This window comes from Mesorhizobium shangrilense, from assembly GCF_028826155.1.
Taxonomy (GTDB): domain Bacteria; phylum Pseudomonadota; class Alphaproteobacteria; order Rhizobiales; family Rhizobiaceae; genus Arvimicrobium; species Arvimicrobium flavum.
On record NZ_JAQGPN010000001.1, the window covers coordinates 2,290,571 to 2,348,241 of the forward strand.

A 57,671-nucleotide genomic window follows, 5' to 3' on the forward strand; every position below is an offset into this window, starting at 1 on the left:
GCCGGCCTTGGCGCGGGGAAGGTCGATGTGTCCGGACGTCGTGCCGTTGACCATCTCGGCGATCGGATCGCCGCCCGCCTGGACATTGCGCCACAGTCGCAGCAGGACATCGTTGTGGCCGTCAAAGATTGCTTGCATGCGTTGCTCCGAGTTTGGTCCCGATCATCTGTATGGCCGAAGACATGGCAAGGGAAATGTTCTGTCCAGCCGCGCGAAAAAGCCCTGCTGGCCCATTGCGTCGGCAGGCCAGTAGCAATCACGCTGTACGCATCAGATGCGATTTGGTAGGACCAGATTGCATCTTTGAGCCAGTGACGTGGAGGAGCGCGTGCACACCCAGGCCAGCGCCGGCAAGACAGCCGGCATTCCGTTCGACCAGCATCGCGTCGACCGCATCATGGAGGAGCATGGGCTAGACGTGCTCGTGGCGACATCGAAGCACAACGTCCAGTACATGCTGGGCGGCTACAAGTTCATCTTCTTCTCGGCTATGGATGCGATCGGCCACAGCCGCTACCTGCCGGTGGTCATCTACCGGAAGGGCAAGCCGGAGCAGGCGGCTTACGTCGCCAACAAGATGGAGGGCGCCGAGAACGCGGTGCACCCGTTCTGGACACCCACCTTGCACGCCAATTGCTGGGGCAGCGTGGACGCGGCCGAGCAGGCGGCGAAGCACCTGAAGAGCCTCAATCTCGGAAACGCGCGGATCGGCATCGAGCCCGCCTTCCTGCCGTCCGACGCGCATGCGGTGCTGGCGGCGTCGCTGGGCTATACGCATCTTGTCGACGCCACCGGTGCGTTCGAGCGCATCCGCGCGATCAAGACGCCGGAGGAACTGAACGTCATGCGCCAGGCCTCCGAGCGCATCACGGACTCGATGCTGGCCGTCTTCGCGGCATCCGAGGAGGGCTCGACCAAGGAGGACATCGTCGAGGCGCTTCGCCGCGAGGAAACCAACCGTGGCCTGCAGTTCGAGTACTGCCTGATTACGCTGGGCTCCAACTTCAACAGGGCAGTGTCTGCGCAGGCATGGAAGAAGGGCGAGGTGATGTCGCTCGACTCGGGCGGCAACTACAAGGGCTACATCGGCGATCTCTGCCGCATGGGCATCCTGGGCGAGCCGGACGCCGAACTCGAAGACCTGATGGCCGACATCCTCGAGGTGCAGGAGGCGGCGATATCGCGGGCGAAAGCCGGAAACCTGGGCGGCGATGTCGTCGCCGGCGGCGAGGACGCGCTGCGCAAGAAGACGCACATCGCCCCGTTCACCGACTTCTTCACCCACGGCATGGGCCTGATCACCCACGAGGCGCCCTTCCTGATGACCAACCATCCGGTTGCCTATGAAGGCGTGGATGCGGCGCGCCGCCTCGAGGCCGGCATGGTCATTTCGGTCGAGACCACGATGCTCCATCCGTCGCGCGGCTTCATCAAGATCGAGGATACCGTGGCGATCCACGAGGGCAGGGCCGAACTCGTCGGCGACCGCGGCCGCGGCTGGAACCGGGGCGGAACCACGAGGTAGCGGCGCGGCGAGACGCACTCCTGTTTGAAGGTGTGGGGGCAAGCGGCGAAAGCCGCGCGGCCCCGAGCCGCGTAGCGGGCCGGGGGCAAGAGGCCATATGCGATTGCCCCTGCGCCTCCCCGCGTGTTCCCTTGAAGTAAACCCGCGCCTGCGGGATACCTTCCGGACGCGGCAGCGAACGCTTGTTCCACATGCGTGCCGGTCCGCATCGGTCTCTCGCTTCCACAGGGCGTTCCTGCCGGAAGTCAGCCATTCGGATTGGGAGTGCGCATGGGTGCGGGAATGGTCATCGTCGGGGCGGGAGAGTGCGGCGCCCGTGCAGCACTTGCCTTGCGCGAGCACGGCTATGTGGGGCCGGTCACTCTGCTCGGGGCGGAAAGCCATGCGCCCTATGAGCGCCCGCCGCTCTCCAAGGACGCCATCACCGACGAGGACGAGCCGCAGCCGAAGCATGTGGCGCTTGCCGAACGTTTTGCGGAGCAGCGCATCGACCTTCTGACCGCTCGCCATGCCATCGCCATCGACCGCGAGGCGCAGGTGCTGCGCCTTTCCGACGGCTCGGCAATCGCCTACGACAAGCTGCTGCTGGCAACCGGGGCCATGGCGCGCCGCCTGCCCATGGCCGAGGCGGCCGGAGAGCGCTGTCTCACGCTGCGCACCTTTGATGACGCGGTCCGCATCCGCGGCCTGCTCGGTCCTGGCGTACGCGTCGCCATCGTCGGCGGCGGCTTCATCGGTTTGGAACTTGCCGCAAGCGCCCGCGCCCGCGGGGCGGAGGCCGTGATCATCGAGGCGCAGCCGCGCGTCCTGATGCGCGGCGTGCCGGAAGCTCTCGCGGCCGTCATCGTCGACCGGCATGGCGAGGCCGGCGCGGAGCTGATCTGCGGGCAGGGCATCTCCTCCATTGCGGAAGAGACGGCAGGCGTCGTCATCGAGCTGGAAGGCGGCCGTCGCATCGAGGCCGATTTCGCCGTCATCGGCATCGGCGCGCAGCCGGCAACGCAACTGGCCGCCGAGGCCGGGCTCGAGATCGACAACGGCATCGCCGTCGACGGCCTGCTGCGCACCAGCGACGAGAACATTTTTGCGGCCGGGGACTGCTGCTCGTTCCCGCTGGAGATATACGGCGGACGCCGGGTCAGGCTGGAATCCTGGCGCAACGCGCAGGATCAGGGCGAGCACGCCGCGCGCAGCATGCTCGGCGGCACCGAGCCTTTCGGCGTGGTGCCCTGGTTTTGGTCGGATCAATACGATCTCACCCTGCAGATCGCGGGCCTCGCCGAGGGAGCCACCGAGGTTGTCCGGCGCGATCTCGGTGACGGTGCATTCATCCTCTTCCACCTTGCCGACGACGGCCGGCTGATCGCTGCCAGCGGCATCGGACGCGGCAATGCGGTTGCGCGCGACATCCGGCTGGCGGAGATGCTGATCGCCAGGGGCGTGAAGCCTGACCCTGCCGACCTCGCCTCGGCCAACGTGAAGCTCAAGGGCCTGCTGAAGGCGTAGGAACTGGGCCGTGGGCACATGGACCTGGCGGTGTTGCGATGCATACGCAAAATGAACGTCGTCGGGATCAGCTAGATCACCGCCATATGCGATCTGAGAGCGACTTCCCGACCTCAGATTTCTTGAGGGTGTTCTTGTGCTTCGGGCAAACTGGACTGATAAACAAGGCCCGACTAGTATGTCGCGCCAGGCTCGCATCGCTGCTGCACTGCGGAGACCGCGATGGAACGCCGCCTTGCCGCCGTGATGATCGCCGACGTTGCCGGCTACAGCCGGTTGAGCAGGGCCGACGAGGAAGGTACCCGCGCGCGCTTCCTTTCGGATCTGAACGAAGTCTTTGAGCCTCTGATCTCTCAATTCCATGGGCGATTGGTAAAGACGATGGGCGACGGGCTGCTCGTCGAGTTTCCAAGCGTCGTTGATGCGCTTCGCTGCGCGGTAGAGGTGCAACGGGCAAAAGCCGAACGCGATAGACATGCTCCTCCAGAACAGCGGCTAAACTTTCGCATTGGCGTGAACATCGGCGACGTGATTGTCGAGGGTAACGATATTCACGGCGATGGTGTGAACATTGCCGACCGCATCCAGACACTAGCCGAACCCGGCGGGACGGCGATCTCGGGTACGGCCTACGATCACGTCAAGGACAAGGTTCCGTTCGCACTTTCGGCGCTCGGAGAACAGAAGGTAAAGAACATTCCCGAACCCGTCAGAGTGTATCATGTGGCGGATCGGACGACGGCGAACCGGAGCGTCGCTTCGACGAGAAACGGTCGGCGGAGATACACATGGCTTGCCCTGGCCGCGGTTGCCATGGTGGGGATCGTATTGACGGCACTGACCTGGCGCCAGTGGCACTTAATTCCGTCTTCCTATGAACAGGCGGGGGCGACACAACCTTCTCTGGCGGTTCTGCCCTTTGACACGATGGGCGACAGCCAACAACAAGCATACCTCGCCGACGGCTTTTCCGAAGACCTGACAACGGCGCTAGCCCGCATCCCCGGCGTGTTTGTCGTCTCCCGCAACGCAGCATTCGCCTACAAGGACCGAACGGTACAACCCACCGAAATCAGCAAAAAGCTTGGCGTACGCTACCTGCTCGAAGGATCAATTCGGCGCCTTGGAGACGATATTCGGATCAACGCGCAACTTATCGATGGCGAGTCCGCCGGCCATCTGTGGGCCGAGCGTTTCGACGGTCAATGGTCGGATGTGTTCACCCTGCAAGATACGGTGGTCGACAGAATTGCGGGTGCGCTCAAGCTGCGGCTTGTGTCCAGCCAAGGCAAAACCGGCACTGCCGGCGGCACGAACGACCCGATTGCATACGAAGCCTATCTGCGCGGCTCTGAGCTCGAGGGTAGAGGCACACCCGATGCAATCGTCGACGCGGAAGCGTTGTATAAGCAGGCACTGACGCTGGACCCTGCCTTTGGGGCGGCTGCCGCGGCCCTGGCTTCCCTCTATTGGAACGCCGACGACGCACGTTCAAAAGCCCTCGGCTTGAGCTGGAAAGAAATCGTTGAGAAGCGCGGGGAAGCGTTGCGCATGGCGGCAAGATACCCTTCTCCAACCTATTACCAGGTCTCTGCAGACCTGCTTGTCAGGGAACGCAAGTCAGACGAAGCGATCAAGCTCTTGCAGCGGGCGATTCCGTTGAACCCGAGCGACGACTGGACCTATGTGGTGCTCAGCGACGCTCTCAACTTCAACGGTCGCCCGAGAGAAGCTCGAGCCTACCTCGATGCAGCCATGCGGGTCGACCCTGGCTGGACCGACTGGCGTCACTACCAAGCCGGCCTTGCCGAATTCGGGCAGGGGCGTTTCAAGGAGGCGATTGACGCGCTTGAAAGGATCAATCCGGACTCGCCCAGTCCGTGGCCAAGGTTTTTCGGCCAGCATCTGCTCCTGTCCGCCTATGGGCATCTCGGGCATCCCGACAAAGCACGTTCTGTCAAGAGGACGTTGGAGGCCCTGGTCGAGGCCACGGATGGCGGCGAACTCTGTCAGTTGGTCGCACAACAATATTTTGTCTACATGGATGAGGCAGACATGCTTCGCCTACTCGACGGCCTAACCAAAGCTGGCGTCAGCGCGCTCCCCTCCAGCGCCGTTCCGAAGCTCGGTGATCGGCTATCAGGTCCGGAGGTTCGGTCGCTCGTTACCGGCCACACGCTTGCCGGCCGCGAAATTGCACCGACGGTAAGCGACTTCGGGCTGACCATTTGGCCAAACGGCAAGTTCAACGCATTCTTCGGCCCCGACGGTGTCAGCGGAACGGTCTGGGTGCAGGGTGATTTCCTGTGCACGGCAACGGCCGAACGGCTGACGAATTGCGCTGCGGTGTTCCGCAATCCGGTCGGATCGGCGGCTCAACGAAACGAATATCGAGCCGTCTTCCGCTGGAGCCAGTTGGAGTTCTCGGTCATCAATTGATCGAGCCCATCTTGGCGACCGAAGTCGAGCGAGGCACTTGTTCGATGAATGCCTACGACAAAGCCGTTTGAACTCCTGCCGGGATGAATTCTGCACCGCGCCACTGCCTGGATCCTGCTCATGATCCTCTCCTGTGGGGGGTAAATGGGCGAAGGCGGACCGTCTCACTCCACGAACACCTTGACGCTGGCGGCGCGGCCTGCCGCGTCGATCACGGTCAGCGTCGAGAAGCCGGTCGTATCGGGTTGCCAGGTCGCCTGGCGCCGGCGGATCGGATCAGCGAGCGGCTTGCCGTTCGCCAGCCATCGGAAGGGCGCGCGGCCGCCCTGCAGCTTCAGCACGAGCGGCTGGGCGCCTGACACAAGATCATCGAGTGCGACACGCGCCCCGTCCGGGGGGAACACGATGCGCGGCGCGGGTTCGGTCGCCTTCGAAACCACCAGCCCCGCCTCGTCGGTCGCAAAGCGCGCCAGCGTCACCGGCAGTTCTCCCTGCTTCTGCTTCACAAGGCCGGGGGGCGGAGAGGGAAGGGCAACCGCCGCCAGTCCCGACCGCTCGAAGCCCTCGAAAAGAATGGGGGCGGCCGAGACGTAGCCCGAGAGGCCGGGAACCGGCCCGCCGTCGGCCCGGCCGACCCAGACGCCAAGCACGTAGCGGCCGTCATAGCCGACCGACCAGGCGTCGCGGTAGCCGTAGCTGGTGCCGGTCTTGTAGGCGATCCCGCGCGGCCGCGCGCCCTCCGGCGGCTTTACTCCGGCCAGCATGTCGGCCACCTGCCACGTGGCATTGGTGTCGAGGATGGCGCCAACGCCGGTCGGGGCGATCTTTTCCGTGCCGTCCCGCAGCACGTTCACCTTGCCGCCATTGGCGAGGCCGGCGTAGAGCTGCACGAGGTCGCGCAGCGATATGCCCGCGCCGCCGAGGCCGATTGCGAGGCCGGGCGCCTGTTTGTCGGGCAGGTCGAGGGTGACGCCGGCCTGCCTGAAGCGGGCGATCAGCCGGGTCGGACCGACCGCGTCGAGGAGCCGGATCGCCGGCACGTTGAGCGACAGCTGCAGCGCCTCCCGTATCGTCACGTCGCCCTGGTAGCTCATGTCGAAATTACGCGGGCGGTAGCCGCCGAAATCGGCCGGCCGGTCCTCGATCATGGTCTCCTGCGCAATGAGGCCCTGCTCGAAGGCCAGCCCGTAGATGAACGGCTTTAGCGTCGATCCCGGCGAACGCAGCACCCTCGTCATGTCGATCCAGCCGGAGCGGGCGGAATCGAAGAAGTTGGCGGAGCCGACCTCGCCGAGGATCTCGCCGGTGCGCGCATCCGCCAGCACCATGGCGACCGACAGTTTCGGGCCGAGTTTTTGTGCCGCGCTGCGGGCGACCGCCTCCAGCCCCTCCTGCACGCTCTTTCGGATGGTGAGACGGTGGCTGAATGCCGACGGATCCTTGCGGAGCGCGGCGTCGGACAGGTGGGCCGCAAGTGCGGGGAGGGCAAGGCGCGCCGAGGGTATGGGCTCGACCGCTGCACGTTGCGCCTCGCGTTGCGAAAGGACGCCTGCGCCCACCATGCGGTCGAGCACTCTTTCGCGCGCCGCCTGTGCGTTTTCCGGGTTGCGGTCCGGCCGCCGCCGCTCGGGCAACTGGGGCAGGGCGACCAGCATGGCGGCCTCGGAGACGGAGAGCCGCCTGGGCTCCTTGCCGAAATAGGAGAGCGAGGCGGCGCGCACGCCCTCCAGATTGCCGCCATAAGGCGCCAAGGTCAGGTAGCGCTGCAGGATTTCGGGCTTCGTCAGCCGCCGCTCGATCTGGAGGGCGCGCAACATCTGCCGCAGCTTCGAGCCGAGACTGCGGTTTTCGCGAGGCTCGATCAGCCGCGCCACCTGCATGGAGAGCGTCGAGCCGCCCGACACGATGCGCCCGTTGCCGACGAACTGCATCACGGCGCGGCCGAGCGCCAGCACGTCGATGCCGGGATGGTCGAAGAAGCGCTTGTCCTCATAGGCGACCAGCATCCTGACGAAGTCCCGGTCGACCTGATCGACCTCTGTCTTCAATCGCCAGCGGCCGTCGACAGTGGCGAAGGCGCGCAGCAGCTGTCCGTCGCGATCCAGGACCTCGGTGGAGACGGTCAGCTCCGCCGGCAGCGGCGGCGGATAGACGCGATCGAGCCGGTCCAGCGCGAAGTATGCGCCGCCGGCCAGAACCACGAGCGAGGCGGTGGCGATAGCGCTGCGGCGGAGCCACTTGCGACCGGTCATGACGCTCTCCGCCGCATCGCCGGGATCGCTTGAGCCGGGTCACCCCCCTCTGTTCTGCCGGACATCTCCCCCACAAGGGGGGAGATCCGCTTGCAACACGACTTTCGCCAACCGCCAACGTTGCCGAATGCTCGAGACGGCTTGAGCTGCCGATCTCCCCCCTTGAGGGGGAGATGTCCGGCAGGACAGAGGGGGGTAACGTAGAGCACCGGCCCAGCCTTGCTTTCAGGTTCGAGGCGATAGGGCATTGCAGATCCTACGCAGGCCCTCCTACTGCGCCTTCACCTCCATCATACCCGTCGCGGTGCGGGCCGAGAACTGCGGGCGGTACATGTCCTCGATGTAGGCGGCAGGGTGGACGAAGACGCCGGGCGTCACCGCGCGCACGACATAGGCCAGCGTCATCTCGCTGCCGGCCTGGTCTGGATTGAAGGCGGCGACGAAGCGGTCGTCGCGGAACTCCAGGTGCGCGGCATCGGTCTTCGCCAGCCAGGAGAAGTTCGACAGGTCGGCGCTGGAGACCAGCCCCGGATTGTCGATCTCGAACCCTGCCGGAAGCAGGTCCTGGATCAGCACGCGGGCGCCCCAGCTGTTCTGGTTGGTCGCCTTGAGCACCACGACGTAGCGCTCGTTCTGCCTCGCTTCGGTGACGTTCGCCTCCTCGCCGTCCAGCGTGTAATAGGTGCGCTGGATGCTAAAACCGTCGCCGCCGGCCGGCAGGGGCTCCTTCGGCGCGGCAACAGTGGTCACCACCGCCTGGATCGGGTCCTTGCCCTTGTTGGCGACGACGATCGGGTTGACGACGAGTTCGTCGCCTGAGACTGTGCGGGAGAGGGCGCCGGTATGCGGCTGGCCGTCGACATCGAGCGTGATGCCGCCGGTGTTGCTGACCAGCCCCCGTGCGGCAAGCACCATCCAGGCCTGGTCCTGGGTGCTCGTCCAGCGGGCACGCGCCCGCTCCGCCGAGACCAGTCTCACCAGTTCCTGCGTGGCCGAAGGCATCGGCTTCGTCTCCGCGGCCAGCGCAAGCATGGCGGCGCCGTCGCGCAGCGGCGAGCCGTAGTCGGTGCGGTACCAGTCGTGCTCGGGCTGAGACCTGGCGAGTTGGAGGGCCGCGTCGAACATCTGCTCCGAACGCTGCGTGTCGCCGTAAAGCGCGAGGCTCGCCGCGAGCTGGGCCACCGCCAGCGGGCTCGAGAAGCCTTCGAGCTGCGTGTCGGCATAGTAGCGCAGGTCGCCGACCGACGCCTTCTTGTTGCGCGCCAGCACATAGAGCGCATAGGCGATCTCGCTGCCGCGGTCCTGTACGTCGATGTCGTAGGAGATCGAGTTCTGCAGGTTGCTCAGCGCCTGCAGCATGGCGTTCGAGGGAACGTCGTAGTTTTGCTCGCGCGCCCGGCTCAGGAAGTCGGTGACATAGGCATCCAGCCAGAGGTCCCCGGAGCCTGGCGACCACAGGCCGAAGCTGCCCGACGACGACTGGTAGTTGAGCACGCGGTAGATCGCCTCCTGCACGCGGCCCTTCAACTCCGGGTCGTCCGGCATGCCGAACGGCTTGGCGAGTTCGCTGACATAGAGCAGCGGCAGCGCGCGGCTGGTCGTCTGCTCGGCGCAGCCATAGGGATAGCGGTCGAGCGTCATCAGGGTCGAGGCCACGTCGAACGCCGCTGCCGGGGACACGGTGAGGCTCACCGACGCGCCTTCCAGCACGCTCGCCGACAGCAACTCGCCGTCGACGCGCAGGCTGCGGCCGTTCGGACCGAGATCGACCACCATCCGGTTGGTGACGGGGAGCGCCCCCGGCCGGATCGGCAGATAGAGCTGCTGCTCGACCGATACGCCCGCGGCGTTGGCAAGCCGGATGGTCACGCCCGCGTCCCCGGGCGCGACGGCGGTGAGCGGGATCGTCATCGTCTGCCGCTTGCCGCCGACGAGATTGACCGTCGCGGGATACTCGCCGTGGCCGACCAGAAGGTCGCCTGCCGGTTCGATGGAGAGCGCGTATTCGCCGTCCGGGGCGTCGGTGTTGGAGATGTCGAGCCGCATCGTGGCGGAATCGCCCGGCGCCAGGAAACGCGGCAGCCCGGCGGTCAGCACGATCGGGTCGCGTACGATCACGTCGGCCGTCGCCTTGCCCACGGCCTCCTTCGTCCAGGCCACCGCCATGACGCGCACAGTGCCGTTGAACTGCGGGAGATCGAAGTCGACGGTCGCCTTGCCGTCGGCGTCGAGCTTCACCACGCCCGAGAAGAAGGCGACAAGCTTCTCCTTGGGAGGGCTGCCCTGCGCGGTCATGTTGGCGCCGTCGCCGCCGGTGCGAAGGCGTCCCGCCGCACCCAGCGAACCGTCGATCAGGCGGCCGTAGACGTCGCGGATCTCCAGCCCGAGCATGCGCTGGCCGAAGAACCAGTCGACCGGGTCGGGCGCCCGGTAGTTGGTGAGGTTGAGGATGCCGACATCGACTGCAGCGACCATGGCATAGGCGTTGTCGCCTGCAGTAGCACCCTTCACCTCGACGGGTACCGAGAGGGTCTGCCGCGGCACGGTCTTTTCCGGCGGGCTCAGCGTCACGGAGAGCTCGCGTGCGCCGGGATCGACCTGCAGCCATTTGAGCCCGATGGCGCGGGCCGGCATGCGCGTCTCTTCGGCCTCGCCGGGACGGAAGAGCGTCGCCGTCACATACGCGCCGGCGCCCCAGTCCGATCCGACCGGAATGTCGATGGTCGTGCCTTCGGCAGGCACCGTCGCTGTGATCGTCTTCAGCAGCCGCTCTGCGCCGATCGTCACCAGCATCTCGCCGGCAAAGCGCGGCGAGACCTTCAGCCTGGCGACTTCGCCCGGCGCATAGGCGTTCTTGTCGAGCGCGACTTCGAGGCCGTCCGGCGTTTCGGTGGAGGTTGCGGAGACATACCAGCCGGCGTCGAACTCGTAGCTGGTGGCCGGTCCTTCGGGATCGGAGCTCTCGATCTCGAGGCGGTAGCGGCCCCAGTCGACCGGAACCGAGATCGCAGCTTCCCTGTCGGTTGCAGCGTCGATGGATCCGTTGGCGACCGCCTCAGTGAGGGTAATCGGCTCGTAGTTCCAGGAACTGCCGCTGCGATACCACTGGTACTGCCGCTCGACCTTGACCAGCGTCCAGAGCAGGCTGGATTCCGCCTTGCGCTGGCCCGCGCTGTCGACTGCGATCACGCTGAACTTTGCGGTGCCGCCCTGCGGGACCGAGCCGTCCTCGAAGTCGGGTTGAATGCCGATCATGTCGCCTTGCGGGCGGATCGCGATGTCGGCCGAGCGCTCGACGGCGCGGCCGCCCGTCTCCCGCATGCGCACCGTCACCTTGGCGTTGACCAGGCGCGTCGTGGAGGGAAGGGCATCGATCGCGACCGGGAACGTCGCCTTGCCGTCGTCGCCGACCAGCGGGAGATCGGCCAGCGGGGTGCGGGTGGCGTCGCCCTCCTGCTCGTCGGCGAGCCCGAAGGAATAGCCCTTGAACGCATCCCACTCGCGGCTGGTGGCGAGGGTCACTTCGCCTTCGAGCGCAAGGCCGGCTGCCGGCGCGCCGTAGAGGAAGCGGCCATCGACGGTCATGTTGGCGGTCTCACCCGCCGCGATCTCGGTGCGGTCCGCCGTCAGGTCGAACTCGATGCGATCGGGGACAAAATCCTCGACCAGGAACATATGGCTGGCGACCGCCGGCTGCTTCGGGTCGGTGTGGATCGCCACTGTCCAGGTGCCGCGCATCGCGCTGGGCGAGAGCGGCAGGGTGACGGCATGGCCGCCGGCTGCCTCACCGTCGCTGACCGCGCGGCGCTCCTCGACGCCGTCCGGGCGGGTGAAGATGAAGGTGAGCGGCAGCTTGTCCACCGCCGTCGCCTCGGCGTTGCGCGCAAGTGCGGCCACGTGAACCTCCTCGCCGACACGGTAGATGCCGCGCTCGGTCCAGGCATAGACGTCCAGTTGTCCAGGCGCTTCGCGGCCCTCGACGCCACGGTCGGACAAGTCGAAGCCGGCCTTGGTCATGTCGAGGAAGACGAAATCCTCGCCGCCGCGGCTGGCCGTCAGCACGGCCGGCACCATGCCGCCTTCGCCGCGGGTGAGGCCGGGCTGGAACACGGCCTTGCCCTCGGCATCCGTCTTCGCGGTCCCAAGCACTTCATTGTTGCGCGCGAGCAGGGTCAGTTCGGCGTCGGCGACCGGCTTGGCGCTGCCGAGCGAGCGGGCGAAGACGGTAAGGCCGTCCTGTCCGGTATAGGTGGACAGGCCGATGTCGGACACCACGAACCATTGCGTGGCGCGCTGGTCCCAGGTGTCGCGATTGTCGTTCAGCGGGGCCGCGATCAGGACATAGACGCCGGGCCTGCGCTGCGGCAGCGCCTCATCGATCGGGAAGCTGGTCGTGACTTCCTTGTTGAGCTCGCTCGCCACCTCGATCTGGCCTTCCCAGACCGGCTCGCCAACCTGGTCCGAGATCGAAGAGATGTCGTAGCCGTCGAGCTGGTTCAGGAACTGGTAGCCGGAAAGAAGCTGCGCAAGCGAGCGGTCGCCGATGCGATAGAGCTTCAGGTCGGCCGCTTCCATGTTCACGGTGACCAGCGGGATGCCGCGGCGCGCGGTCGACGGCAGCACGAAGCCGTTGCCCGTGAAGCGCACGGACGCCGCGCGGTCCTGGATATAGATCGACAGCACGACGGGGCTCTCGATCACCTCGCCGATCGCTGCCGGCAGGCCGGGGCGGAAGGCGACGCTGTAGTGCTTGCCGTGCTCCAGCCCGCCGACGCAGATCTGCTGGCCCTTGGCTTCGACCGCCTTGGGCGCCTGATTGTCGACCTTCACGAAGGTCGAGTAGTCGACGCCGGTCTTGACCAGCTCTTCCGAGAACTGGGCGCAGACGCGCGGCGAGGCGTTGTCGGAATCGACCGTGTGCTCGACGACGCGAAAACCCTTGCGGGCCTTCAGATCCTCGTAGTCGGCGCGCACGGCGGGGGCGTTCACGAGAAGCAGGCTCGCCTCGTAGGCCTGGAGCGCCGGGCGGAACTGGTCGCGGCGGTCGAGCCCGACGGCGATCCTGGCCAGCGCTTCGGCGCGAAGGGCAGCAGTGCGCACGAGCAGATAGGCGTTGAAGGCAGCCGACGTGGCGTCGCTCCTCAGCGATCCGGTTTCCTGGTCATTGATCGCCTGCACGGCGAGCACGGCGTCGGCAAGGTTCAGCCACAGCGCGCCATCGTCCGGCGTGATCGACAGGGCCGCCCTGAACTTCTGCATCGCCGTGCGCGGGTCGCCGGTCAGCATGGCGGATTCGCCAGCGTTCACCAGCGAGCCCAGGCCCTCCGTCTCCGGCTGACCAGCATTGATGATCACCCTGCGATAGCTCTGGGCCTCGGCCGCCATCCATTCCGGGAAGAAGGCGAGCGCCGGCGGCGCGCCGATGTCGGCACCGCCTTCGAGGTTGACGATCTTGCCGGCGACGGCGCCGCTAAAGGGCTTTTGCAGGTTGTAGTCGGACTTCAGGAAGCACCACCTGGCCTTGGTGTTGTAGGTGAAGGCCCGGCATTGGTCGTCTGTCAGACAGGTCGTCTTGCACTGGTCGAGCGAGACGTTGGGCTCGGTCCTGAGATCGAAGCCGAAATAGTCGGCGTTCTCGGTCGTGACGATCGATCGCGCTTCGCCGGCGGCTCGCGCCACGCCCGCCGAGACCATCACCGTCATTGCCAATGCAAGCAGGATACGTGTCGCGCGCATAGCCGTTTGCCCTCACTCATCGCTGCAACCGTTGCGAGCAGGATTCGCCGCTTTTCCTCGACGCTTGTCAACTCGCCCGCTGCCGGCGCAGCGCCTGCAGGCTCTATTTGTGCCGCTTTGATTATGGTCGCATTGCGAAGGAAACGCGACCGAGGGCAGTATATTTCCCAAGGGTTGCCCGCGTCCAGAAAGGCGTGAAAAGCGGGCGCGGGACCCGGCGCGCGTTCTCCATCGCTGGACTTATGATCGGTCGCCCCTTGCCACTTTCCACAGGTAATATCCGGCCGAAGATGACGCTACGTAAGGATTCGGCGCAATTGCTGACGCAGTACAATTTTTGCGTCAGCCTTGTCGCATTTGCGCCATCCGTCTTCTGCTCAAAATTGCACATTTGCGCCCGGAGGATGCATCCGCTTGCTTTGACATGGGGGGCGCGATGCGGAATGTTAGGGCAGAAAACAACAAAGGGGAGTTCGCAATGACGTTCTTCAGAAGCAATGGGGACCGTGTCCCCGACCACATCTTGAAAATGGCGGAGGAAGTCGTTGCGGGCAAATGCGACCGCCGCGAATTCCTCGCGCTTGCCTCCGTCTTCGGCGCCTCTACTGCGATGGCCTATGGCCTCATCGGTCTGGCGGCGCCGACCCCCGCCGCCGCGCAGGAACCCAAGAAGGGCGGCGTGCTCAAGGTCGCCATGCCGATCAAGGACCCCAAGGATCCACGCCTCGCCGATTGGTCGGAAATCGCCAATGCCGAGCGCCAGACGCTTGAGCCGCTGGTCAAGTACACCCGCGAATTCACGTTCGAGCCCTACCTGCTTTCCTCCTGGGACGTGAATGACGACGCCACCGAGTATGTCCTGCACGTCCGCGAGGGCGTGACCTGGAACAACGGCGACACCTTCAACGCAGACGATGTGCTCTTCAACTTCACGCGTTGGGCCGACAAGAGCGCTGAAGGAAACTCCATGCCGGGCCGCCTCGGCACGCTGGTCGACGAAGCTTCAGGCAAGCTGCGCGACGGCGCGGTCACCAAGGTCGACGACAAGACGGTCAAGCTAAGCCTGACCAAGCCCGACATCGCGCTCATACCAAACCTGTGCGACTATCCGGGCCTGGTCGTGCATCGCTCGTTCGACGAGACTGGCGCCAACTTCGTGCAGAACCCGATCGGCACCGGCCCGTTCGAGCTTGTCTCCTACGACGTCGGCCAGAAGGTCGTCTACAAGCGTCGCGAGGACGGCAAGTGGTGGGGCGGCGAAGCCTATCTCGACGGCGTCGAGTTCATCGACTACGGCACAGATCCCTCGGCAATGGTCTCGGCGTTCGAGGCGGGCGAAGTCCACACCAACCACGAGACGACCGCCGACTACGTTTCGATCCTCGAGGGCGTCGGACTGGTAACCTCGGAAGTCGTCACCGCCTCGACGATCGTGGCGCGCACCAACGTCGCCAACAAGCCGTATGAAGACAAGAAGGTTCGCAACGCCCTGCAACTCGCAGTCGACAACGCCGTGGTGCTTCAGCTTGGCTACGGCAATGCAGGCGAGACGGCGGAAAACCACCACGTCTGTCCGATCCACCCCGAATATGTGGCGCTGCCCAAGGTCGCCCGTGACCCGGCCAAGGCGAAGGCGCTGATGGCGGAGGCGGGCCAGGCGGACTTCGAACACGAGCTTATCTCGGTCGACGAGGACTGGCACAAGAACACCGGCGACGCGATCGCAGCGCAGCTTCGCGACGCGGGGATCAAGGTCAAGCGCACGGTGCTGCCGGGCTCGACCTTCTGGAACGACTGGACGAAGTATCCCTACTCGCTGACCAACTGGAACATGCGCCCGCTCGGCATCCAGGTGGTGTCGATCGGCTACCGCACCGGCGAGGCCTGGAACGAGTCCGCATACTCCAATCCGGACCTCGACGCAAAGATCAACGAGGCGCTGTCGATCGCCGATGCGGAGAAGCGCAAGGCCGTGATGGGCGACATCGAGAAGATCCTGCAGGACTCCGGCATCATCATCCAGCCCTACTGGCGCAAGCTCTACAACAGCTCGGTTCCGGCCGTGAAGAACCACGGCATGCACCCGACCTTCGAGCATGACTTCGGCAAGGTCTGGCTCGACGAGTCGGCCTGATCGGGACAAGCTGGTGGAGGGGCGATCGGCCCCTCCACCCGATTTCAGGCGGGTGAAATGATTTGACCCCAACCGCATAGGCAGGGGGTAGATATGCTTACTTTCGTGCTGCGACGTCTCGGGACCATGGTGCTGACCATGCTGTGCCTGACGCTCGTCGTCTTTTTCATGATCAATCTGGAGCCGAACCTCCGGAAGCTCTCGATCAGCCAACTCGACATGCGCTCCTCCGACGAGCACATCGAGCAGTGGCTGGTGAAGAACGGCTATCGCGACAATTTCTTCGTCCGCTACGGCCGCTGGCTGGGCGTGGTCCAGAAACAGCCAAACACGGATCCGGCAACCGGCAAGGTCACGCCGCGCTTCTCCTACTGCAATGAGCCGGCGGAACCCTATTATGGCGGCATCCTGCAGGGCGATTTCGGCTGCTCGACCAAGTTCAAGACGACGGTCGCCAACAAGCTGTTTCCGGCGCTCAAGGCAACCGGCATCCTGATGTTCTGGGTGATGGTGACGATGGTGCCGATCTCGCTCCTGATCGGCATACTGGCCGGCATGCGCGAGGGCTCGCGAACCGACCGCAGCCTCTCTGTGGCGTCGATCACGACCACCGCCACGCCCGAATACGTGTCAGGCGTCATATTCACGGTCATCTTCGCGTCATGGCTCGGCTGGCTGAACGGCTCGGCTGCCTCGGCCACGGGGCAGGGCGTGACGTTCTACAACTTCACCCTGCCGGTCATGACCATGGCCATCTATGGCGTCGGCTACATCGCCCGCATGACGCGCGCCTCCATGGTCGAGGTGATGACGCAGCAGTACATCCGCACGGCGCGGCTCAAGGGGCTGTCGTTCAACCAGGTGGTGATCAAGCACGCGCTGCGCAACGCGCTGATCGCGCCGTTCACCGTCATCATGTTGCAGTTCCCCTGGTTGCTCACCGGCGTGGTCATCGTCGAGACCATGTTCCGCTACCAGGGCTTCGGCTTCACGCTGGTGGAAGCGGCCGGCAACAACGACATCGACCTGCTGCTGGGCTGTTCGCTCGTATCGGTCTTCGTCGTGCTCTTCACCCAGCTCATCTCCGACGTAGGCTACGCCTATCTCAACCCACGCATCCGCGTGCAGTAGGAACGGGGCCGCATGAATCACGAATACATCGGCGGCTTTCAGGTCGTTCTCGGCGTCATCTCGGCCTTCTGGCCGGTCTGGCTCGGCATGGCGATCGTCATGGGGGTCAGCTTCCTCTACAAGAGGCGGCTCGGCCTCTACGGGCAGCTCTTCAACAGCGGCGTGGGCATCGCGGGCGTCGCGATCTGCCTTTTCTGGCTGTTCGCGGCGATCTTTGCCTCCACGATCGCGCCTTTCGACCCGATCGCGCAGATCCCGATCATGAAGGACGCGCTTGTCGGCGCAATCGAGCCGGAGTCGGGGAAGGTCTACCTGTTCGGCGGCGACAAGCTGGCCCGCGACGTCTTCTCGCGCATGGTCTACGGCAGCCAGATCGTGCTGATCATCGCGCCGGCCGCGACCGCCTTCGCGCTGATGGTCGGCATCACGCTCGGCCTGCCGGCCGGCTACTATGGCGGCCGCATCGACATGGTGCTGTCGTTCCTGGCTAATCTCGTGCTGGCCTTCCCGGTGATCCTGCTGTTCTACCTGCTGGTGACGCCGGGCATCATGGATACGGCGATCCCCTACGGGCTGGCCGGCCTGTTCTTCCTATTCCCAATCATTTTCTTCGTCACCCTGTTCTATACGCGCTTCAAGCACCGGCCGGAGCGCCTCTACCCGCTGCTTGCCGCAACGCTGCTGATCGGCGGCTGGGCCTATGTCGGCCTGGTCTTCGACGCCGACCCGCTCGGTATCGTCTCGATCGATCCCAACCAGCTCAACATCTTCGTGGCGGTGGTCTTCGCCTCCAGCCCCGGCGTGTTCCGCATCGTGCGCGGCCTGGTCATGGACATCAAGACCCGCGACTACGTGGCGGCGGCCCAGACGCGCGGCGAGACGCCCTGGTACATCATGCTCTGGGAGATCCTGCCCAACGCGCGCGGACCGCTGATCGTCGATGCCTGCCTGCGCATCGGCTACACGACCATCCTGCTCGGCACGCTGGGCTACTTCGGCCTGGGGCTCGCGCCCGAGAGCCCCGACTGGGGCACCGCCATCAAGGACGCCAGCAGGCTGCTGCGCTCCTTCATCCACCCCGCATTGCCGCCCACCATCGCGCTGATGTCGTTCGTGCTCGGCCTCAACCTGTTGGCCGATGCGCTGCGCGAACAGTCGATGAAGGATTGATGGAGGCCGAGATGAACGAAGCCGTCAAAGCGAAGACCGTCGAAGGCGCCCAGCCGATCATCGAGATCGAGAACCTGTCGATCTCCTTCTTCACCAAGCGCGGCGAGATCCCGGCGGTGATGGACTTCTCGTGCACGGTGATGCCGGGCGAGGCGATGGGGATCGTGGGCGAGTCCGGCTGCGGCAAGTCGACGGTGTCGCTCGGCATCATGCGCGACCTGTCGAACATCGGGAAGATCGTCGGCGGGCGGATCAGCTTCAAGGGCAAGGACATGGGAGAGATGTCCGAAGCCGAGCTCAGGTCCATCCGCGGCAACGAGATCGCCATGATCTACCAGGAGCCGATGGCATCGCTGAACCCGGCGATGAAGATCGGCAAGCAACTGATGGAAGTGCCGATCCTGCACGACAAGGTGTCGAAGGAAGAGGCCTACCGGCGCGCGCTGGAACTGGTGCAGGCGGTGCGCCTGCCGGACCCCGAGCGCATCATGCGCTCCTATCCGCACCAGCTGTCGGGCGGCCAGCAGCAGCGAATCGTCATTGCGATGGCGCTGCTCTCCAAGCCGTCGCTCCTGCTTCTCGACGAGCCGACGACCGCACTCGACGTCACCGTCGAAGCCGGCATCGTCGAGCTCGTGAAGGGGCTCGGCAAGCAGTACGGCACGTCGATGATCTTCGTGTCGCACAATCTGGGCCTCATCCTCGAGACCTGCGACAGGATCACGGTGATGTACTCCGGCGAGGCCGTCGAGACCGGCAGGATCGAGGACGTGTTCGATCGCATGCGGCACCCCTACACGCAGGGCCTGTTCCGCTCGATCCCGCTGCCCGGCGCCGACAAGAACGCCCGCCCGCTGATCGCCATCCCGGGCCAGTTGCCCTTGCCGCAGGAACGGCCGGTGGGATGCAACTTCGGGCCGCGCTGCCACCACTTCGTCGAGGGCGTCTGCAACGCGGCCGAGATCCCCATGATCCCCGTCGAAGGACATGAGGGCCACTTCAGCCGCTGCGTGCGTTTCAACGAGATCGACTGGGCTGCGTTGCCGGCGGGGGCGGAAAAGAAGCACGATCCCGTGACGCCCGGCGCGCCGGTGCTCAAGATCGACGACCTCAAGAAGTACTACAAGGTCGCCGCCAACGAGATCTTCGGCGGCGCCGAGAGTCGCGTGGTCAAGGCCAACGAGTCGATCACCTTCGAGGCGCGGGAATCCGAGACCGTCGCCATCGTCGGCGAGTCCGGCTGCGGCAAGTCCACGCTCGCCAAAGTGCTTCTCGGGCTGGAGACGGCGACCTCCGGCACGGTGACCCTGGGCAACTCGCAGATCCAGTCGACCGGCATCGAGGCCCGCGACGTCGACACCGTCTCATCCATACAGATGGTGTTCCAGAACCCGTTCGATACGCTTAATCCCAGCCATTCGGTCGGATCGCAAATCATCCGCACGCTGGAGAAGTTCAAGGTCGGCAGGACGGCGGCCGATCGCAAGACGCGGATGCTGGAGTTGCTCGACCTGGTGAAGCTGCCGCGCGCCTTCGCCGAGCGCGTGCCGCGCCAGCTCTCCGGCGGACAGAAGCAGCGCATCGGCGTGGCGCGCGCCTTCGCCGGGGAGGCGAAGGTGGTGGTGGCCGACGAGCCGGTGTCGGCGCTCGACGTCTCGGTGCAGGCAGCCGTGACCGAACTTTTGATGGACATCCAGCGCCGCAACAAGACGACGATGCTGTTCATCAGCCACGACCTGTCGGTGGTGCGCTACATCGCCGACCGCGTCGTCGTCATGTATCTCGGCCACATCGTGGAGCAGGGCACGACCGACCAGATCTTCTCGCCGCCCTATCACCCCTACACAGAAGCCCTGCTTTCGGCGATCCCGATCGCCGACACCTCGGTCGTGAAGAAGCACATCGTGCTGGAGGGCGACATCCCTTCGGCCATGAACCCGCCATCCGGCTGCCCGTTCCAGACGCGCTGCCGATGGAAGAAGTTCGTGCCGGACAATCTCTGTGAAACCCAGCTGCCACCGATGCGCGACCTTGGCGGTGGGCATCGCAGCCTGTGCTGGCTGGAGGACGACCAGCTTGCGAAGATGGAGCCCGTCATCAGCTTCGACCAGCCGGGCGGCGGCAAGGCGCACGACATCGTGCCGGCGGATCCACCGCACGGGGCGGGACCGGGCCTCGCCGGCACGCCGCCGCAGCGTCCGCACGGCAAGACATCGAGCCCCGGGGCCGGCGAGGAGGAGGATGCTGCGCTGCAGTCGCAGGCCCGCGCACGGGCCCGCGACCACGAGGCGCATGACGACCGTTCGGAAGACTTCGGCGTCACCCGTTCGCCCAATGCCGACAGCGGGCCGATTTCTCCCCTTCAGGTGGGTGATGGACGCCAGGCCGACGATGCGGATGGGCCGTCCGCCTTCGAGGATGTGCCCGGGGAACGCCGCGGGAAGCCCGCGAAACGCCCACCGCGGAAGAAGGAATAGATCACAGTCAGGAAACGCTCTGGTCGTTCCTGTCGTGCTCGCAACCGTTTCCGCTGCGGCTCTCCGGCTGGCAGTTCTCGCCGGTGCATCCGCTCTGCGCGTAGGCGGGGGCATTCATCCATGAGGTATTGAGGACAAGCAGCCCGTAGAAGACGGCTGCGGCAATCAGGAAGGTACGCATATCGCTTCCTCTCACGTGTCTCGGACGCATCTTACGGGCGGGAAGCAGCCCGGGCAACCGCGAAACCCGCATTGACGTCGGGCCGCCCGCGTCATCATCATCTGCCCGCCGGAATTCCTCGATCGTCGCAAACCCAACCGCGGTGACAAGATGGCGCTTCTCAGGCTCGGCTTCGGCTTGTTCCTGCTCGCCGACGCGATATTCCTCATTCACGTCGTGCTCGGCTTCCTGCTCGACGCCCCTCATGTGCCGATAGCAACCTTCGCGGTGGGCTGCGTGCTTTCTGCTCTTGTTCTTCCCTGGCTGTTCGGCCGCAGCCTGAACAAGGATTTCGTCGACCTCATCTACTACACCTCGGCCGCCATCGTCGCCGTGGCCGTGTTCGTTGCGGCCGATTTCGACCGGGATGCCACCTCGACGCAGCGCCAGATCGATGTCGCGGCGCAACGCGGTCGGGACATCGTCGTGCGATTGGCCGACCTCCAGTTTCTCCGGGACAACCCCGCGGCGGTTGAGCCGGCGTCGGAACGCGCGATCGAGAGCGTGAAAGACTCGCTGAACGTGATGATCCAGGGCGTCTGTTTCTATCGACCGGAGGAGGTCGAGCCGCGCTACGGCGAGGAGACTTACGATTTCTTGCAGCGTCAGTTTGCCGAAACGGAGAAGGCGCGCCAGATGGCGGTTGCGTGTTCGAGGCACCGTCGCAGTCTGACCGAAATAGAGAAACTCGCCGCCGGGGGCGCTCCGTTCAAATCAAGGCTCCAGACGATCTCCGCCTACGCGGTGGCCAATGACATGGGCGCGGTGCCGGTCGTCTTTCGCGAAAAGGGCAAAGCCTATCCTGCCATACGGTTCCTGGAACTGGCGGATATGCCGCCCGCCCGGCTCGCTGCCGAGATCGGCGGCATCGAGGGTGAAAGGCAGCAGAATGACCAGATCATCCAGTCCCTGCAGCGCGACCAACTGGAGCGCAATCCCGGTGGAGCCCCGGCCGAGACGCTGCTGTCGAGCATGTTCACCAAGACCATATGGCCTTACATCCTCGTCGCCCTGCTGTCCCTGAAGATCGCGCGCGTGCCCTACATCCGGAAGGGAATGGACCTTTATCACGCGGCCATGGCGAAGCGCGCGCCGGGCTGAATGCCAGGCGACATCGGTTCAACCATGCGGAGGAAGAACATGACGGAGACGCAGAGAGGGACCTGCTTTTGCGGATCGGTCGAGATCGAGGCGGTCGGTCCTCCGATGGAGATGGGATACTGCCACTGCAATTCCTGCCGCGCCTATTCCGGCGGACCGGTCAAGTCCTACATGCTCTGGAAAGCCGAGGAGGTGACGGTGACCAGGGGCGGGGACCTGCTCGGGCACTTCAGCAAGACCGGGATGAGCGACCGCCAGTTCTGCATGCGATGCGGTGGTCATTTGATGACAAGGCACCCTCAATGGGGACTGACCGACGTCTACGCGTCCGTGTTGCCCGGCATCCGCTTCGAGCCCAGTGTGCACCTGAACTATGCCGAGGCTGTCCTGCCGATCCGTGACGGATTGCCGAAGCTGAACGACTTTCCTGCCGAGGCGGGTGGGTCAGGCCAGACGCTCCCGGAGTAGTCGCGACAAGCGGTGTGCCGCAGGCGCTTCGTCCGTCTGCCGATCGACGGGGGCAGTTCTCATGACGGCGGCTGCGTCAGCGGCAGCCCCTTAGCTGCCCGTCGTATTTCTGCGCCATCGCGTCGGTCTCGCGCGCATAGCGCTTCAGGTTGGCATTGTTCTTCCAGGTCCCACGGCTGTAGCCGCCCCAGCCGGAATAGTAGGCGAGGTAGAGGCTGTAGGTGTCGGTGCGGGCGACCCCGTATTTGTCGGCGGTCTTGGCGTGGTACCAGCCGACGAAGTCGACGGCATCCGCGAATTTGTTGCGTCGTGCGCCCCAGTTCCCCGTTTCGCTGACATATTGCGCCCAGGTGCCGTTCAGCGCCTGCGAGTAGCCGTAGGCGCTCGACAGCCGCTTGCCAGGGATGAAGCCGAGGATCTTCTTGCGCGGCGGCCGGGCATTGCCCTTGAAACCGGACTCCTTGCGCACCGTCGCCATCAGCACCGGCACCGAGATGCCGTACTTCCGCTCTGTGCGCTCGGCTGCCGATTGCCAGTTGTCGACCCAGCCGTCGCGCTGGTCGAACACGGCGCAGATGTTGTTGATTTGCTTCGGCGCGGATGCGCACGCCGCCAAAAACAGCGGAGCCCCGATCGCTAAAACTCGAGTAAAACTGGACGCAGACACGCCGCGATCACTAGGCATCAAACGTGAAGGGAGTCTTGCCGCTCTTCTTAACCATAATGGCGGTGGCTCTCTCTCGGTCGCGCCCTGTAGATTTGTCGACATAAAAGGTCGCTTTTGTCGTGCGTTGCCGGTAGAGATGCCGTCTCGGCTAAAATCGCGCCGGCGAATGACGCATTTCTGACAGACGACGCAGCGGCAGCTGCTTTGATGCGGTCATGACCGCACTCCGCAGCAGACGCAGCGCCGACCGCTCCCTCGCACGGGCGGGCTCCGCTATCCCCCAGCTGCCGCTGCGGCGGGTGACCAATCCCTATCCGCCGATGGCGATCCTCTCCGAAGAGCAACTGAAGGCGATCCACGACGCCTCGATGCACATCCTCGAGAATTTCGGCATCGAGGTGATGAGTTCTCGCGCCCTTGCGCTGTTCGAGAGAGCCGGGGCAATCGTCGACCACGCGACCTCCACCGTGCGCATCGACCGCGGCATGGTGGACGAGGCGCTGAAGACGACGCCGTCCGCCTTCAGGCTGACGCCGCGCAATGCCGAGCGGGCGCTGCCGATCGGCGGCAATGCGATCAACTTCACGCTCGTCGCCGGCCCGCCTAACGTCCACGATCTGGAGCGCGGCCGCCGCACCGGCAATTATCGCGACTATTGCGATCTCGTCCGGCTGGCGCAGCACTTCAACTGCATCCACATGCTCGGCAACCAGGTCTGCGCGCCCATCGAGCTGCCCGCCAATTCGCGTCACCTCGACACCTACTTCGCCAACCTCACGCTCACCGACAAATCCTTCCATGTGTCCGCGATTGGCCGGGGCAGGGCGCTCGACGGCATCGCCATGATGGCGATCGCGCGCGGCCTGACGCTGGACCAGATGCGCGACGACCCTGCCGTCACCACCATCATCTCCGTCAACTCGCCGCGCCGCTTCGACGACATGATGGCCGAGGGTCTGATGACCATGTCGGAGTTCGGCCAGTCGACCTGCATCACCCCCTTCACGCTGATGGGTGCGATGAGCCCGGTGACGCTCGCCGGCGCGCTCGCCCAGCAGAACGCGGAGGCGCTGTTCGGCGTGGTGCTGACACAGCTCGTCCGACCCGGCGCGCCCGTCATCTACGGCGCCTTCACCTCCAACGTCGACATGCGCTCCGGGGCGCCTGCCTTCGGCACGCCGGAGAATACCAAGGCCAACATCGCGTCGGGCCAGCTCGCGCGGCGCTACAAGCTGCCCTACCGCACGACGCCCGGCTCAGCCTCCAACGCGGCGGACGCGCAGGGCGCCTACGAGACCATGATGGCGCTGTGGGGCGCTGTGCTCGGCCACGGCAATCTCGTCTACCACGCCGCCGGCTGGCAGGAGGGCGGGCTCACGGCGTCGTTCGAGAAGCTGATCATCGACGTCGAGATGATCCAGCACATGATGGAGGTGCTGCGGCCGATCGAGGTGAACGAGGCGGAGCTCGCGCTCGACGCCCTGGGGCGCGTGCCGACCGGCGGCCATTTCTTCGGCGAGCCGCATACGCTGGAGCGCTATTCGACCGCCTTCTACCAGCCCATGCTCTCCAACTGGCAGAATTACGAGGCCTGGACCGAGGCCGGCAGTCTCGACGCCACCCAGCGCGCGACGCGGCTCTGGAAGAAGGGGCTGGAGGAATATCGCGAGCCGGTACTGGATCCGGCGGTCCGCGAAGAGCTGGAGGCGTACCGGACAAAGCGGCGCGAGGAGATCGGGGATCAAGAGCCGTGAGAACGCTGCTTTCTGTGCCGGACACAAGGCGCGAAGCTCACGACATGGGTCCTCGGGTCAAGCCCGAGGATGACGAGTGGTTTGAAGTTGCGCGAAAATCGTCGACCGTTGCGATTTGCATTCCGCCTCAACGCGTTCGTCATCCCGGGGCGGAGCAGGAGCGAAGCGAACTGCGCAGACCCTGGGACCCATTCCGTGACATTCGCAGCGGGCTCCCGCGGCATTCATCACACGCCGATTCACCTCCCTCTCATCCCGATTCCACCCTTCCTCACAACCCGTTGAACGAGAATCGAAAATCATGAAGTCGCATGCGAAGGTCGTGGTCATCGGGGGAGGCGTGGTCGGCTGCTCCGTGCTGTTCCATCTGGCGCGCGCGGGCTGGACCGACATCGTGCTCCTGGAGCGCGACGAGCTGACGTCGGGCTCCACCTGGCATGCGGCCGGCGGCATGCACACCATCAACGGCGATCCCAACGTCGCCAAGCTGCAGAAATACACGATCGAGCTGTACAAGGAGATCGAGGAGCTCTCCGGTCAGGCGACGGGCGTTCACATCACCGGCGGCGTGCTTCTGGCCGCCACTGAGGCGCGCATGGACTGGCTCCGCGGCGTCGTCGCCAAGGGGCGTTATCTCGGCCTCGACCTCGAAGAAATCTCCGCCGAGGAGGCCCACGCGCTGATGCCGCTGCTCGACCCAAGACAGTTCGTCGGCGCTGTGCGCAATTCCGAGGACGGCCACCTCGATCCGTCCGGCGTCACCCACGCCTACGCCAAGGCCGCGCGAAAGCTCGGCGCCGAGGTCGAGCGCTTCACCAAGGTCGAGGACATCAAGCGCCTGCCCGATGGCACGTGGCAGGTGGTCACCAGCAAGGGCAACGTCGTCGCCGAGCATGTCGTCAACGCCGGGGGGCTGTGGGCGCGCGAGGTGGGCCGCATGGTCGGGCTCGAACTGCCCGTGCTCGCCATGGAGCACATGTACCTCATTACCGAGGACATGCCGGAGGTGGCCGAAGTCAACCGCACGACCGGCAAGGAGGTCATCCACGCGGTCGATTTCGACGGCGAGCTCTACCTGCGCCAGGAGCGCGGCGGCATGCTTATGGGCACCTACGAGAAGGCCAACAAGCCGTGGTCGGAATTTTCAACGCCTTGGAACTTCGGCCACGAGCTGCTGGAGCCGGACATCGACCGCATCGCGCCGTCGCTGGAGGTCGGCTTCCGCCATTTCCCTGCCTTCCAGAACACCGGCATCAAGCAGATCATCAACGGCCCCTTCACCTTCGCGCCGGACGGCAACCCGCTGGTCGGGCCGGTCCGCGGCCTGCCGGGTTTCTGGGTGGCATGCGGCGTCATGGCGGGGTTCAGCCAAGGCGGCGGCGTCGGGCTGGCGCTGGCGAACTGGATGATCCACGGCGATCCGGGTTTTGACATCTGGGCCATGGACGTCGCCCGCTACGGCGACTGGGCGTCGATGCGCTACACCAACGCCAAGGTGCGCGAGAACTATTCGCGCCGCTTCTCGATCCGCTTCCCCAACGAGGAGCTGCCGGCGGGCAGGGGGCTGAAGACGACGCCGATCTACGACCTGCTCTCGGCCAGGGGCGCGCAATGGGGCGCGGCCTACGGGCTTGAAGTGCCGCTCTGGTATGCGCCGGACGGCGTGAAGGACGAATTCTCGTGGCGCCGCTCGACCGACTTCGAGCATGTCGCACGGGAAGTAAAGACGGTCCGCGAAGGCGTTGGCCTGTCGGAGATTTCCAGCTTCGCCAAGTACCGCGTGAGCGGGTTGGGCGCGACGGCGTGGCTGGACGGGATGCTCACCTGCCGGCTGCCGAAGCCGGGCCGCATGACGCTGGCGCCGATGCTCAAGGAAGACGGCAAGCTGATCGGCGATTTTTCGCTGGCGAATGTGGCCGGTGTGGCGCCCGGTTCACCCCCACCCCTAACCCCTCCCCTGACCCCTCCCCACAAGGGGGAGGGGGACGCTGGTGTCCCACCGACCTCGCCTTCTGTGGCTTCAAGCGACAAGGGCGCAGAATTCACCTCCCCCTTGTGGGGAGGGGTAAGGGGTGGGGGTACCCCTACCACTGCTGCCACCGAATGGTACATCTTCGGATCCGGCATCGCCGAGCAATTCCACATTCGCTGGTTCGAGAAGCATCTCCCTGCGGATGGTTCGGTCGTCGTCGAGGCGCTGGGGACAAAACTCACCGGCCTTTCCATCGCCGGGCCAAGGGCGCGCGACCTGCTTGCCAGGGTCGTCCGGGAAGACGTCTCCACTGCGGCGTTTCCGTTCATGGCGATCAGGCGCATGGACGTCGGCATGGCGCCCTGCATCGTCGGCCGCGTTAGCTACACCGGCGATCTTGGTTATGAGATCTGGGTCGAGCCGGAATACCAGCGCCATGTGTTCCGCACGCTGATGGAGGCGGGCGAGGAGTTCGGCATCGACCTGTTCGGCGGCCGGGCCCTCAACGCACTGCGGCTGGAAAAGAACTACGGCTCCTGGGCGCGCGAGTACCGGCCCATCTACGGCCCGCTCGAAGCCGGCCTCGACCGCTTCGTCGCCTATGGGAAAGACGCGGACTTCATCGGCAAGGCAGCCGCGCTGAAGGAGCGCGACAGTGGCGGCAAGCTCCGGCTGCGCAGCTTCCTGGTCGAGACCGATGACGCCGACGTCATCGGCGACGAGGCGATCTGCCACGACGGGCAGGTGCACGGCTGGGTGACGTCCGGCGGCTACGCGCACGGCTCGCGCGTTTCGGTCGCGATGGGATACGTGCCGAAGGAGATCGCCGACGCGACCGGCGGCTTCGAGATCGAACTGCTCGGCAGACGCTATCCCGCGCGCACACAGCGTGAAGCGCTGTTTGATGCCGATCAGAGGCGGTTGCGGGGGTGAGGTAGGCGACCAGTCCTGGCAGGCACATTGCCGATTCATTCCAATGTGTTAGGCGCTTGTCCGCTGCGTCGTGGTATGGGGTCGGCTCTTACTGTTGGGTGGGCTGCCGGGATGGCACGGCGTGGGAGTTCGCATTGAACTGTTGGGCGCTTGTCCGCCACGTCACGGCATGGGTCCTAGGGTCGCGCTCCGCTTCGCTGCGCTTGCCCTAGGATGACGAAGGTTGGGATGTCGCTGCCAACCACGTCGCTGCCAACCGCCAACCTCGGTGATTGGCGCTGCGTCCTCTCCCCTCTTCGTCATCCTAGGGCGAAGTCGAGCAAAGCGAAGGCGGAGACCCTAGGACCCATGCCGTGACGTGGCGGATAGGCGCCCAACGACGCAATGCTGGACCCATGCCGCAGCGCGGCGGTCACGCCAACGGTGCAACTCCGGTCAGTCTGAAAAGCGCTCCACATCGCCCCCAATTACGCGGAAACAGGGGAGAGTGGTGAGAATAAGGCCCGCTCCGTCACAAAATTCTCTTTGAGATGTCAGCGGCTTACCAAAAGGCGATCCACTTCATTCTCCCGCTGTCCTCCTCACCTGTCTCGAGCAGGCCTATGATCCTCATCGGCAGCTTCCTGGTGGGAACGTGTGCGCAACCGGCTATCCAGGCCGGAGCAGGTGAGCGGGATGCTCCGGCCCTGTGCTGGCGCCGCGTGCTCGCGTCCTTTGCCTTGGCAGATCAGGGGCAAGGCGATGGGCCGGTAGCCAGCCGGGGAGAAGACGCCGGCGGTGCATGGCAGCGCGTCGACTTCAGAAAATTGACTGGACGACGCTGCCATGCGCCGCCTCCCACACCCCGGCTTCGGAACGAGGCGCGGGAACTGCCATGGGAGAGGGAAGACTGGCGCGAACGCACAAAAGTAACCGTCCTCGGTTTCCGCTGATGCCCGCAGGTAGGCAACGACAATTCTCGCACACCTCGTCAAAATTTGACCGATTGATAAAAAAACAAAACGTGCTAGCCTCCCCGAAAACAAGAATTAGCCAGCGTAAAGCAAGCTAAGGGGAACATAGATGGCTGAAGGCCAGTTCAAGGAAGGCATAGCCGCCGGGCGGCTTGCGGCTGCCCAGTATGCCGACAATTTTTCCGACCTGCATCCACCGCTCGACCAACACGAGGCGCTGGTCGAAGCGGACCGTTGCTACTTCTGCTACGATGCGCCTTGCATGCAGGCATGCCCGACCTCAATCGACATCCCGCTCTTCATTCGCCAGATCGCGACGGGCAACCCGATAGGCTCGGCAAAGACGATCTTCGACCAGAACATACTTGGCGGCATGTGCGCCCGCGTCTGCCCGACCGAGACACTCTGCGAAGAGGTCTGCGTGCGCGAAATCGCCGAGGGCAAGCCGGTGCAGATCGGCCGCCTGCAGCGCTACGCCACCGACACGGCGATGGCCCAGGGCAAGCAGTTTTATGAGCGCGCCGCGCCGACGGGCAAGAAGATCGCCGTCGTCGGCGCCGGCCCGGCCGGGCTGGCTGCCGCGCATCGGCTGGCCCGCTACGGCCACGACGTCACCATCCTCGAGGCGCGGCCGAAAGCCGGCGGCCTCAACGAGTACGGCATCGCCGCCTACAAGAGCACCGACGACTTCGCGAATGCGGAGGTCGAGTATGTCACCGCAATCGGCGGCATAGACATCCAGTACGGCAAGGCGCTCGGGCGTGACGCGCACCTGTCCGATCTGGCGTCGAGCTATGATGCGGTCTTCCTCGGCATGGGGCTTGCCGGCGTCAACGCGCTGCGCGCCGAGGGCGAGCACGCAGCCGGTGTCGACAATGCGGTGGATTTTATCGCGGAACTGCGCCAGGCGAAGGATCTATCCCGGCTGCCCGTCGGACGCAGGGTCGTGGTTATCGGCGGCGGCATGACCGCCATCGATGCTGCCATCCAGTCCAAGCTGCTCGGCGCGGAAGAGGTGACCATCTGCTACCGCCGCGGGCAGGACCAGATGAACGCCTCCGGCTTCGAGCAGGACCTGGCTTCGGCCACGGGCGTTTCCATCCGCCACTGGCTCCAGCCGAAGACTGTGATCGCCGAGAAGGGCAAGGTCACCGGCGTCGAACTCGAATACACCAAGATGAAGGACGGCAAGCTGGTCGGCACCGGCGAGACGCTAAGGCTGCCGGCGGATCAGGTGTTCAAGGCGATCGGGCAGACCTTCGTCCCGTCCGCCCTGAACGGAAGCGGCGAGGCGATCACCCTCGAGGCCGGCCGCATCAAGGTCGACGCAGAAGGACGCACGTCGATGCCGAAAGTCTGGGCCGGCGGCGACTGCATCCTCGGCGGCGAAGATCTCACGGTGTCCGCAGTCGCGCAGGGCCGGGACGCCGCAGAATCCATTCACCGCAGCTTGACCTCGAACGGGAGGGCATGAGCATGGCTGACCTTCGCAACAACTTCGTCGGCATCAAGTCGCCCAATCCGTTCTGGCTTGCCTCGGCGCCGCCGACAGACAAGGCCTACAACGTGATCCGCGCCTTCAAGGCGGGATGGGGCGGGGTCGTGTGGAAGACGCTTGGCGAGGAAGGGCCGCCGGTCGTCAATGTCAACGGCCCGCGCTACGGCGCCATCTGGGGCGCCGATCGCAGGCTGCTGGGCCTGAACAACATCGAACTGATCACCGACCGCGACCTCCAGGTAAACCTGCAGGAGATGAAGCAGGTCAAGCGCGACTGGCCGGACCGGGCGCTCGTCGCTTCCATCATGGTTCCCTGCACGGAAGACGCCTGGAAGGCCATCCTGCCGCTGGTCGAGGAGACCGGGGCAGACGGCATCGAACTGAATTTCGGCTGTCCGCACGGCATGAGCGAACGCGGCATGGGTTCGGCCGTCGGCCAGGTGCCGGAATACATCGAGATGGTGGTGCGCTGGTGCAAGCAGTACACGCGCATGCCGGTCATCACCAAGCTGACGCCGAACATCACCGACATCCGCAAGCCGGCGCGCGCCGCTTTCGCCGGCGGCACCGACGCCGTGTCGCTGATCAACACGATCAACTCGATCACCGGGGTCAACCTCGACAGTTTCGCGCCGGAGCCGACGATCGATGGCAAGGGCTCGCATGGTGGCTATTGCGGCCCGGCGGTCAAACCCATCGCCATGAACATGGTCGCCGAGATCGCGCGCGATCCGGAAACGCGCGGCCTGCCGATCTCGGGCATCGGCGGCATCACGACCTGGCGCGACGCCGCCGAGTTCATGGCGCTCGGCGCCGGCAACGTGCAGGTCTGCACGGCGGCGATGACCTACGGCTTCAAGATCGTCCAGGAGATGATCGCCGGACTGGAGAACTGGATGGACGAGAAGGGTCACCGCTCGCTCGACGACATCATCGGCCGCGCCACCCCGAACGTCACCGACTGGCAGTACCTCAACCTCAACTACGTCGCCAAGGCGCGCATCGACCAGGATGCCTGCATCAAGTGCGGCCGCTGCCACATCGCCTGCGAGGACACGTCGCACCAGGCGATCACGCAGATGGTCGAAGGCGTGCGCCACTTCGAGGTCATGGAGGACGAGTGCGTCGGCTGCAACCTCTGCGTCAACGTTTGCCCCGTCGAGGGCTGCATCACCATGGAGCCGCTGGCCGCCGGCGTGATCGACCAGCGCACGAAGCAGCCTGTGTCGCCCACCTACGCGAACTGGACGACGCATCCGAACAACCCGATGGCTAGGCAGGCCGCGGAGTAGGGGCAGATGTCCCGACCTTGAATTGCGCATCACTTGCGCTCATATTGAGCGCAGTGATGTCATTTTGAGGTCGATGTCATGCCGAATGCACTGAACATGGCTGCAACCGGCTTTGCCGACGAGCGCTCGCCCTTCCTCTCCGTGGGGCGGGTCACGGCGCTGCTCGGCGTCACAAATTCCGAACTCGCCAAGCTCATCGGGGTCGCCCGCAACACGCTTGCGGCCAAGTCGGGAGCGCGAAAAGTCGATCAGGCGCTGAGCCCGGTGGTGCGCATCCTCGCCATGGCTGCCGAGATGGCCGGCGACGAGAGCCGCGCCGCGATCTGGTTCAAGCACCAGCCGATCCCCGGTTGGGCCGGCAAGACCGCCTACGACCTTGTTTCGGAAGGCAAGTCGGACAAGGTGCTCGCCTATCTGGAGGCCGTGCGCTCCGGCGTCTATGCCTGAGCCGACAGGCCACCCTGAACCGCTCACGCTCTGGCGCGCCTATGTGCCCCGCTGGGCCTACCTGCCATTGTCGGGCGAGGGGGCAGCACGCTTCGGCGGACGCTGGAATCCGGTGGGCGCGCCGACGATCTACGCTGCGCTCGAACTGTCCACGGCCTGGGCCGAATACAATCAGGGCTTTGTCCAGCATCCCGCGCTGATCGCCCGGCTAGAGCTTTCCGGCGCATCGCTTGCCGATCTGACGGATTCGACGGTCCTGGAGGCGCTGGGTATCGACGCGTCGATCCATGCCTGCGAGTGGCGCGACGTGCTCGACCGCGGCGAGGTTCCACCAACCTACCTGCTCCGGGACATCCTGCTGGCGAAAGGCGTTCTCGGCGTCATCTATCCCTCCTTCATGTCGCCCGGCGGAAGGTGCGCTGCGATCTGGCGCTGGAATAACGCGGACGGGCCGACCCTCAGCATTGTCGATCCCGAAGGGCGCATGCCGAAAACCCCGGCCTCCTGGGTGTGAGCATCTCGTGTCGGTAGATGTCAGCAGGGACTTTCTTGATCGTTGCAACTCGGATTATCGTGGATAAATGTTATCCATGATAACCCGAGTCCACGATGGAGCCGAGACCGGCATGAGACTGAGCGAGGGTGTGGAAGCGGCGGTCCATTCGGCGATCGTGCTGGCCGAGCTGCCGGCGGGCGCCACGCTGCCCGGCGCGGCGCTTGCCGAATACCACGGCATCTCCGGCAGCTACCTGCTCAAGCACCTGAAGGACCTGGTGGCAGCGCAGATCCTGGAGTCGCTGCCGGGGCCAGCCGGAGGTTACCGGCTGGCGCGCAAGGCCGACAAGATCAGCCTGCTGGACATCGTGCTGGCGATAGAAGGGCCTCAGCCGGCGTTCCGCTGCAACGAGATAAGGCAGAAAGGTCCGGGTGCGCTCGAACCGGCCGCCTACAAGAGGCCGTGCGGTATCAACACTGCGATGCTGAAGGCCGAGCAGGCATACCGCGCCGTGCTCGCCGAAACCAAGTTGTCCAGCTTGATCGAGGACTATGCCAGGCGCGCCGACCCTCGCGCCGTCGCCTTCAGCTGCGCCTTCCTCGAGCAAAACCAGCGCCTGCCGCGCTGAAGCCTTCCACGCAAGCAACAGAGGAACGATCATGAAGATCCGCATGAACTATTTCGCGAAGGCGCCGGGCCTCCTCGCGAAGATGACCGAACTCGACAAGGCGGTCGAGGAGTCCGGCTTCGATCGCAAGCTGCTGCACCTGGTCAAGCTGCGCACCTCGCAGATCAATGGATGCGCCTATTGCGTCGACATGCACGTCAAGGAAGCCCGCCGCGACGGCGAGGCCGAGCAGCGCATCCATCTCGTCAGTGCTTGGCGGGAAAGCCCGCTTTTCTCGGAGCGTGAACGCGCTGCGCTGGAGTGGACCGAAGCCCTGACGCTGCTGCCCCAGAGCCGGGCTGCCGACGAGTTCTACGATCCGCTGAGGAGCCACTTCTCCGATGTCGAGATCGTCCAGCTCACCATGCTGATCGGCGTCATCAACACCTGGAACCGATTGGCAGTCGGGTTTCGCTCCATGCATCCGATCGATCGCGAGACGCAGGTCGCGTGAGCGGAGGAAGAGATGGGCCCGCCGCGACAACGCGGCAGGCCCTTGCGACGAAGCGCGGAAGTCGGGACCGTTGAGGCCGGGACACGGCTCGACAGTATCCCAAGGCTAGGCGGTTACCTGTCTCCCGGAGAGGCCGTTCCACTGGTTCAGCAACACCGGTGCTGCCAGGGCCAGTCCCGCAAGGGTCGAGTAGAGCTCGGGCATGATCATCAGGAAGGCCGCCAGGACCAGAAGCGCATTCTCCCATGGCTTGGTGCGGACCAGCATGAAACGCGACAGGGCAGCGCCCAGGCAGACAATGCCGAACGTACAACCGAAAAATGCCACGGCGAAGGAAGTCCAGGTGAAATCCTTGGTGACCAGCAGCAGCGAGGGCGAGAAGACGAAGACGAAAGGCACCAGCACCTTTCCGAGGCCCAACCTGAAGGCAATGTTGCCGGTCTTGAACGGATCGGCTGCCGCCATGCCGGCAGCCGCGTAGGCGGCCAGCGCGACTGGCGGAGTGATGTCGGCCAGCACGCCGTAGTAGAAGACGAAGAAGTGGGCGACGATGGGTTCGACGCCGAGCAGGACGAGGGCCGGCGCTGCAATGGTGACCATGATGATGTAGTTTGCGGTCGTCGGGATGCCGCAGCCCATCAGGATGCACACCATGCCAGTCATCAACAGGGTGAAGAACAGGGTGAGGCTTGTCGGCGTCAGCAGGTCGCCCGGCACGAGGGCGTGGACGAAATCCGCCATCTGCGCGGCCGTCGAGGTGACGATGAAGGAAACCTTGAACCCGACACCGGTGAACGTCACCACGCCGACGACGATCCCGACCGTTGCGGCCGCCGCGCCCACTGCGAGCGCATATTTCGCCCCGTCGCGGAGACTTTCGAGGATCTCCCAGACCGACATGCGTCGCCTTGGATTGAGCAAGCCGACCGCGACGCAAAGCGTGATGCCCCAGAATGCGGCCATGTAGGGCGTATAGCCGGCCAGCAGCACCCCAATAAGCGCGATCAGGGGAATGATGGTCGGCCAGTCGCGCTTCAGCGCTGCCGACACGTCGGGCATCTCGTCCGGGCGCAATCCCCGCAGGCCGTTCCGCTTTGCCTCGAAGTGAACCTGCACCAGCACGCCGAAGAAATGCATGAAGGCCGGCACGACGGCAGCGAGGATGATGGTCGTGTAGGGGAGTTCAAGAAACTCGATCATCAGGAAGGCGGCTGCGCCCATGATGGGCGGCGTGATCTGCCCCCCGGTTGATGACGCCGCCTCGACCGCCGCCGCAAAGGGCCGCTTGTAGCCGAGCTTGATCATGGCCGGGATGGTGAGGGAGCCGACGGTAACCGTATTGGCGACCGAGGAGCCGGAGATCATGCCGAAGAGCGCCGACCCGAAGATCGAGACCTTGGCCGGACCGCCGGCATAGCGGCCCGCTACCCAGGCGGCGCAATCAAGGAAGAGCTGGCCGAGCCCGATGCGGGTGGCGAAGACGCCGAACAGCACGAAGTGGAAGACATAGGTCGCGACGACGCCGAGGGCGATGCCGTAGATGCCTTGCGTGGTCAGGTAGAGATGATCGACCAAGCCGGAAACGGTTGCACCGGGATGGACCAGGATGCTGGGCATCCACGGACCGAACAGCGCGTAGCCCATGAAAACGAGGGCAATGACGGGCAACGGCCAGCCGACGGACCGGCGCGTCGCCTCGAGCAGCACCACGATCAGGGTGATCCCGAGCGCGACGTCGGTTGCGGTGGGATTGCCGACGCGAAATGCAAGATCGTCCAGCGGAATCATTGGGACGTGAGCAACCGCGACGACTGCCGCGACAGCAAGGCCCCAGTCGACAAGCGGAATGCCGAGCGGGCTCAGAAGCGTCGACCTGGCCGGCGTGTTGTAGCCGCGCTTTACCGCCGGAAAGACGAGAAAGACCAGCGCAAGCACGAAGGACAGATGGATGCCGCGGTGGACCATTTCCGAGAGCAGGCCGAAGCCCGCCGTATAATAGTGGAAGATGGAAAGGGCGATCAGCAGCGCGCCGACGAGCCGGCCGGACAGCGGCGAAAGCTTGCGGAAACGAATCTCGGAATCGAACTGCTCCTCGAGTTCGCGCGCCTTCTCCTCATCGAGCTCCAGCGGAGCCAGACGGACATCATCGTTCTTCTGGTCGGTCATGCCTTCGCGGTTCCGCTGTTTGTCGGTTCATTCATATGCAAGGAAGGCGGAAAGCACGCTTTCCGCCTTCGGGGAGTCGCAATTCCTTGGCGCGCCGCTATTTCAGGACGCCGGCCTCCTTGTAGAACTTCTCCGCACCGGGATGCAGCGGAATGCCCAGGCTGGTGACTGCGTTGTCGCGCGTGATCAGCTTGCCCTTGGCATGGCCCGCGTCGAGCGCCTTCCTCGAGCCTTCGCTCCAGAGCGACTTGGCAATGTTGTAGACCAGATCATCGGGCTGCTTGGCGCTGGTGACCCACTGCGCGGCGACGGAGATCGTCTGGGTTTCCGGAACGCCCTTGTAGGTCTCGGCCGGCACGGTGTTGGCCGAAAAGAACTTGTAGTCTCCGAGCATCTTCTCCGCTTCCGGCCCGGAGACCGGCACCAGCGTGATCGACGTCGAGGCGGCCAGTTCGGTGATCGCTCCGGCCGGGAAGCCGCCGACAAAGAAGTACGCGTCGAGTGCGCCGTCCCGCATCTTCTCGCCCGACGGGCCGGGCTTCAGGTATTCGGCGGTAATGTCCTGCTCGGACAGGCCATAGGCAGCCAGCACGATGCGGGCGTCGACGATGGTGCCCGAACCTGGCTCGTCAATCGATACGCGCTTGCCCTTCAGGTCGGCGATCGACTTGATGCCCGCGTCGGCGCGCGCCACGACGTGAAGCGTCTCCGGATAGAGCGTCGCAATGAGGCGCAGATCCTCGACCTTGCCCTTTCCGTCATAGAGCCCGGTGCCGGAATGGGCCCAGAATGCCACGTCGGACTGCGTGAACCCGGATTCGGCGCTGCCGCTCTGGATGGCGTTGATGTTGGCCACCGACCCGTTGGACGAGATAGCCGTTGCGACGAGGCCGGGCACGCCGTTCTCGCCGGTGGCGGAGATGGCGTTCGCAATCAGCCCGCCGATTGGATAGTAGGTTCCGGCCGTGCCTCCCGTCCCGATCCGGAAGAACGCCTGAGACTGAGCGAAAGCACGGTGTGCGCCCGCGGCGATCAAGGCGGCGCCGGCGGTAAAGGCGCGGCGCGTCATAGAAATTGCCATGTTTGATCCTTCGATTGCCAAAGGGCGAGGATGGGAAAGGACAAGGGCAATTGTCAATCCAGGATGGGAATGCGGCTGGGGATTGTGGCCCGCCGATGGTAGCCCGTGGGAGAAAGTCCGCGCAGGAATAATTTCTCGAGACGCGCGGCTTCCTGGAAAACGACCTTCGCCGCGGTCGGACCAGGGCCGCGCGCCAAGGCCGGCTCGATAGCGACCGTCGACGCGAATTGGCCGTCAGGCGTCCTTCGTGTCGAACATGTAGAGGTCGGCACCGCCGCTGGCGAAGTTGGCGAGGTCGTCGGCGGCCGCCTGTCCTTCCGGTGAGCCGAGCGCATCCTTGATCGCGGCGAGGCTGTCGAATGTCAGTATAGCAGTGAGATGCAGGCCGGAGGGGCCGTCCGGCGTTCCGATCGGGCCTGTGCTGATCTCGTACTTCCTGAGGCCGGGAATCTTCCTGGCGATCGGGATGTGCGTCGCATTGTAGTAGGCGTCGAACGCCGCTGGATCCTTCGGCGTCTTGTAAAGAACCACGAGCTTGGCCATCGGCTTCCTCCCGGAAAGCTGTTTGCACGGTGCCCGGCGGGATCGTGGCGGGAGTGGGGCGCGTCGTCAACGCGACCTTCGGATAGGCGCCTTGCGGCATCGACCGGGCACTGCCGACGCCGCTGCCGACTGCCGGGCTCAGCGCTTGCGTGAGCGCGGCCGGCGTTCAGCCCGACGTCCGTGGCACGTTCTCGGCCTGGTAGAACGAGACGATGTGCCCGTCAGGATCGCGAAAGTCGGCGAACCAGCCGCCGGGCGCTTCCGACACCGGCGTCACGATCTCCACGCCGCGTGACGCAAGCGAGGCGAGCACCGTGTCGATACCGCCTTCCGACAGACCGAACACGACGCCCGGCGTGTTGCCGGGCTTCGGATCGCCCGGGAACACGAGGACTTCGACGTTCGATCCGATCCGGGCGAGCAGCCAGGACGACCCGTCTGGCTCGTCGGTCCGCATGAACTCGAAGCCCAGGTTCTCGCGATAGAATTTCTCGGTGCGGTCGACGTCCGTGACATTGAGGATGATGGAAACGTTGCTGATCTTCAAAGGCATGAAAAATCACTCCTGGCTGTCGTTGCGCTAAGAGTTGCCGTCGGGGAGCCGAATGTGAGGCGATGTCAGAAAAATTTGATGACCGTCTGGATCGGATATGGCGAAGCGCCGACCTTCGAGGCGCGACATGCCCGCCTTCAGGCTGCGCCGCGCCAGCCCGTCGGCGCCGCTCGCGGGCGCGATGTCGTCGGCCGCTGACGCCCCTGCCGCCGCCACGGCCCTGCGCAGCGCGCTGATGCGCTGACGCAGCGCCGTATCCGGAAGGCCTAGAAGGAAGGCGATCTCGGTGCGGCCGAGCCCGACATTGACGAGCAGCGCGACGATCCTGAGCGATGGCGGCAGCGCTTCAACGAAATCCTCTGCAAGGCGTCGCGGGGCCGGCGGGGGCAGCTGGCGGTCCTCCTCATGGGCGACCTCGCGGCGCTTGCGACGGATCGCGCCGCGCGCCAGGAACTTGGAGCGCAGCCGCACGGCTCCGCATGCCCAGGGCAGGAAGCGGCTGTCGGCGCAATCCATGCCGGCTTCGATCGCCGCCGCCAGCACATCCTGGACCACGTCGTCCGCTTCGTCCCGGACAACGCAGTGGCGCAGGGCGACACGCCGCAGGGTCTGGATCGTCGCCATACCCACGCCGCGGCCGCGCATGGGTCAGGCTTCCGGCTTTGGTCGGAGGCCGTCCATGAAAAGCTGCTCCAGGAAGCGGGCGGCGTCCTCAAATCGTCCCTCTCCGCCGCGGTCCGGACCTAGCACGGCGCGGACCTGGACGTCGAAGTCCGCATAGTGCTGGGTCGTCGCCCATATCGAGAAGATCAGGTGATAGGGATCAATGCGGACGATCTGGCCCGCCCGTATCCAGCCCCGGATCACCTCGGCCTTCTCGTCGACCAGCTGCTTCAGTTCGCCCTCGAGCATCGGCATGATGCGCGGCGCGCCCTGGATGATCTCGTTGGCGAACAGCCGGCTCTCGCGCGGATAGTCGCGCGCCATTTCGAGCTTGCGGCGGATGTAGCCGCAAATCTCCGCCAGAGGGTCGCCGACGTCGTCCAGCTCGCGCAGCGGCGCCAGCCAGGTGTCAAGGAGGCGCTCCATCAGGGTAACGTGGATGTCTTCCTTGCGACGGAAGTAATAGAGCAGGTTGGGCTTCGACATGCCGGCCGCCTCGGCGATCTGGTCGATCGTGGCGCCCCGGAATCCGTTGGATGAAAACACCTCCAGCGCGGCTTCCAGGATGACCTCGCGCTTCTCGTTCTGGATGCGCGTGCGTGGACGGGCGGAGGCGGCCAAGGTTCAGCAGCCTTCCGGCGACAAATAAGCGGGGCTGTATTGGCCCAATCGACTGGACCAGACCTTTCTCAGGCGTGGAGCGCGTAGGGGGTCGGACATTTCCGGTACTATTCCCTTGACCGCCTGCATGGCGGTGCTAACGTTTGTCCAATCGGTCAAAAAATGCGTACCACAAGAGCGCATACGGGACCAAGCGTTGGCCGCAGTCAATTCTGGGAAATTAGGAAAGCTTGGTCATGTCAAATCGCCTGAAAGTCACGCCGAACGATCTCAGCGCGTTCTGGATGCCGTTCACTGCCAACCGGCAATTCAAGCAGGCGCCGCGCATGTTCGTGTCCGCCAAGGACATGCACTATACGACGACCGACGGGCGCAAGGTGCTCGATGGCACAGCGGGCCTCTGGTGCGTCAATGCCGGCCACTGCCGGCCCAAGATCACCGAGGCGATCCAGCACCAGGCTGGCGAGCTCGACTATGCGCCGGCCTTCCAGATGGGCCATCCGATCGTCTTCGAGTTTGCCAACCGGCTGGTCGACATCGCACCGGAGGGCATGGACCATGTCTTCTTCACCAACTCGGGCTCCGAATCCGTCGAGACCGCGTTGAAGATGGCGCTCGCCTACCAGCGGGTGAAGGGCGAGGGCGCGCGCACCCGGCTGATCGGCCGCGAGCGCGGCTATCACGGCGTCAACTTCGGCGGCATCTCCGTCGGCGGCATCGTTGGCAACCGCAAGATGTTCGGCACGCTGCTGACCGGCGTCGACCACCTGCCGCACACGCACGACCTGGCCAAGAACGCCTTCACCAAGGGCGAGCCGGAGCATGGCGCAAATCTCGCCGACGAACTGGAGCGCATCGTCACGCTGCATGACGCCTCGACCATCGCGGCGGTCATCGTGGAGCCGGTGGCGGGCTCGACCGGCGTGCTCATCCCGCCGAAGGGCTATCTGCAGAAGCTGCGCGACATCTGCACCAAGCACGGCATCCTGCTGATTTTCGACGAGGTCATCACGGGCTTCGGCCGCCTCGGCACGCCGTTCGCCGCCGACTATTTCGGCGTGACCCCCGACATCATGATCACCGCCAAGGGCGTCACCAACGGCGTGATCCCGATGGGCGCTGTATTCGTGAAGAAGGAGATCCACGACGCCTTCATGAACGGCCCGGAGCACCTGATCGAGTTCGCCCACGGCTACACCTATTCGGGCAACCCGATCGCCTGTGCCGCAGGTCTGGGCACGCTCGACACTTACAAGGAAGAGGGGCTGCTGACGCGCGGCGCCGAACTCGCGCCCTATTGGGAGGATGCGCTGCACTCGCTGAAGGGCGAGCCGCATGTGATCGACGTCCGCAACATCGGCTTGGTGGGCGCCATCGAGCTGCAGCCGATCGCCGGCCAGCCGACCAAGCGGGCGTTCTCGGCCTTCGTGAAGGCGTTCGAGCGCGGCGCGCTGATCCGCACGACGGGCGACATCATCGCGCTGTCGCCGCCGCTCATCATCACGAAGGGCCAGATCGACGAACTGATCGATCATGTCCGCGAGGTATTGCGGATGATCGACTGAGGCCTCGGCCTCACCCAAGGAGCCGGCGTCGGGAACCGCCGGCCCATGGGACGACATTTGGAATGGGAGTATTTTGCGTATGGCAGCGCCAGGCGAGAATCTGCGCATCAATCCGGACCGCCTCTGGGACTCTCTCATGGAGATGGCCAAGATCGGTCCGGGCGTCGCCGGCGGCAACAACCGCCAGACCCTGACCGACGAGGACGGGCAGGGCCGCCATCTCTTCAAGCGCTGGTGCGAGGAGGCGGGCCTCGAGATGGGGCTCGACCAGATGGGCACCATGTTCGCCCGCCGCGAGGGTACGGACCCTGACGCGCTGCCGGTCTATGTCGGCAGCCACCTCGACACGCAGCCGACCGGCGGCAAGTTCGACGGCGTGCTCGGCGTTCTCGGCGGCCTGGAGGTGATCCGCTCCCTCAACGACCTCGGCATCAAGACCAAGCATCCGATCGTCGTCACCAACTGGACCAACGAGGAGGGCACGCGCTTCGCGCCGGCCATGCTGGCCTCCGGCGTGTTCGCCGGCGCGCACGCGCAGGACTGGGCCTACGAGCGGACCGACGCCAAGGGCAAGACTTTCGGCGACGAGCTGAAGCGCATCGGCTGGCAGGGCGAAGAGGACGTCGGCGCCCGCAAGATGAAGGCCTTCTTCGAACTGCACATCGAGCAGGGCCCGATCCTCGAGGACGAGGACATCGACATCGGCGTCGTCACCCACGGCCAGGGCCTCAAGTGGCTGCAGGTCACGTTGACGGGCAAGGAAAGCCACACCGGCTCTACCCCGATGCCGAAGCGCCGCAATGCCGGGCTCGGCATGGCGCGGGTGACCGAACTCGTGCATGAAGTGGCGATGGACTACCAGCCGGATGCCGTGGGCGCGGTCGGGCACATGGAGGTCTATCCGAACTCCCGCAACATCATCGCCGGACGCACCGTCTTCACCATCGACATCCGGTCGCCGGAGAAGGAAGTCCTCGATGCGATGGACGGCCGAATCCGCGAGGGCATCGAGCTGATCTGCGACGCGCTCGACGTCCAGTTCGAGATCGAGCAGGTCGGCCATTTCGATCCGGTCACTTTCGACGCCGGCTGCGTGAAGGCGATCCGGGATGCGGCCGAGCGGCTGGGCTATACCCATCGCAACATCGTCTCGGGCGCCGGCCACGACGCCTGCTGGATCAACCGCGTCGCGCCGACGGCGATGGTGATGTGCCCGTGCGTCGACGGGCTCAGCCACAACGAGGCCGAGGAAATCTATCCGGAATGGGCAGCCGCCGGCTGCGACGTGCTCTTCCACGCCGTGGTGGAGACGGCGGAGATTGTTGAGTGAAGCGATGGCCGGCTATGATCGTCAAAATGCTGAATCATCGGTGGTAGGAACGTCAATCCTTGGTCCCGGCGGTCGTGTGAACCAGGAGGCTTGATATGGATGACGGAAAGAACCCCAGCGAGCTCCAAAGGCTCGGCTATCGAAGAGCGACGGTCTGGGTCGTCGACCACGACAATCAAACGGCAAACGAACTTTGGCGCGAGAGCGCCAGGTTGGCTGCCGAAGCCGACGAACGCGACCATTCAAACGATATCGCTGGCTTTTTGCTAGACGAGATGCTGCGGGACGAAACGTGAAGCGTGGCGACATAGTCCTCGTTTCGCTGCCGGGCGACTATGGGAAGACCCGTCCCGCAGTTGTAATTCAGAACGACGACGTTGCCGATATCCTGCGCAGCTGCACGATTCTTCTCATGACGTCTGAGCTGGTGAGCGGTTCGCTCTATCGCTTGACCGTCGAGCCCAGCGCGGAGAACGGCTTGGATCGCACCACGCAAGTTCAGGTCGACAAGATCGCCAGTCCACCCAAAGAGAAGCTGCGCGGGCCCATCGGCAAGCTGACCGTCGATCAGGTGCGGGATATCGATCTGGCGCTCCTGCGTCATTTGGATATCCGCGGCCACGGCATCGAATAAAGGGAACAACAATGTCCAAAGTCATCAAGAACGGCACGATCGTCACCGCCGACCGCACCTGGAAGGCGGATGTCCTTCTGAAGCACGGGAAGATCGAGGCCATCGGACAGGACCTCCACGGCGACCACGAGTTCGACGCCACCGGCTGCTACGTCATGCCCGGCGGGATCGACCCGCACACCCATCTCGAAATGCCCTTCATGGGCACCTATTCGGCCGACGATTTCGAGACCGGCACGCGGGCGGCACTCTCCGGCGGCACCACGATGGTGGTCGATTTCTGCCTGCCGGCGCCAGGCCAGTCGCTGCTCGAGGCGCTGCAGATGTGGGACAACAAGACCTCGAAGGCGTGCTCGGACTTCTCCTTCCACATGGCGATCACCTGGTGGGGCGAGCAGGTTTTTGACGAGATGAAGACGGTGGTGGACAAGGGCATCACCTCGTTCAAGCATTTCATGGCTTACAAGGGCGCGCTGATGGTCAACGACGACGAGATGTACGCGTCGTTCCAGCGCTGCGCGGAGCTCGGCGCGCTGCCGCTCGTTCATGCCGAGAATGGCGACGTGGTCGCCGCACTCAGCCAGCGGCTGCTGGCCGAGGGCAACAACGGGCCGGAGGGGCACGCCTATTCGCGGCCGCCGGAAGTGGAGGGCGAGGCGACCAACCGCGCCATCATGATCGCCGACATGGCGGGCGTGCCGCTCTATGTGGTGCATACCTCCTGCGAGCAGGCGCACGAGGCGATCCGCCGGGCCCGCCAGAAGGGAATGCGCGTCTTTGGCGAGCCGCTGATCCAGCATCTCGTGCTCGACGAGAGCGAGTATTTCAACAAGGACTGGGACCATGCCGCGCGGCGCGTGATGAGCCCGCCGTTCCGCAACAAGCAGCATCAGGATTCGCTGTGGGCCGGCCTCCAGGCTGGCTCGCTGCAGGTGGTGGCGACGGACCATTGCGCCTTCACGACGAAGCAAAAGCGTTTTGGCGTCGGCGACTTCACAAAAATCCCGAACGGGACGGGTGGGCTGGAGGACCGGATGCCGGTGCTCTGGACCAAGGGCGTCAACACCGGGCGGCTGACGATGAACGAGTTCGTTGCCGTTACCTCAACGAACATCGCCAAGATCCTGAACATGTATCCGAAAAAGGGTGCGATCGTCGAAGGGGCTGACGCCGACGTGAGCGTCTGGGACCCGAAGAAGAAGAAAACCATCACGGCTGGCGGGCAGCAGTCGATCATCGACTACAACGTCTTCGAAGGCGTCGAGGTGACCGGCCTGCCGCGCTTCGTGTTCACGCGGGGCGAGGTCGCGGTGAACGACGGCAAGGTGGAGGCGAAGCCGGGGCACGGCGAGTTCGTCGGGCGCGAGCCGCACGGCGCCGTGAACCGCGCGCTGTCGACCTGGAAGGAGCTGGTGGCGCCGCGCAAGGTGGAACGGACAGGGATACCGGCGACGGGGGCTTAGTCGTGCAGTGCCTGTGTGGGTGTGGAAATCCGACCAAGGGTGGAGGGCCTTTGCCCGATCATGGCCAGATATTGAGGGCGGCGATCAAGGAAACGGCTGGGGCTATCGAGCCGCTCGGACCAATGGTTGCGACAGGGAAGACCGTTGCCGCCAAACGAAGCGCAAATTCGTAGGGCGGATGGCACGTGCTGCATGTTCCTGGCCGAATACTCGTGACTTTCTTGCTTTTCTCACCGACGCTTGCATCTGCCGAGCAGCTTGCGCTCGACGGCGTCTGGGGCAACGAGACTGGCTGCAAGTACGCCAGGGAGGGCATGGGCGAGGACGACAGCTTCATCACCCTCAAGGCCGACGGCCTGGAAAGCTATGGCACCGGCTGCGAATGGGTGAAGGTCTTTGCGGGCAAGAGCGGCGCGCAGGTCGCCATCGGGCTGTGCGGCTACGAAGGCGAGAGCGGGCTGGGTTCGGAAACCTTCGTCATCGCCAGGGACATGGGCGACCCGGCGCAGATCAACATCTACGCCAACAGCGGAGAGGTGTGGGGCGAGGTCCGCAAGTGCCGATGAGCGGACTGTGCAGCGGATCGCTGGATGCGATGCAGCCGCTAGGAACGATCAGGCGTGCGACTGGCGAAAAGGTCGTCCAGTTCCGGCAAGAGCACGACGCTTTCCTGTTCGTTGGGATCGGTGCGGGCGATCACCGCCGAGGCCGCTTCTCCGGAGAGGTTGGCCGGCAGGTGCGGCAGCCCGGGGGGAATGTAGAAAAGATCGCCGGCGCGGGCGACGAGCACATGCTCGAGCCGGTCGCCGTACCAGGTGTGGACCTCGCCCGACAGCACGTAGATCGCGGTTTCGTGGCTGGCGTGAAGATGCGCCTTGGCGCGGGCACCGGGTGGCATGGTAAGAAGGTGCATGCAGATGCCGGTCGAACCGACCGTCTCCGCGGCAATCCCTGCGAAGTAGCTCAGCCCCTGCTTGCCTTGATAGGCACTGTCGGGCCGGATGAGACGGCAGGTGGGCTTCGATGAGGCGGTCATAGAGCGGTCTCTCGGCAGGGAACTGTCGGGCAGGGAGGGAACAAGTGGAAATCAAGACAGCGTCAAGATCAATCGGATTTGCCCTGCGGGTGCGTCTGAAAAGCATGGCTGGCGGGACACGATGAGCGCAGCGTCGCCAGCCGTCGTTTCGGCAAGCAAGCTCGGCCTCACCTTCGAAACCAGCGATGGTCCGGTGCAGGCGCTGTCGGATGTCGACCTGACCATCGGAAAAGGCGAGTTCGTCTCGTTCATCGGCCCGTCGGGGTGCGGCAAGACCACCTTTCTGCGGGTCATTGCGGACCTCGAGCAGCCGACGGCGGGCTCGATCCTGGTCAATGGCATGACGCCCCAACAGGCGCGCGAGGCGAGGGCTTATGGCTATGTCTTCCAGGCCGCGGCGCTCTACCCCTGGCGGACGATCGAGCGCAACGTCGCGCTGCCGCTGGAGATCATGGGCTATCCCAAGGCGGAGCAGCGCGAGCGCATCCGCCGCACACTGGAGCTGGTCAACCTCATCGGCTTCGAGAAGAAGTATCCCTGGCAGCTTTCGGGCGGCATGCAGCAGCGCGCCTCGATCGCGCGAGCGCTGGCCTTCGATGCGGACCTGCTACTGATGGACGAGCCATTCGGCGCGCTGGACGAGATCGTACGCGACCATCTCAACAAGCAACTGCTGGAGTTGTGGGCGCGCACCGACAAGACGATCTGCTTCGTCACGCACTCGATCCCCGAGGCCGTCTACCTGTCGACGCGCATCGTCGTCATGTCGCCGCGGCCCGGCCGGGTGACCGACGTCATCGAGTCGACGCTGCCGCGCGAGCGACCGCTCGACATCCGCGAGACGCCGGAATTCCTGGAGATCGCCGCTCGCGTCCGCGACGGCCTGAGGGCAGGGCACAGCTATGAGGACTAGCTAGTGGAGGATTCAAGCCAAAGGGTCGCAAGGATACTTGCTACTTGCGACGCCAATTCCGAATTTCCGATTGTTGTTGATTTGGTTCTTGTTGGAGACCGCATTAAGTCGAGTATGCTGTTCTTTGGCATCTACGGGAAATTCACATCCGAACACTTCCCGTTCGTCATGAAAGCCGACGGCACGTTGGATTTTGGACATGACTACGCCGAAGACCGGTACATGAAGTGCACGATGCGTGATCGAGAGATTGTCTTTGGTCAATACTTTACTTTGGAGGGCGCGACACAAGACGGACCAGGTACATATCGCATCGCCAAAATTGAGCGCCTGATATGATAGGTCATTTCCGCGAAAAGATCTGGCCGGTCACCGCGATCCTCATTGTGCTGGTCGCTGTCTGGTACGTCGGCGCCGTCTACATGAACGCGCCGTTCCAGCGCGACCTCAACAAGCGCTCCGGTGCGGCGCCCGGCGCGATCGAGTTCATCGAGCAGACCTTGTCCCAGCCGAAGCCGACGGTGCCGGCGCCGCATCAGGTGGCGGTCAACGTCTTCGAGAACACGTTCCTGCGCAAGGTCAGCAGCAACCGCAGCCTGGTCTATCATTCCTGGGTGACGCTCTCCTCGACCGTTCTCGGCTTCGCCTTCGGGACCGCTCTCGGCATCCTGATCGCCGTCGGCATCGTCCACATCAAGGCCCTGGATCGCAGTGTGATGCCATGGATCATCGCCTCGCAGACGATTCCCATCCTGGCGATCGCGCCGATGATCGTGGTGGTGCTTGCCGCGATCAACGTCACCGGCATCATTCCGAAGGCGCTGATCTCGACCTACCTTTCGTTCTTCCCGGTCACGGTTGGCATGGTGAAGGGACTGCGCTCGCCAGAGATCATGCATCTGGATCTGATGCGGACCTATAACGCCAGCCGCTCGCAGATATTCTGGAAGCTGCGCGTTCCTGCATCAGCGCCCTTCCTTTTCGCCTCGATGAAGGTCGCCATCGCCGCGAGTCTCGTCGGCGCAATCGTCGGCGAGCTGCCGACAGGTGCGGTGGCCGGCATCGGCTCCAAGCTGCTGGCAGGGGCCTATTACAGCCAGACCATCGACATCTGGGCGGCTCTTGTCGCCGGCTCCATCGTCGCCGCGCTTCTGGTGACGATCGTCGGGATCGCGGGTCGGCTTGTCGAACGCTCGATGGGGGCGAGGCCGTCATGAGCAGATGGAAGTTCTCATGGCAGGCGACGGCGGCGCTGCTGCTTTGCGTGGTCGCCTTCGCCATGCCGGCCATGAGCACGGCGGAGCTCGAAGCGCTCGCCAATCCCGCGGCGACGATCGACTATCCCTTCCTGGCGACGGCCGGCCTCATTCAGCTGGTGCTCATCGTCGGCGCTGCCGTGTCGATGTTGCGGCTTTCTCCAGGCCTCGAGGCGACGGTCCTTTTCGTCTCGGCCCATTGGGCGGCCTGGCTGCTGCTCAGCGGTATAGCGGGGTTCGAGGGAACGGCGCTGGCGCCGTTCTTCATGTTGCTCGCGGCCGCCTGGCTGCTGGCCTGGCGATGCGTCGTGGTTCTGTCGGGCATCACGCCCAGCTCGCGGCTCGCCAGGGCGATGCTGCGGCTGCTGATCCCGACCATCTTCGGCGTCTGGCTGCTGATCATCTGGGAGGCGGTGACGCGGGGCTTCGGCATTCCCTTCATCCTGCTGCCTCCGCCAAGCGCCATCGGCGCCCGCATCGCCAATTCCCTGCCGATCCTGGCAGCGGACGTGCGGCAGACCATCTTCAAGGCGGTGCTGATCGGCTATGCGATCGGTTGCGCCGCCGGCTTCGCGGTCGCCATCCTTGCCGACCGGTTCGGCTTCCTGCGCCGCGGCCTCATCCCGATCGGCAACATGGTGTCGGCGCTGCCGATCATCGGCGTCGCTCCGATCATGGTCATGTGGTTCGGCTTCGACTGGCAGTCCAAGGCGGCGGTCGTGGTCATCATGACCTTTTTCCCGATGCTGGTGAACACCGTGACCGGGCTCGCCGCTTCCGGCAGCATGGAGCGGGACCTGATGCGCACCTATGCGTCGTCCTACTGGCAGACCCTTTTCAAGCTCAGGTTGCCGGCCGCCGCGCCCTTCATCTTCAATGCGCTCAAGATCAACTCGACGCTGGCGCTGATCGGAGCCATCGTCGCCGAGTTCTTCGGGACGCCGGTGGTCGGCATGGGCTTCCGCATCTCGACGGAGGTCGGGCGGATGAACATCGACATGGTCTGGGCCGAAATCGCAGTTGCGGCGATTGCGGGTTCCGTCTTTTATGGCGTGGTCGCGCTCCTGGAGAGGGCCGCCACGTTCTGGCATCCGTCTGTCCGTGGGGGATAGACGTACTTCAGAGGGTAAATAAAATGAAGAAAACGATGATGGTTCTGATGGCGGGAGCCTTCTCGCTCGCCGCCGCCCAGGCGCTTGCCGCCGAAAAGGTCACTCTGCAGCTCAAGTGGGTCACGCAGGCCCAGTTCGCCGGTTACTACGTCGCCAAGGACAAGGGTTTTTACGAGGAGGAAGGCCTTGACGTCGAGATCAAGCCGGGCGGCCCCGACATTGCCCCGGAACAGGTGATCGCGGGCGGCGGCGCCGACGTGATCGTGACCTGGATGGCCGCCGGACTTGCGGCGCGCGACAAGGGCGTCAACCTCGTGAACATCGCCCAGCCGTTCAAGAAGGCCGGCATGGAACTGGTTTGCCCGAAAGACGGGCCGGTCAAGACCGAAGCCGACTTCAAGGGCAAGACGCTCGGCGTCTGGTTCTTCGGAAACGAGTATCCGTTCTTCGCATGGATGCACAAGCTCGGCCTCTCCACTGAAGGAGGAGCGGAGGGCGTCACCGTCCTGAAGCAGAGCTTCGATGTCCAGCCGCTGATCCAGAAGCAGGCCGACTGCATCTCGGTCATGACCTACAACGAATACTGGCAGCTGATCGACGCCGGCTACAAGCCGGAGGACCTGACCGTGTTCAACTACTCCGCCATGGGCGTCGACCTGCTCGAGGATGGCCTCTACGTCATGGAGGACAAGCTCAAGGACCCGGCCTTCGAGGAGAAGATGGTCAAGTTCGTCCGCGCCTCCATGAAGGGTTGGAAATACGCCACCGAGAATTCCGACGAAGCGGCCGAAATCGTCGTCGAGAACGGCGGCCAGGACGAAAACCACCAGAAGCGGATGATGGGCGAGGTGGCAAAGCTGATCGACAATGGCGACGGCAAGCTGATCGAGGCGGCCTACGAGCGCACCGAGAAAGCTCTGCTGGACCAGAAGATCATCTCCAAGGAGCCTTCCGGCGCCTGGACTTCGGCGATCACCGACAAGGCGGTCCAGTAGGCGGTCGGTCACCGGCACAGGTGAGGGGGCGGGCAACCGCCCCTTTCGCTGTCGAACCCGGTTTGCAGGAAGGATCGCCGCGCATTCTTCGTTGTTGTCTGCATATGAACCCGCCGTCGGATGCGACGGCCGGCAAATCGAGGAGGAGAGAAAATGCGCCCAACCATCGTCTATCCGAAGGCTGTCGCCATCGCGCTCGCCGTCGCACTTGGCTCCGCATGGCCAGCCCTGGCGGAAACCGTCAACCTGACCGCATCGCTCGACGGCGCTCAGCAGTCCCCGACGCTGAACATTCCCGGCAAGGGCTCGGCGCAGCTGACCTTCGACACCGATACAAGGAAGCTGGATTGGACTGTCGAATATTCGGACCTGAGCGGCCCGCCGGTGATGGCTCATTTCCACGGGCCCGCCGACAAGGGGCAGAACGCCGACGTTGCCGTCCCCTTCGAGGGAGACCTCGCCAGCCCAATCAAGGGCAGCGCCACCCTGACCGAGGCGCAGGCCGCCGACCTGCTGGCCGGAAAATACTACATCAACCTGCACACCGAGGCTCACAAGGGCGGCGAGATCCGCGGGCAGGTCGAGAAGACGATGTAGGGCGGGGAGAAACCGATTGCCTGTCGAGGGTGCACGACCGACTGCCGCATTTTTGCAAAGCTTCGGTTTTCGAGTATGCTCGACGGGTGATTGGACGTACCGCGGGTACAAGCATGCCGATATCCTTGGAACTCGAGCCGGCCCTCGAGCAGAAGCTGATGGCCCTGTCGGAGAGGACGGGCCGGACAACGACGGACTATCTGCGCGAAGCGATAGAGCGGGGGCTGCAGGACATCGAAGACATCGATCTCGCTGATGCGGCCATGGAACGTATCCGTTCAGGCGGCGAGCGGACCTACACTTCGGATGAAGTGAGGCGCGAGCTTGGCCTGGACGGTTGAATACAGCGAAGCCGCCAAACGAATCCTGAAGAAGCTTGATCGCCAGACAAGTCTGCGGATCCTCAACTTCCTCGATAAGCGCGTAGTTCGCGCCCAGGACCCGCGTTCATTCGGACATTCCCTGAAGGGGAAGCTGCGGGAGTACTGGCGATATAGGGTGGGTGACTATCGCATCATCTGCCACCTGCAGGACGACCGTCTGGTCGTCCTTGTGCTCGACATCGGCAATCGGCGCGATGTCTACCGCTGACAACGTGCAATCAAGATCGGTCTGGACCTTGAAAGGGACGTGCCACCGTCCCTCCTGCATCGTGGCATGTCCTGTTCCTGGGTCGTTGGAGGACCGAGGCGGAGTGGGTTGCCTGCGTCCGTCGGAAGGGGGCAGGGCGCCTAATGCGCATCGACCATGAGCGAGCGGTGCGCGGCCACGCCCGCCATGGCGCCGTCGGCGACCGCAAACGGTACGTTGCCGGCTGCGCGGGCCGCGTCGCCGCATGCGAAAACGCCGTCTATGCTCGTCGCCTTGGTCATGTCGGTCTTGACCACCGCGCCCAGCGGCCCTTCCTCGAAGGCGCATCCCAATTCGGCGGCAATGGGCGCTGCCGCCTCTGTCCGCGAGGCGACGAACAGCCCCGCAAAGGACTGCTGGCGACCATCGCGCAATCGCACCACGATACCGCCGCCCTCGGAGTCGCTCACCCCTGCCACCGGCGCCGCTTCCAGCGCCACCCCACGCCTCTGCAGAACCGCCCTTTGCTCGGGGTCCGGATCGAACGCTTCGTTCGTGAACAGCGTCGTGGGCGCCCAATCCGGCAGCATCGTCGCGTGGTGCATGGAGATGGCTCCGACGGCGAGCACGGCGATCGGACCCGCGCCCAGTTCGTAGCCGTGGCAATAGGGGCAGTGAAAGACCGTGCGGCCCCAACGTTCCTGAAGCCCCGGCACGGCCGGCAGGTGATCAACCACGCCCGTCGCGAGGATCAATCGCTTCGCCGTCGTTTCGCGAGTGTTCTCAATCGCAACCGAAAATCCGCCATCATGCCGTCTGGCGGTTGTCGCCTTGTCGTCGAGGAAGGACACGGTCGGATAAGCGGCGAGCTGATGCCGCGCCTTCAGGAGAATCTGCCGGGGAGGTTCACCGTCCTGCGCAAGGAAGCCATGGGAGGCCGACGCGAACCGGTTCCGCGGCATTCCTGAATCGACGACCAGCACTTTGCGCCGGGCGCGGGCGAGTTGTGTCGCCGCCGAAAGACCGGCGAAGCTGCCGCCGATGACGATAGCATCAAAATCCATGGATCAGTTGTCCTTTCGTCCTGCAAGTCGCTTCTCGAAGTCCGCGGCAAGGTCGGAGAGCTTGATGGCCCGCATCCGTTCGAGTAGCCGGGCCTCTGCGTCCCGGCGCTCCGCCTCAAGGGCCGTGTCGACGGCCTGTTCGAGCAGGCAGACGGATTGTGGCGCGAGGCCACCGCCGAAGCCGAAGAGATCGGGGCGGCCGAGCGCGGCATAGATGTCGAACAGGGAAATCTCGGACAACTGCCTCGTCAGCGACCAGCCGCCGTGATGGCCTTTCGCGGCCGCAACGATGCCGGCCTCTCTCAGGCCCGCCATCGTGCGCCGGACCACGACGGGGTTCGTGTGCATGCAGGAGGCGAGCGCCTCCGACGTCATCGGACCATCGCTCTCGGCGATGTGCAGGACGGCATGGAGAATGGCGGAAAGGCGATTGTCACGCTTCATGTAACTATAATTGTTACATGAGAGGTGGCATTTCAAGATAGAGGAGAAATTTTCCTCATGCGGATACGCGCGGATGCTTGGGGAGAAGCGCTTAGCGCTTCTCCCGGATGTCCGTCAGCGTCCTGGCGGGCGTGATCGCCTCCGGGTCCAGCTTGATCTCGATGATGGCCGGCTTGCCCGATGCCCTGGCGCGTTCGAAGGCGGGGGCGAAGTCGGCCGTCTTCTCCACTGTCTCCCCGTGCCCGCCATAGGCGCGCGCCCAGGCCGCGAAGTCGGGATTGACCAGGTCCGTGCCGCTGACGCGCCCGGGGAACTCGCGTTCCTGATGCATGCGGATCGTGCCGTAGATGCCGTTGTTGACCACGATCACGATGATCGGCAGGCCGTACTGGATCGCCGTTCCGAATTCCTGGCCGTTCATCTGGAAGCAGCCGTCGCCGGCGAAGGCGACGACCGTGCGCTCGGGGTAGATGGCCTTGGCTGCGACGGCGGCGGGCGTGCCGTAGCCCATCGAGCCGGAGGTCGGAGCGGCTTGCGTGGCAAAACGGCGGAAGCGGCGGAAACGATGGATCCAGGTGGCGTAGTTGCCGGCGCCGTTGGCGATGATCGCTTCATCGGGCAACGCCTCGTTGAGCCAGGTCATGATCGGTCCCATCTGTACGTCGCCGGGTCCATTCTCCGGCGGTGTCGACCAGGCAAGATAGCTCGCGTGGAGCTCGGCGGTGCGATCCTGCCAGGCCGGAGGTGCCTTGGGCGCGCGCCCGGCAAAGGCGGCCGCAAAGGCAGCGGGCGTCGCGTTGATGGCGAGCGTCGGCCGATAGACGCGACCAAGTTCGTTGGCGTCCGCGTGGATATGCACCAGCTTCTGGTCTGGATACGGGCTCTTCAGCAGCGTGTAGTCCGACGACGGCATCTCGCCGAAACGACCGCCGATCAGCAGCACGAGGTCGGCGTCCTTGATCGCCGCCGCGAGCTTGGGATTGGGGCCGATGCCGACGTCGCCCGCGTAGCAGGGGTGAAGGTGGTCGAAAAGCATCTGCCGCCTGAAGGAGCAGCCGACCGGCAGCGCCCAGCTTTCCGCCGAACGCTGGAACGTTGCGACGGCGTCTTGGTCCCAGCGCGAGCCGCCGAGGATGACGAAAGGCCGCTCGGCCTTGGCGAGCAATGCTTCGAGCGCTTGCATCTCCTCTTCGCCGGGCCGCGTCTCGACTGGCGTGAAGGGCAGGGCGGCGGGAGCATCGGCCTCGGACATCAGCATGTCTTCCGGCAGCGACACGACCACGGGTCCGGGCCTTCCAGACGTGGCTACCGAGAAGGCGCGGCCGACCAGTTCGGGGACGCGCTCGGCGCGGTCGATCTCGACCACCCACTTCGCGATGTCGCCGTAGAAGCGCTTGTAGTTCACCTCCTGGAACGCCTCGCGCTCCCGCGCATGGCCGCCGATCTGGCCAATGAAGAGGATCATCGGCGAGGAGTCCTGCATGGCGATGTGGACGCCGGCGGACGCATTGGTGGCGCCGGGGCCGCGGGTGACGAAGCAGATGCCGGGGCGGCCGGTGAGCCGCCCCTCGCAGTCGGCCATCATCGCGGCGCCGCCTTCCTGGCGGCAGACGATCGTCTTGATTGCTGAGTCGTGCAGCGCGTCGAGCACGGCAAGGTAGCTTTCGCCCGGGACGCAGAAGATGCGCTCGACGCCATTCGCCTCCAGCGCTTCGACAATCAGCTTGCCGCCGTTTCGCATCATGCCTTCTCCTCCAGTTCGGCAAGGATTTCCGCCGTGTGCTCGCCGAGCCGCGGCGAGGGGCGCTCATAGGCGAGCGGCGTTTCCGACATGATCATCGGAGCACGCACCGAAGGCAGCATGTTGCCGCGCCCGTCGTCGAGATCCATGCGCATGCCCCGCGCGACGGCCTGCGGATCAGCGAACATCTCGCCGATCGTGTTGATGGGGCTGGCCGGCACGCCGGTTTGTTCGAGACTGGCGAGCAGCGCGGCGCGGGGCCAGTCCTTCAGCGCCTCGACGATGCGCTCCCGCAGCGCGGTCCTGTTCGTCACCCGCGCCGGGTTGGTCGCAAATTCCGGCTGGGTCGTGAGGTCGTCCAGCCCAACAATGGCGCAGAACTTCTTGAACTGCCCGTCATTGCCCACGGCAAGGATGATGTGGCCGTCCTTCACCGGCAGCACTTCATAGGGTGCGATGTTCATGTGGGCGTTGCCCATCTGGATGGGCGAATTGCCCGAGACCAGGTAATTGAGGTTCTGGTTGCCGAGGATCGAGATCTGGGAATCGAACAGCGCCATGTCGATGTGCTGGCCCTGTCCGGTCGTCTCGGCGTGGCGCAGGGCGGCCTGGATGGCGATGACGGAATAGAGGCCGGTGAAGATGTCGGCGATGGCGACGCCCGCCTTCTGCGGCTCGCGACCGGGCTCGCCGGTGATGGACATCATGCCGGCCATGCCCTGGATGATGAAGTCGTATCCGGCGCGCGGCGCGTAGGGACCCGTCTGTCCGAACCCGGTGATCGAGCAGTAGACGAGCCTGGGATTGATCTTGCGCAGGCTCTCGTAGTCGAGCCCGTATTTCTTGAGGCCGCCAAGCTTGAAGTTCTCGATCAGGACGTCGGCTGTCGCGACGAGCTTTTTCACCGTCTCTGCGCCCTCTGGCGTGGAGAAATCGATTGCAATCGAGCGCTTGCCGCGGTTGCACGCATGATAGTAGGCGGCCGAGAGGTTCTCGCCGTCATGGCTCATGGCGAAGGGCGGGCCCCATTTGCGCGTGTCGTCGCCGCCATCGGGGTTCTCCACCTTGATGACGTCGGCTCCGAGATCGGCCAGCATCTGGCCGGCCCATGGACCGGCGAGGATGCGCGCGAGTTCGATGACACGGATGCCCTTGAGCGGCGCTTCAGACATAGGAAGGAACAGTCCCGATTGATGGAGGCCGTTGACTAGCAAAACCGCCTGTCTCTGTCACCGCCGCAGCGGGTCGCGGTCAAGCCCCTGCGCTACCGGACAGCCGGCCAGGCTCGGATCCGGTTGCTTCCGGTCGGCACACCTTGTCCAGCCAGTCGGCGAAGTCGGCCATGATGATGTCCCGATTCAACTCGTTCAGGGATTCGTGCCGGGTTTGCGGGTAAATCCTTGAAACCAGATTCGAAAAGCCCATTCGCTCCAGCCGTTTCGCGAAGGCTGTGATCGCCTTGCCCCCGTCGCTGCCGGGATCGTGTTCGCCACCGACGAGATTGATCGGGAGATCGCGGCGGATGCGGGAGAAGTTGCGATCGTCGGCGCCGGCGAAGACGAAGCGAAACACATCCAGCCACATCGATACCGAAGCATCCCAGCCGCACAGCGGATCGGCGATGTATTTCTCCACCTCGGCCGGATCGCGCGACAGCCAGTCGAATGGCGTACGGTGGCCCGGCACCTTACGCCCCCAATCCTGGAACGTGAGCCGGGGGAGCACGCGCGAGGGCACGTCGGAGCCCAGGCGGAATCTCTCCCAGGCCAGCACCGCCTGCGCCACGCGCCCCATGACGTCTGCGGAAAAATTGGCGTTCCAGATCGCTGCGGCATGCGCGCGGTCGGAATGCCGGATCAGGAAGCTTGTCGCCACGAGGCCACCCATCGAATGTCCGAAGACGATCACCGGCAGGCCGGGGTGGTCCTCGGCGATGCGGTCGTGGACAGCGGCGATGTCGGCAACCACCTGCGCGTCGCCGTTGGCTGCCGCAAACCGCCCGAGCGGCGCGTCCTGTGCTTTCGTGTGGCCGTGGCCGCGATGGTCGTGCGCGTAGGAATGGTAACCGCGGCCGGCGAGGTAGTCCGCGAAGCGGGCGTAGCGGGCGGCGTGCTCGGCAAGCCCGTGGTTGATCTGCACCACGCCGCGCGCAGGACGATCAGTCTTTCGTACATAGAGATTGAGCTCAGCCCCCGTCGTCGAAACGAGCCCGAACTGATGGTCGAAACCCATGCGATGCCCCCTGCGCGCACAAACCCGATTGCCGTTTCGGCCCGCCTCGCCTAAATAGCCGACAATTTCTCCGTTCATCGAAGACAGGAATAGCGCGCGTGGCACGCCAGTTCATCTATCACATGTCGGGTCTGAACAAGGCCTACGGCACCAAGAAGGTGCTCGAAAACCTTCACCTTTCCTTCTACCCGGACGCAAAGATCGGCATCCTGGGGCCGAACGGCGCCGGCAAGTCGACCGTGCTGAAGATCATGGCCGGCATCGACAAGGAATTCTCCGGCGAAGCCTGGCTCGCCGAGGGCGCCACAGTCGGCTATCTGGCGCAGGAGCCGCAACTCGACGCGACGAAGAACGTGTTCGAGAACATCATGGAGGGTCTGGGCAAGAAGACCGCCATCATCGAGCGCTACAACGAGCTGATGATGAACTACTCCGACGAGACGGCAGACGAGTCGGCAAGGCTCCAGGACGAGATGGATCGTCTCAACTTGTGGGATCTCGAGCAGCAGGTCGAGATGGCGATGGAAGCGCTGGCCTGCCCGCCGAAGGACGCCGACGTGACCACGCTTTCGGGCGGCGAGCGCCGGCGCGTGGCGCTGTGCAAGCTGCTTCTGTCCGAGCCGGACCTTCTCCTTCTCGACGAGCCGACCAACCATCTGGACGCCGAGACCACCGCGTGGCTTGAAAAGCATCTGCGCGCCTACAAGGGCGCCGTGCTGCTCATCACCCACGACCGCTACTTCCTCGACAACGTCACCGGCTGGATCCTCGAACTCGACCGTGGCCGCGGCATTCCCTACGAGGGGAACTACACCGCCTACCTCGAAGCCAAGGCCAAGCGCCTCAAGCAGGAGGGTCGCGAGGACGACGCCCGCCAGCGGGCGATCTCGCGCGAGCGCGAGTGGATCGCGTCGAGCCCCAAGGCCCGCCAGACCAAGTCGAAGGCCCGCATCAAGGCCTTCGAGGAACTGCTTGATCAGGCGGACAAGCGGCGTCCGACCGACACCCAGATCGTCATCCCGCACGGCGAGCGCCTGGGCAACGTCGTCATCGAGGTCGAAGACATCGACAAGGGCTTTGGCGACCAACTCCTCATAGAGGACCTGTCGTTCAAGCTGCCGCCCGGCGGCATCGTGGGCGTCATCGGCCCGAACGGCGCCGGCAAGACGACGCTGTTCAAGATGATCACCGGCCAGGAGAAGCCCGACGCCGGCTCGATCCGCATCGGCGAGACGGTCAAGCTCGGCTATGTCGACCAGAGCCGCGATGCGCTGGACCCGAACAAGACCGTGTGGGAGGAGATCTCCGGCGGCGCAGAGGTCGTAAAACTCGGAAAATTCGAGGCCAACACCCGCGCCTATTGCTCGTCCTTCAACTTCCGCGGCGGCGACCAGCAGCAGAAGGTCGGCAATCTCTCCGGCGGCCAGCGCAACCGCGTGCACCTCGCAAAGATGCTGAAGACCGGCGGCAACGTGCTGCTGCTCGACGAGCCGACCAACGACCTCGACACCGAGACGCTGGCTGCGCTGGAAGACGCCCTCGAGAGCTATGCCGGCTGCGCCGTGATCATCAGCCACGATCGTATGTTCCTCGATCGCCTGGCGACGCACATCCTGGCGTTCGAGGGCGACAGTCATGTCGAGTGGTTCGAAGGCAACTTCGAGGACTACGAGAAGGACAAGATCCGTCGCCTCGGACCGGATGCGATCAACCCGCACCGCATGACCTACAAGCGTCTGACGCGGTAGGCTGGGCATTTCCGGGGCGGCATCGCTGCCCCGGGGCCGGATACCTTGAGAT

49 protein-coding genes (1 of these 49 cut by a window edge) are annotated in these 57,671 nt (G+C 64.7%); 32 read left to right on the forward strand and 17 right to left on the reverse strand.

Annotated features, from left to right (window positions below):
* Positions 1-138: the start of a dipeptidase gene (locus PD284_RS11135; protein WP_274628265.1), read on the reverse strand. The gene continues 918 nt to the left of window position 1, outside the view; the window shows 138 of its 1,056 coding nt (coding positions 1-138); the start codon lies at positions 136-138; the stop codon falls past the left edge of the window.
* 190 nt (positions 139-328) lie between these two features.
* On the opposite strand from PD284_RS11135, the gene PD284_RS11140 reads away from it, so the two are divergent.
* From PD284_RS11140 to PD284_RS11150, 3 genes are all read left to right on the forward strand, one after another.
* Positions 329-1,525: a M24 family metallopeptidase gene (locus PD284_RS11140; RefSeq protein WP_274628266.1), complete on the forward strand. Its 1,197-nt coding sequence runs from the start codon at positions 329-331 to the stop codon at positions 1,523-1,525.
* Positions 1,526-1,795: 270 nt separating this feature from the next.
* Complete coding sequence (locus PD284_RS11145; protein ID WP_274628267.1) at positions 1,796-3,031, forward strand: NAD(P)/FAD-dependent oxidoreductase; 1,236 nt, start codon at positions 1,796-1,798, stop codon at positions 3,029-3,031.
* 222 nt (positions 3,032-3,253) lie between these two features.
* Positions 3,254-5,470 (forward strand): adenylate/guanylate cyclase domain-containing protein, encoded by a 2,217-nt coding sequence (locus PD284_RS11150; RefSeq protein ID WP_274628268.1) that lies wholly within the window; start codon positions 3,254-3,256, stop codon positions 5,468-5,470.
* Positions 5,471-5,634: 164 nt separating this feature from the next.
* Here PD284_RS11150 and pbpC read toward each other — a convergent pair whose 3' ends face one another.
* Together pbpC and PD284_RS11160 are read right to left on the reverse strand one after the other, a co-directional pair.
* A complete protein-coding gene (pbpC, locus tag PD284_RS11155; RefSeq protein WP_274628269.1) occupies positions 5,635-7,722 on the reverse strand; it encodes a penicillin-binding protein 1C in 2,088 nt (695 codons plus the stop codon).
* Between the two features lie 270 nt (positions 7,723-7,992).
* The gene (locus PD284_RS11160; RefSeq protein WP_274628270.1) at positions 7,993-13,458 is read right to left on the reverse strand and encodes an alpha-2-macroglobulin family protein; all 5,466 of its coding nucleotides are present in this window, start codon (positions 13,456-13,458) and stop codon (positions 7,993-7,995) included.
* A 478-nt stretch (positions 13,459-13,936) separates the two neighbouring features.
* Here PD284_RS11160 and PD284_RS11165 point away from each other — a divergent pair, with 478 nt between their 5' ends.
* The 4 genes from PD284_RS11165 to PD284_RS11180 all read left to right on the forward strand — a co-directional run bounded on the left by PD284_RS11165 (position 13,937) and on the right by PD284_RS11180 (position 20,370).
* Positions 13,937-15,592 (forward strand): ABC transporter substrate-binding protein, encoded by a 1,656-nt coding sequence (locus PD284_RS11165; protein ID WP_274628271.1) that lies wholly within the window; start codon positions 13,937-13,939, stop codon positions 15,590-15,592.
* A gap of 93 nt (positions 15,593-15,685) precedes the next feature.
* Positions 15,686-16,723: an ABC transporter permease gene (locus tag PD284_RS11170; RefSeq protein WP_274628272.1), complete on the forward strand. Its 1,038-nt coding sequence runs from the start codon at positions 15,686-15,688 to the stop codon at positions 16,721-16,723.
* A 12-nt stretch (positions 16,724-16,735) separates the two neighbouring features.
* On the forward strand, positions 16,736-17,893 hold the full coding sequence (locus PD284_RS11175; RefSeq protein WP_274628273.1) for an ABC transporter permease: 1,158 nt from the start codon (positions 16,736-16,738) through the stop codon (positions 17,891-17,893).
* An 11-nt stretch (positions 17,894-17,904) separates the two neighbouring features.
* Positions 17,905-20,370, forward strand: a complete 2,466-nt coding sequence (locus PD284_RS11180; protein WP_274628274.1) for a dipeptide ABC transporter ATP-binding protein — start codon at positions 17,905-17,907, stop codon at positions 20,368-20,370.
* A gap of 7 nt (positions 20,371-20,377) precedes the next feature.
* Here the strand turns inward: PD284_RS11180 and PD284_RS11185 are convergent, their stop codons facing one another.
* The gene (locus tag PD284_RS11185) at positions 20,378-20,551 is read right to left on the reverse strand and encodes a hypothetical protein (protein ID WP_274628275.1); all 174 of its coding nucleotides are present in this window, start codon (positions 20,549-20,551) and stop codon (positions 20,378-20,380) included.
* A 150-nt stretch (positions 20,552-20,701) separates the two neighbouring features.
* Between PD284_RS11185 and PD284_RS11190 the strand changes: the two genes are divergently transcribed.
* Together PD284_RS11190 and PD284_RS11195 are read left to right on the forward strand one after the other, a co-directional pair.
* A complete protein-coding gene (locus PD284_RS11190) occupies positions 20,702-21,691 on the forward strand; it encodes a hypothetical protein (RefSeq protein WP_274628276.1) in 990 nt (329 codons plus the stop codon).
* Positions 21,692-21,730: 39 nt separating this feature from the next.
* On the forward strand, positions 21,731-22,159 hold the full coding sequence (locus PD284_RS11195; RefSeq protein ID WP_274628277.1) for a GFA family protein: 429 nt from the start codon (positions 21,731-21,733) through the stop codon (positions 22,157-22,159).
* Positions 22,160-22,235: 76 nt separating this feature from the next.
* Here PD284_RS11195 and PD284_RS11200 read toward each other — a convergent pair whose 3' ends face one another.
* Positions 22,236-22,826 (reverse strand): transglycosylase SLT domain-containing protein, encoded by a 591-nt coding sequence (locus PD284_RS11200; RefSeq protein ID WP_274628278.1) that lies wholly within the window; start codon positions 22,824-22,826, stop codon positions 22,236-22,238.
* Positions 22,827-23,041: 215 nt separating this feature from the next.
* Between PD284_RS11200 and PD284_RS11205 the strand changes: the two genes are divergently transcribed.
* From PD284_RS11205 to PD284_RS11240, 8 genes are all read left to right on the forward strand, one after another.
* Positions 23,042-24,580 carry a trimethylamine methyltransferase family protein gene (locus tag PD284_RS11205; RefSeq protein WP_274628279.1) on the forward strand — a complete coding sequence of 513 codons (1,539 nt, stop codon included), beginning with the start codon at positions 23,042-23,044 and terminating at the stop codon, positions 24,578-24,580.
* Between the two features lie 301 nt (positions 24,581-24,881).
* The gene (locus PD284_RS11210) at positions 24,882-27,485 is read left to right on the forward strand and encodes a GcvT family protein (RefSeq protein ID WP_274628280.1); all 2,604 of its coding nucleotides are present in this window, start codon (positions 24,882-24,884) and stop codon (positions 27,483-27,485) included.
* Between the two features lie 1,062 nt (positions 27,486-28,547).
* The gene (locus PD284_RS11215; RefSeq protein WP_274628281.1) at positions 28,548-29,912 is read left to right on the forward strand and encodes an NAD(P)-dependent oxidoreductase; all 1,365 of its coding nucleotides are present in this window, start codon (positions 28,548-28,550) and stop codon (positions 29,910-29,912) included.
* 2 nt (positions 29,913-29,914) lie between these two features.
* Positions 29,915-31,228 (forward strand): NAD-dependent dihydropyrimidine dehydrogenase subunit PreA, encoded by a 1,314-nt coding sequence (preA, locus tag PD284_RS11220; protein WP_274628282.1) that lies wholly within the window; start codon positions 29,915-29,917, stop codon positions 31,226-31,228.
* Between the two features lie 78 nt (positions 31,229-31,306).
* Positions 31,307-31,675, forward strand: a complete 369-nt coding sequence (locus tag PD284_RS11225) for an antitoxin Xre/MbcA/ParS toxin-binding domain-containing protein (RefSeq protein ID WP_274628283.1) — start codon at positions 31,307-31,309, stop codon at positions 31,673-31,675.
* Positions 31,668-32,189 carry an RES family NAD+ phosphorylase gene (locus tag PD284_RS11230; protein WP_274628284.1) on the forward strand — a complete coding sequence of 174 codons (522 nt, stop codon included), beginning with the start codon at positions 31,668-31,670 and terminating at the stop codon, positions 32,187-32,189. Before PD284_RS11225 ends, PD284_RS11230 begins: the two co-directional genes overlap by 8 nt.
* A 112-nt stretch (positions 32,190-32,301) precedes the next feature.
* Positions 32,302-32,799 carry an RrF2 family transcriptional regulator gene (locus PD284_RS11235; protein WP_274628285.1) on the forward strand — a complete coding sequence of 166 codons (498 nt, stop codon included), beginning with the start codon at positions 32,302-32,304 and terminating at the stop codon, positions 32,797-32,799.
* A gap of 31 nt (positions 32,800-32,830) precedes the next feature.
* A complete protein-coding gene (locus PD284_RS11240) occupies positions 32,831-33,292 on the forward strand; it encodes a carboxymuconolactone decarboxylase family protein (RefSeq protein ID WP_274628286.1) in 462 nt (153 codons plus the stop codon).
* A gap of 105 nt (positions 33,293-33,397) precedes the next feature.
* Here PD284_RS11240 and PD284_RS11245 read toward each other — a convergent pair whose 3' ends face one another.
* The 6 genes from PD284_RS11245 to PD284_RS11270 form a co-directional block, all read right to left on the reverse strand.
* Positions 33,398-35,458 carry a TRAP transporter permease gene (locus PD284_RS11245; RefSeq protein WP_274628287.1) on the reverse strand — a complete coding sequence of 687 codons (2,061 nt, stop codon included), beginning with the start codon at positions 35,456-35,458 and terminating at the stop codon, positions 33,398-33,400.
* A 97-nt stretch (positions 35,459-35,555) separates the two neighbouring features.
* The gene (locus PD284_RS11250; protein ID WP_274628288.1) at positions 35,556-36,539 is read right to left on the reverse strand and encodes a TAXI family TRAP transporter solute-binding subunit; all 984 of its coding nucleotides are present in this window, start codon (positions 36,537-36,539) and stop codon (positions 35,556-35,558) included.
* 234 nt (positions 36,540-36,773) lie between these two features.
* Positions 36,774-37,082, reverse strand: coding sequence for an EthD family reductase (locus PD284_RS11255; protein ID WP_274628289.1), 309 nt, complete (start codon positions 37,080-37,082; stop codon positions 36,774-36,776).
* A 166-nt stretch (positions 37,083-37,248) separates the two neighbouring features.
* Positions 37,249-37,635, reverse strand: a complete 387-nt coding sequence (locus PD284_RS11260) for a VOC family protein (protein WP_274628290.1) — start codon at positions 37,633-37,635, stop codon at positions 37,249-37,251.
* A 27-nt stretch (positions 37,636-37,662) separates the two neighbouring features.
* The gene (locus PD284_RS11265; RefSeq protein WP_274628291.1) at positions 37,663-38,280 is read right to left on the reverse strand and encodes an RNA polymerase sigma factor; all 618 of its coding nucleotides are present in this window, start codon (positions 38,278-38,280) and stop codon (positions 37,663-37,665) included.
* 3 nt (positions 38,281-38,283) lie between these two features.
* Positions 38,284-38,919: a TetR family transcriptional regulator C-terminal domain-containing protein gene (locus tag PD284_RS11270; protein ID WP_274628292.1), complete on the reverse strand. Its 636-nt coding sequence runs from the start codon at positions 38,917-38,919 to the stop codon at positions 38,284-38,286.
* Between the two features lie 236 nt (positions 38,920-39,155).
* Between PD284_RS11270 and aptA the strand changes: the two genes are divergently transcribed.
* From aptA to PD284_RS11300, 6 genes are all read left to right on the forward strand, one after another.
* On the forward strand, positions 39,156-40,484 hold the full coding sequence (gene aptA, locus PD284_RS11275) for an omega-aminotransferase AptA (protein WP_274628293.1): 1,329 nt from the start codon (positions 39,156-39,158) through the stop codon (positions 40,482-40,484).
* 79 nt (positions 40,485-40,563) lie between these two features.
* Complete coding sequence (locus tag PD284_RS11280) at positions 40,564-41,814, forward strand: Zn-dependent hydrolase (RefSeq protein ID WP_274628294.1); 1,251 nt, start codon at positions 40,564-40,566, stop codon at positions 41,812-41,814.
* A 95-nt stretch (positions 41,815-41,909) separates the two neighbouring features.
* Positions 41,910-42,110 (forward strand): hypothetical protein, encoded by a 201-nt coding sequence (locus tag PD284_RS11285; protein ID WP_274628295.1) that lies wholly within the window; start codon positions 41,910-41,912, stop codon positions 42,108-42,110.
* Positions 42,107-42,448, forward strand: a complete 342-nt coding sequence (locus tag PD284_RS11290) for a type II toxin-antitoxin system PemK/MazF family toxin (protein WP_274628296.1) — start codon at positions 42,107-42,109, stop codon at positions 42,446-42,448. The genes PD284_RS11285 and PD284_RS11290 overlap by 4 nt, the downstream gene beginning before the upstream one ends.
* A gap of 11 nt (positions 42,449-42,459) precedes the next feature.
* Entirely contained in the window at positions 42,460-43,911 is a 1,452-nt protein-coding gene (gene hydA, locus PD284_RS11295; protein ID WP_274628297.1) for a dihydropyrimidinase, read from the forward strand.
* A 212-nt stretch (positions 43,912-44,123) separates the two neighbouring features.
* Complete coding sequence (locus tag PD284_RS11300) at positions 44,124-44,477, forward strand: hypothetical protein (RefSeq protein ID WP_274628298.1); 354 nt, start codon at positions 44,124-44,126, stop codon at positions 44,475-44,477.
* 38 nt (positions 44,478-44,515) lie between these two features.
* Here PD284_RS11300 and PD284_RS11305 read toward each other — a convergent pair whose 3' ends face one another.
* Positions 44,516-44,947, reverse strand: a complete 432-nt coding sequence (locus PD284_RS11305) for a cupin domain-containing protein (protein ID WP_274628299.1) — start codon at positions 44,945-44,947, stop codon at positions 44,516-44,518.
* Between the two features lie 121 nt (positions 44,948-45,068).
* On the opposite strand from PD284_RS11305, the gene PD284_RS11310 reads away from it, so the two are divergent.
* The 8 genes from PD284_RS11310 (at position 45,069) to PD284_RS11345 (ending at position 50,411) form a co-directional block, all read left to right on the forward strand.
* A complete protein-coding gene (locus PD284_RS11310; protein ID WP_274628300.1) occupies positions 45,069-45,860 on the forward strand; it encodes an ABC transporter ATP-binding protein in 792 nt (263 codons plus the stop codon).
* A gap of 3 nt (positions 45,861-45,863) precedes the next feature.
* Positions 45,864-46,199: a hypothetical protein gene (locus tag PD284_RS11315; RefSeq protein WP_274628301.1), complete on the forward strand. Its 336-nt coding sequence runs from the start codon at positions 45,864-45,866 to the stop codon at positions 46,197-46,199.
* Entirely contained in the window at positions 46,199-47,077 is an 879-nt protein-coding gene (locus tag PD284_RS11320; protein WP_274630606.1) for an ABC transporter permease, read from the forward strand. Before PD284_RS11315 ends, PD284_RS11320 begins: the two co-directional genes overlap by 1 nt.
* On the forward strand, positions 47,074-48,228 hold the full coding sequence (locus PD284_RS11325; protein WP_274628302.1) for an ABC transporter permease: 1,155 nt from the start codon (positions 47,074-47,076) through the stop codon (positions 48,226-48,228). Before PD284_RS11320 ends, PD284_RS11325 begins: the two co-directional genes overlap by 4 nt.
* Before the next feature lie 23 nt (positions 48,229-48,251).
* Positions 48,252-49,223, forward strand: coding sequence for an ABC transporter substrate-binding protein (locus tag PD284_RS11330; RefSeq protein WP_274628303.1), 972 nt, complete (start codon positions 48,252-48,254; stop codon positions 49,221-49,223).
* Between the two features lie 153 nt (positions 49,224-49,376).
* Positions 49,377-49,820 carry a CHRD domain-containing protein gene (locus PD284_RS11335; protein ID WP_274628304.1) on the forward strand — a complete coding sequence of 148 codons (444 nt, stop codon included), beginning with the start codon at positions 49,377-49,379 and terminating at the stop codon, positions 49,818-49,820.
* A gap of 113 nt (positions 49,821-49,933) precedes the next feature.
* Positions 49,934-50,161, forward strand: a complete 228-nt coding sequence (gene relB / locus PD284_RS11340) for a type II toxin-antitoxin system RelB family antitoxin (protein ID WP_274628305.1) — start codon at positions 49,934-49,936, stop codon at positions 50,159-50,161.
* Positions 50,145-50,411 carry a type II toxin-antitoxin system RelE family toxin gene (locus tag PD284_RS11345; RefSeq protein ID WP_274628306.1) on the forward strand — a complete coding sequence of 89 codons (267 nt, stop codon included), beginning with the start codon at positions 50,145-50,147 and terminating at the stop codon, positions 50,409-50,411. The genes relB and PD284_RS11345 overlap by 17 nt, the downstream gene beginning before the upstream one ends.
* A gap of 140 nt (positions 50,412-50,551) precedes the next feature.
* On the opposite strand, the gene PD284_RS11350 is transcribed toward PD284_RS11345, so the two are convergent.
* From PD284_RS11350 to PD284_RS11370, 5 genes are all read right to left on the reverse strand, one after another.
* A complete protein-coding gene (locus PD284_RS11350; protein ID WP_274628307.1) occupies positions 50,552-51,454 on the reverse strand; it encodes an NAD(P)/FAD-dependent oxidoreductase in 903 nt (300 codons plus the stop codon).
* Between the two features lie 3 nt (positions 51,455-51,457).
* The gene (locus PD284_RS11355; RefSeq protein WP_274628308.1) at positions 51,458-51,898 is read right to left on the reverse strand and encodes an Rrf2 family transcriptional regulator; all 441 of its coding nucleotides are present in this window, start codon (positions 51,896-51,898) and stop codon (positions 51,458-51,460) included.
* Positions 51,899-51,989: 91 nt separating this feature from the next.
* Entirely contained in the window at positions 51,990-53,639 is a 1,650-nt protein-coding gene (locus tag PD284_RS11360) for a thiamine pyrophosphate-binding protein (protein ID WP_274630607.1), read from the reverse strand.
* Positions 53,639-54,811 (reverse strand): CaiB/BaiF CoA transferase family protein, encoded by a 1,173-nt coding sequence (locus tag PD284_RS11365; RefSeq protein WP_274628309.1) that lies wholly within the window; start codon positions 54,809-54,811, stop codon positions 53,639-53,641. The genes PD284_RS11360 and PD284_RS11365 overlap by 1 nt, the downstream gene beginning before the upstream one ends.
* A gap of 79 nt (positions 54,812-54,890) precedes the next feature.
* On the reverse strand, positions 54,891-55,871 hold the full coding sequence (locus PD284_RS11370) for an alpha/beta fold hydrolase (RefSeq protein ID WP_274628310.1): 981 nt from the start codon (positions 55,869-55,871) through the stop codon (positions 54,891-54,893).
* 98 nt (positions 55,872-55,969) lie between these two features.
* Between PD284_RS11370 and ettA the strand changes: the two genes are divergently transcribed.
* A complete protein-coding gene (ettA, locus tag PD284_RS11375) occupies positions 55,970-57,619 on the forward strand; it encodes an energy-dependent translational throttle protein EttA (protein ID WP_274628311.1) in 1,650 nt (549 codons plus the stop codon).
* The last annotated feature ends 52 nt before the right edge of the window (positions 57,620-57,671 follow it).

Coding starts and splice junctions, on each gene's coding strand:
- PD284_RS11145 (WP_274628267.1), top strand. CDS start 1,796: ATGGGTGCGGGAATGGTCATCGTCGGGGCGGGAGAGTGCGGCGCCCGT.
- PD284_RS11150 (WP_274628268.1), top strand. CDS start 3,254: ATGGAACGCCGCCTTGCCGCCGTGATGATCGCCGACGTTGCCGGCTAC.
- pbpC (WP_274628269.1), bottom strand. CDS start 7,722: ATGACCGGTCGCAAGTGGCTCCGCCGCAGCGCTATCGCCACCGCCTCG.
- PD284_RS11160 (WP_274628270.1), bottom strand. CDS start 13,458: ATGCGCGCGACACGTATCCTGCTTGCATTGGCAATGACGGTGATGGTC.
- PD284_RS11165 (WP_274628271.1), top strand. CDS start 13,937: ATGACGTTCTTCAGAAGCAATGGGGACCGTGTCCCCGACCACATCTTG.
- PD284_RS11170 (WP_274628272.1), top strand. CDS start 15,686: ATGCTTACTTTCGTGCTGCGACGTCTCGGGACCATGGTGCTGACCATG.
- PD284_RS11175 (WP_274628273.1), top strand. CDS start 16,736: ATGAATCACGAATACATCGGCGGCTTTCAGGTCGTTCTCGGCGTCATC.
- PD284_RS11180 (WP_274628274.1), top strand. CDS start 17,905: ATGAACGAAGCCGTCAAAGCGAAGACCGTCGAAGGCGCCCAGCCGATC.
- PD284_RS11185 (WP_274628275.1), bottom strand. CDS start 20,551: ATGCGTACCTTCCTGATTGCCGCAGCCGTCTTCTACGGGCTGCTTGTC.
- PD284_RS11190 (WP_274628276.1), top strand. CDS start 20,702: ATGGCGCTTCTCAGGCTCGGCTTCGGCTTGTTCCTGCTCGCCGACGCG.
- PD284_RS11195 (WP_274628277.1), top strand. CDS start 21,731: ATGACGGAGACGCAGAGAGGGACCTGCTTTTGCGGATCGGTCGAGATC.
- PD284_RS11205 (WP_274628279.1), top strand. CDS start 23,042: ATGACCGCACTCCGCAGCAGACGCAGCGCCGACCGCTCCCTCGCACGG.
- PD284_RS11210 (WP_274628280.1), top strand. CDS start 24,882: ATGAAGTCGCATGCGAAGGTCGTGGTCATCGGGGGAGGCGTGGTCGGC.
- PD284_RS11215 (WP_274628281.1), top strand. CDS start 28,548: ATGGCTGAAGGCCAGTTCAAGGAAGGCATAGCCGCCGGGCGGCTTGCG.
- preA (WP_274628282.1), top strand. CDS start 29,915: ATGGCTGACCTTCGCAACAACTTCGTCGGCATCAAGTCGCCCAATCCG.
- PD284_RS11225 (WP_274628283.1), top strand. CDS start 31,307: ATGCCGAATGCACTGAACATGGCTGCAACCGGCTTTGCCGACGAGCGC.
- PD284_RS11230 (WP_274628284.1), top strand. CDS start 31,668: ATGCCTGAGCCGACAGGCCACCCTGAACCGCTCACGCTCTGGCGCGCC.
- PD284_RS11235 (WP_274628285.1), top strand. CDS start 32,302: ATGAGACTGAGCGAGGGTGTGGAAGCGGCGGTCCATTCGGCGATCGTG.
- PD284_RS11240 (WP_274628286.1), top strand. CDS start 32,831: ATGAAGATCCGCATGAACTATTTCGCGAAGGCGCCGGGCCTCCTCGCG.
- PD284_RS11245 (WP_274628287.1), bottom strand. CDS start 35,458: ATGACCGACCAGAAGAACGATGATGTCCGTCTGGCTCCGCTGGAGCTC.
- PD284_RS11250 (WP_274628288.1), bottom strand. CDS start 36,539: ATGGCAATTTCTATGACGCGCCGCGCCTTTACCGCCGGCGCCGCCTTG.
- PD284_RS11255 (WP_274628289.1), bottom strand. CDS start 37,082: ATGGCCAAGCTCGTGGTTCTTTACAAGACGCCGAAGGATCCAGCGGCG.
- PD284_RS11260 (WP_274628290.1), bottom strand. CDS start 37,635: ATGCCTTTGAAGATCAGCAACGTTTCCATCATCCTCAATGTCACGGAC.
- PD284_RS11265 (WP_274628291.1), bottom strand. CDS start 38,280: ATGCGCGGCCGCGGCGTGGGTATGGCGACGATCCAGACCCTGCGGCGT.
- aptA (WP_274628293.1), top strand. CDS start 39,156: ATGTCAAATCGCCTGAAAGTCACGCCGAACGATCTCAGCGCGTTCTGG.
- PD284_RS11280 (WP_274628294.1), top strand. CDS start 40,564: ATGGCAGCGCCAGGCGAGAATCTGCGCATCAATCCGGACCGCCTCTGG.
- PD284_RS11285 (WP_274628295.1), top strand. CDS start 41,910: ATGGATGACGGAAAGAACCCCAGCGAGCTCCAAAGGCTCGGCTATCGA.
- hydA (WP_274628297.1), top strand. CDS start 42,460: ATGTCCAAAGTCATCAAGAACGGCACGATCGTCACCGCCGACCGCACC.
- PD284_RS11305 (WP_274628299.1), bottom strand. CDS start 44,947: ATGACCGCCTCATCGAAGCCCACCTGCCGTCTCATCCGGCCCGACAGT.
- PD284_RS11310 (WP_274628300.1), top strand. CDS start 45,069: ATGAGCGCAGCGTCGCCAGCCGTCGTTTCGGCAAGCAAGCTCGGCCTC.
- PD284_RS11325 (WP_274628302.1), top strand. CDS start 47,074: ATGAGCAGATGGAAGTTCTCATGGCAGGCGACGGCGGCGCTGCTGCTT.
- PD284_RS11330 (WP_274628303.1), top strand. CDS start 48,252: ATGAAGAAAACGATGATGGTTCTGATGGCGGGAGCCTTCTCGCTCGCC.
- PD284_RS11335 (WP_274628304.1), top strand. CDS start 49,377: ATGCGCCCAACCATCGTCTATCCGAAGGCTGTCGCCATCGCGCTCGCC.
- relB (WP_274628305.1), top strand. CDS start 49,934: ATGCCGATATCCTTGGAACTCGAGCCGGCCCTCGAGCAGAAGCTGATG.
- PD284_RS11350 (WP_274628307.1), bottom strand. CDS start 51,454: ATGGATTTTGATGCTATCGTCATCGGCGGCAGCTTCGCCGGTCTTTCG.
- PD284_RS11355 (WP_274628308.1), bottom strand. CDS start 51,898: ATGAAGCGTGACAATCGCCTTTCCGCCATTCTCCATGCCGTCCTGCAC.
- PD284_RS11360 (WP_274630607.1), bottom strand. CDS start 53,639: ATGCGAAACGGCGGCAAGCTGATTGTCGAAGCGCTGGAGGCGAATGGC.
- PD284_RS11365 (WP_274628309.1), bottom strand. CDS start 54,811: ATGTCTGAAGCGCCGCTCAAGGGCATCCGTGTCATCGAACTCGCGCGC.
- PD284_RS11370 (WP_274628310.1), bottom strand. CDS start 55,871: ATGGGTTTCGACCATCAGTTCGGGCTCGTTTCGACGACGGGGGCTGAG.